At 64.8% G+C, this 56,316-nt stretch carries 51 protein-coding genes and 1 other RNA gene (2 of these 52 cut by a window edge); 27 read left to right on the top strand and 25 right to left on the bottom strand.

Features of this window, described 5'->3' with window-relative positions:
• The 8 genes from LRP30_RS38925 to LRP30_RS38890 all read left to right on the top strand — a co-directional run.
• Positions 1-669 carry the 3' portion of a phosphoadenylyl-sulfate reductase gene (locus tag LRP30_RS38925; protein WP_249758228.1) on the top strand. Its footprint begins 57 nt before the window's first position, so only the last 669 of its 726 coding nucleotides appear in the window; its start codon lies beyond the left edge, outside the window; it ends in the stop codon at positions 667-669.
• Between the two features lie 124 nt (positions 670-793).
• Positions 794-1,783, top strand: coding sequence for a sulfate ABC transporter substrate-binding protein (locus tag LRP30_RS38920; protein WP_249758227.1), 990 nt, complete (start codon positions 794-796; stop codon positions 1,781-1,783).
• 90 nt (positions 1,784-1,873) lie between these two features.
• Positions 1,874-2,659: a sulfate ABC transporter permease subunit CysT gene (gene cysT, locus LRP30_RS38915; protein WP_245473295.1), complete on the top strand. Its 786-nt coding sequence runs from the start codon at positions 1,874-1,876 to the stop codon at positions 2,657-2,659.
• Between the two features lie 10 nt (positions 2,660-2,669).
• Positions 2,670-3,581, top strand: coding sequence for a sulfate ABC transporter permease subunit CysW (gene cysW, locus LRP30_RS38910; protein WP_128940056.1), 912 nt, complete (start codon positions 2,670-2,672; stop codon positions 3,579-3,581).
• Positions 3,571-4,605, top strand: coding sequence for a sulfate ABC transporter ATP-binding protein (locus LRP30_RS38905; RefSeq protein WP_249758226.1), 1,035 nt, complete (start codon positions 3,571-3,573; stop codon positions 4,603-4,605). The genes cysW and LRP30_RS38905 overlap by 11 nt, the downstream gene beginning before the upstream one ends.
• 94 nt (positions 4,606-4,699) lie before the next feature.
• Positions 4,700-5,203, top strand: coding sequence for a CAP domain-containing protein (locus tag LRP30_RS38900; protein ID WP_128940057.1), 504 nt, complete (start codon positions 4,700-4,702; stop codon positions 5,201-5,203).
• A 78-nt stretch (positions 5,204-5,281) separates the two neighbouring features.
• Positions 5,282-6,457: a DUF3734 domain-containing protein gene (locus LRP30_RS38895; RefSeq protein ID WP_128936602.1), complete on the top strand. Its 1,176-nt coding sequence runs from the start codon at positions 5,282-5,284 to the stop codon at positions 6,455-6,457.
• 1 nt (position 6,458) lies between these two features.
• Positions 6,459-7,247 (top strand): 3-hydroxybutyrate dehydrogenase, encoded by a 789-nt coding sequence (locus LRP30_RS38890; protein ID WP_091881341.1) that lies wholly within the window; start codon positions 6,459-6,461, stop codon positions 7,245-7,247.
• 133 nt (positions 7,248-7,380) lie between these two features.
• On the opposite strand, the gene LRP30_RS38885 is transcribed toward LRP30_RS38890, so the two are convergent.
• The 3 genes from LRP30_RS38885 to LRP30_RS38875 all read right to left on the bottom strand — a co-directional run bounded on the left by LRP30_RS38885 (position 7,381) and on the right by LRP30_RS38875 (position 10,883).
• On the bottom strand, positions 7,381-8,205 hold the full coding sequence (locus tag LRP30_RS38885; protein WP_249758225.1) for a sulfite exporter TauE/SafE family protein: 825 nt from the start codon (positions 8,203-8,205) through the stop codon (positions 7,381-7,383).
• Positions 8,206-8,392: 187 nt separating this feature from the next.
• Positions 8,393-9,760: a flippase gene (locus LRP30_RS38880; protein WP_249758224.1), complete on the bottom strand. Its 1,368-nt coding sequence runs from the start codon at positions 9,758-9,760 to the stop codon at positions 8,393-8,395.
• A 283-nt stretch (positions 9,761-10,043) separates the two neighbouring features.
• Positions 10,044-10,883 carry a protein-disulfide reductase DsbD domain-containing protein gene (locus LRP30_RS38875; protein WP_249758223.1) on the bottom strand — a complete coding sequence of 280 codons (840 nt, stop codon included), beginning with the start codon at positions 10,881-10,883 and terminating at the stop codon, positions 10,044-10,046.
• Positions 10,884-11,024: 141 nt separating this feature from the next.
• On the opposite strand from LRP30_RS38875, the gene LRP30_RS38870 reads away from it, so the two are divergent.
• Positions 11,025-11,669, top strand: a complete 645-nt coding sequence (locus tag LRP30_RS38870) for a YqgE/AlgH family protein (RefSeq protein WP_128936598.1) — start codon at positions 11,025-11,027, stop codon at positions 11,667-11,669.
• Between the two features lie 133 nt (positions 11,670-11,802).
• On the opposite strand, the gene LRP30_RS38865 is transcribed toward LRP30_RS38870, so the two are convergent.
• Positions 11,803-12,690, bottom strand: a complete 888-nt coding sequence (locus LRP30_RS38865) for a TauD/TfdA family dioxygenase (protein WP_249758222.1) — start codon at positions 12,688-12,690, stop codon at positions 11,803-11,805.
• 97 nt (positions 12,691-12,787) lie between these two features.
• Positions 12,788-13,567, bottom strand: a complete 780-nt coding sequence (locus tag LRP30_RS38860; RefSeq protein WP_249758221.1) for an SDR family NAD(P)-dependent oxidoreductase — start codon at positions 13,565-13,567, stop codon at positions 12,788-12,790.
• Positions 13,568-13,662: 95 nt separating this feature from the next.
• On the opposite strand from LRP30_RS38860, the gene LRP30_RS38855 reads away from it, so the two are divergent.
• Both LRP30_RS38855 and LRP30_RS38850 read left to right on the top strand, forming a co-directional pair.
• Positions 13,663-14,397, top strand: a complete 735-nt coding sequence (locus tag LRP30_RS38855) for an SDR family oxidoreductase (RefSeq protein ID WP_128940063.1) — start codon at positions 13,663-13,665, stop codon at positions 14,395-14,397.
• 151 nt (positions 14,398-14,548) lie between these two features.
• Positions 14,549-14,923, top strand: a complete 375-nt coding sequence (locus LRP30_RS38850; RefSeq protein ID WP_091881369.1) for a CsbD family protein — start codon at positions 14,549-14,551, stop codon at positions 14,921-14,923.
• A 70-nt stretch (positions 14,924-14,993) separates the two neighbouring features.
• Here LRP30_RS38850 and LRP30_RS38845 read toward each other — a convergent pair whose 3' ends face one another.
• Positions 14,994-16,691 carry an SGNH family hydrolase gene (locus LRP30_RS38845; protein WP_249758220.1) on the bottom strand — a complete coding sequence of 566 codons (1,698 nt, stop codon included), beginning with the start codon at positions 16,689-16,691 and terminating at the stop codon, positions 14,994-14,996.
• Between the two features lie 169 nt (positions 16,692-16,860).
• Entirely contained in the window at positions 16,861-18,243 is a 1,383-nt protein-coding gene (locus LRP30_RS38840; protein ID WP_249761932.1) for a lytic murein transglycosylase, read from the bottom strand.
• A 203-nt stretch (positions 18,244-18,446) separates the two neighbouring features.
• Here LRP30_RS38840 and LRP30_RS38835 point away from each other — a divergent pair, with 203 nt between their 5' ends.
• Positions 18,447-19,322, top strand: coding sequence for a UTP--glucose-1-phosphate uridylyltransferase (locus LRP30_RS38835; RefSeq protein WP_128936592.1), 876 nt, complete (start codon positions 18,447-18,449; stop codon positions 19,320-19,322).
• Positions 19,323-19,504: 182 nt separating this feature from the next.
• Here the strand turns inward: LRP30_RS38835 and LRP30_RS38830 are convergent, their stop codons facing one another.
• Positions 19,505-21,001 carry a diguanylate cyclase gene (locus LRP30_RS38830; protein WP_249758219.1) on the bottom strand — a complete coding sequence of 499 codons (1,497 nt, stop codon included), beginning with the start codon at positions 20,999-21,001 and terminating at the stop codon, positions 19,505-19,507.
• Between the two features lie 142 nt (positions 21,002-21,143).
• Between LRP30_RS38830 and LRP30_RS38825 the strand changes: the two genes are divergently transcribed.
• Entirely contained in the window at positions 21,144-21,407 is a 264-nt protein-coding gene (locus tag LRP30_RS38825; protein ID WP_164934724.1) for a hypothetical protein, read from the top strand.
• 200 nt (positions 21,408-21,607) lie between these two features.
• On the opposite strand, the gene LRP30_RS38820 is transcribed toward LRP30_RS38825, so the two are convergent.
• Together LRP30_RS38820 and LRP30_RS38815 are read right to left on the bottom strand one after the other, a co-directional pair.
• A complete protein-coding gene (locus tag LRP30_RS38820) occupies positions 21,608-24,484 on the bottom strand; it encodes an EAL domain-containing protein (protein ID WP_164934725.1) in 2,877 nt (958 codons plus the stop codon).
• 140 nt (positions 24,485-24,624) lie between these two features.
• The gene (locus LRP30_RS38815) at positions 24,625-25,623 is read right to left on the bottom strand and encodes an NAD(P)H-quinone oxidoreductase (RefSeq protein ID WP_249758218.1); all 999 of its coding nucleotides are present in this window, start codon (positions 25,621-25,623) and stop codon (positions 24,625-24,627) included.
• 110 nt (positions 25,624-25,733) lie between these two features.
• On the opposite strand from LRP30_RS38815, the gene LRP30_RS38810 reads away from it, so the two are divergent.
• A complete protein-coding gene (locus tag LRP30_RS38810; RefSeq protein ID WP_128936589.1) occupies positions 25,734-25,925 on the top strand; it encodes a DUF1192 domain-containing protein in 192 nt (63 codons plus the stop codon).
• Between the two features lie 513 nt (positions 25,926-26,438).
• The gene (locus LRP30_RS38805; RefSeq protein ID WP_128936588.1) at positions 26,439-26,948 is read left to right on the top strand and encodes a DUF1465 family protein; all 510 of its coding nucleotides are present in this window, start codon (positions 26,439-26,441) and stop codon (positions 26,946-26,948) included.
• A 249-nt stretch (positions 26,949-27,197) separates the two neighbouring features.
• Here the strand turns inward: LRP30_RS38805 and rpmE are convergent, their stop codons facing one another.
• Complete coding sequence (gene rpmE, locus LRP30_RS38800) at positions 27,198-27,425, bottom strand: 50S ribosomal protein L31 (RefSeq protein WP_027573780.1); 228 nt, start codon at positions 27,423-27,425, stop codon at positions 27,198-27,200.
• A gap of 242 nt (positions 27,426-27,667) precedes the next feature.
• Between rpmE and LRP30_RS38795 the strand changes: the two genes are divergently transcribed.
• On the top strand, positions 27,668-29,482 hold the full coding sequence (locus LRP30_RS38795; RefSeq protein WP_249758217.1) for an ABC transporter ATP-binding protein/permease: 1,815 nt from the start codon (positions 27,668-27,670) through the stop codon (positions 29,480-29,482).
• 194 nt (positions 29,483-29,676) lie between these two features.
• On the opposite strand, the gene LRP30_RS38790 is transcribed toward LRP30_RS38795, so the two are convergent.
• From LRP30_RS38790 to LRP30_RS38775, 4 genes are all read right to left on the bottom strand, one after another.
• The gene (locus tag LRP30_RS38790; protein WP_128940069.1) at positions 29,677-29,883 is read right to left on the bottom strand and encodes a hypothetical protein; all 207 of its coding nucleotides are present in this window, start codon (positions 29,881-29,883) and stop codon (positions 29,677-29,679) included.
• A 79-nt stretch (positions 29,884-29,962) separates the two neighbouring features.
• Entirely contained in the window at positions 29,963-30,409 is a 447-nt protein-coding gene (locus LRP30_RS38785) for a GNAT family N-acetyltransferase (protein WP_128936585.1), read from the bottom strand.
• Positions 30,409-31,437, bottom strand: a complete 1,029-nt coding sequence (locus LRP30_RS38780; RefSeq protein ID WP_128936584.1) for a peptidoglycan -binding protein — start codon at positions 31,435-31,437, stop codon at positions 30,409-30,411. The genes LRP30_RS38785 and LRP30_RS38780 overlap by 1 nt, the downstream gene beginning before the upstream one ends.
• 157 nt (positions 31,438-31,594) lie before the next feature.
• The gene (locus LRP30_RS38775) at positions 31,595-32,611 is read right to left on the bottom strand and encodes a flagellar motor protein MotA (RefSeq protein ID WP_249758216.1); all 1,017 of its coding nucleotides are present in this window, start codon (positions 32,609-32,611) and stop codon (positions 31,595-31,597) included.
• Positions 32,612-32,776: 165 nt separating this feature from the next.
• Between LRP30_RS38775 and LRP30_RS38770 the strand changes: the two genes are divergently transcribed.
• Positions 32,777-33,805 carry a cyclopropane-fatty-acyl-phospholipid synthase family protein gene (locus LRP30_RS38770; RefSeq protein WP_249758215.1) on the top strand — a complete coding sequence of 343 codons (1,029 nt, stop codon included), beginning with the start codon at positions 32,777-32,779 and terminating at the stop codon, positions 33,803-33,805.
• 27 nt (positions 33,806-33,832) lie between these two features.
• On the opposite strand, the gene LRP30_RS38765 is transcribed toward LRP30_RS38770, so the two are convergent.
• Complete coding sequence (locus LRP30_RS38765) at positions 33,833-34,336, bottom strand: SRPBCC family protein (RefSeq protein ID WP_249758214.1); 504 nt, start codon at positions 34,334-34,336, stop codon at positions 33,833-33,835.
• A 240-nt stretch (positions 34,337-34,576) separates the two neighbouring features.
• Between LRP30_RS38765 and LRP30_RS38760 the strand changes: the two genes are divergently transcribed.
• The 3 genes from LRP30_RS38760 (at position 34,577) to LRP30_RS38750 (ending at position 40,084) form a co-directional block, all read left to right on the top strand.
• Complete coding sequence (locus tag LRP30_RS38760) at positions 34,577-35,488, top strand: LysR family transcriptional regulator (RefSeq protein WP_249758213.1); 912 nt, start codon at positions 34,577-34,579, stop codon at positions 35,486-35,488.
• A gap of 243 nt (positions 35,489-35,731) precedes the next feature.
• Positions 35,732-36,925, top strand: coding sequence for an efflux RND transporter periplasmic adaptor subunit (locus LRP30_RS38755; protein ID WP_128955508.1), 1,194 nt, complete (start codon positions 35,732-35,734; stop codon positions 36,923-36,925).
• A gap of 6 nt (positions 36,926-36,931) precedes the next feature.
• Complete coding sequence (locus LRP30_RS38750; RefSeq protein ID WP_249758212.1) at positions 36,932-40,084, top strand: multidrug efflux RND transporter permease subunit; 3,153 nt, start codon at positions 36,932-36,934, stop codon at positions 40,082-40,084.
• 154 nt (positions 40,085-40,238) lie between these two features.
• Here the strand turns inward: LRP30_RS38750 and LRP30_RS38745 are convergent, their stop codons facing one another.
• From LRP30_RS38745 to tkt, 8 genes are all read right to left on the bottom strand, one after another.
• A complete protein-coding gene (locus LRP30_RS38745; protein WP_128936577.1) occupies positions 40,239-41,030 on the bottom strand; it encodes an inositol monophosphatase family protein in 792 nt (263 codons plus the stop codon).
• Positions 41,031-41,115: 85 nt separating this feature from the next.
• Positions 41,116-42,198: a tetratricopeptide repeat protein gene (locus LRP30_RS38740; RefSeq protein ID WP_249758211.1), complete on the bottom strand. Its 1,083-nt coding sequence runs from the start codon at positions 42,196-42,198 to the stop codon at positions 41,116-41,118.
• Between the two features lie 8 nt (positions 42,199-42,206).
• Positions 42,207-42,881, bottom strand: coding sequence for a thiamine phosphate synthase (locus LRP30_RS38735; RefSeq protein ID WP_249758210.1), 675 nt, complete (start codon positions 42,879-42,881; stop codon positions 42,207-42,209).
• A 3-nt stretch (positions 42,882-42,884) separates the two neighbouring features.
• The gene (locus LRP30_RS38730) at positions 42,885-43,910 is read right to left on the bottom strand and encodes a class I fructose-bisphosphate aldolase (protein ID WP_128936574.1); all 1,026 of its coding nucleotides are present in this window, start codon (positions 43,908-43,910) and stop codon (positions 42,885-42,887) included.
• Between the two features lie 309 nt (positions 43,911-44,219).
• Positions 44,220-45,287: a class II fructose-bisphosphate aldolase gene (gene fba / locus LRP30_RS38725; protein WP_128936573.1), complete on the bottom strand. Its 1,068-nt coding sequence runs from the start codon at positions 45,285-45,287 to the stop codon at positions 44,220-44,222.
• A gap of 56 nt (positions 45,288-45,343) precedes the next feature.
• Positions 45,344-46,537: a phosphoglycerate kinase gene (locus LRP30_RS38720; protein WP_128936572.1), complete on the bottom strand. Its 1,194-nt coding sequence runs from the start codon at positions 46,535-46,537 to the stop codon at positions 45,344-45,346.
• 167 nt (positions 46,538-46,704) lie between these two features.
• Complete coding sequence (gene gap / locus LRP30_RS38715) at positions 46,705-47,712, bottom strand: type I glyceraldehyde-3-phosphate dehydrogenase (protein ID WP_249758209.1); 1,008 nt, start codon at positions 47,710-47,712, stop codon at positions 46,705-46,707.
• A gap of 148 nt (positions 47,713-47,860) precedes the next feature.
• Positions 47,861-49,876: a transketolase gene (gene tkt / locus LRP30_RS38710; RefSeq protein WP_249758208.1), complete on the bottom strand. Its 2,016-nt coding sequence runs from the start codon at positions 49,874-49,876 to the stop codon at positions 47,861-47,863.
• Between the two features lie 329 nt (positions 49,877-50,205).
• Here tkt and LRP30_RS38705 point away from each other — a divergent pair, with 329 nt between their 5' ends.
• From LRP30_RS38705 to LRP30_RS38675, 7 genes are all read left to right on the top strand, one after another.
• Positions 50,206-50,496: a DUF4164 domain-containing protein gene (locus LRP30_RS38705; protein ID WP_008546526.1), complete on the top strand. Its 291-nt coding sequence runs from the start codon at positions 50,206-50,208 to the stop codon at positions 50,494-50,496.
• Positions 50,493-50,876 carry a cell division protein ZapA gene (locus LRP30_RS38700; RefSeq protein WP_091881461.1) on the top strand — a complete coding sequence of 128 codons (384 nt, stop codon included), beginning with the start codon at positions 50,493-50,495 and terminating at the stop codon, positions 50,874-50,876. Before LRP30_RS38705 ends, LRP30_RS38700 begins: the two co-directional genes overlap by 4 nt.
• Positions 50,877-51,142: 266 nt before the next feature.
• A non-coding RNA gene (gene ssrS / locus LRP30_RS38695) (6S RNA) lies at positions 51,143-51,303 on the top strand.
• A gap of 171 nt (positions 51,304-51,474) precedes the next feature.
• Positions 51,475-52,071 (top strand): 5-formyltetrahydrofolate cyclo-ligase, encoded by a 597-nt coding sequence (locus LRP30_RS38690; protein ID WP_249758207.1) that lies wholly within the window; start codon positions 51,475-51,477, stop codon positions 52,069-52,071.
• Positions 52,049-52,873 carry a TIGR00282 family metallophosphoesterase gene (locus tag LRP30_RS38685; protein WP_164939407.1) on the top strand — a complete coding sequence of 275 codons (825 nt, stop codon included), beginning with the start codon at positions 52,049-52,051 and terminating at the stop codon, positions 52,871-52,873. Before LRP30_RS38690 ends, LRP30_RS38685 begins: the two co-directional genes overlap by 23 nt.
• A gap of 357 nt (positions 52,874-53,230) precedes the next feature.
• On the top strand, positions 53,231-54,832 hold the full coding sequence (locus LRP30_RS38680) for a hypothetical protein (RefSeq protein ID WP_249758206.1): 1,602 nt from the start codon (positions 53,231-53,233) through the stop codon (positions 54,830-54,832).
• A gap of 10 nt (positions 54,833-54,842) precedes the next feature.
• The gene (locus tag LRP30_RS38675; RefSeq protein ID WP_249758205.1) at positions 54,843-55,418 is read left to right on the top strand and encodes a hypothetical protein; all 576 of its coding nucleotides are present in this window, start codon (positions 54,843-54,845) and stop codon (positions 55,416-55,418) included.
• A 345-nt stretch (positions 55,419-55,763) separates the two neighbouring features.
• Here the strand turns inward: LRP30_RS38675 and LRP30_RS38670 are convergent, their stop codons facing one another.
• Positions 55,764-56,316 carry the final stretch of a methyl-accepting chemotaxis protein gene (locus LRP30_RS38670; protein WP_249758204.1) on the bottom strand. 872 nt of this gene lie beyond the right edge of the window, so the window shows 553 of its 1,425 coding nt (coding positions 873-1,425); its start codon lies off the right edge, out of view; the stop codon is at positions 55,764-55,766.

The raw sequence follows: 56,316 nt of genomic DNA, 5'->3' as shown, positions 1-56,316 counted from the left end.
CTCGATCGGAGCTTACGCGATGCCTCGCCCGCGGAGGTCATCGCCGCAGCGCTGAAGACGGTCGGGCGCGACAAGCTCGCGCTGGTGTCGTCCTTCGGTACGGAATCGGCGACGCTGCTCAAGGTGATGGCGGACGTCGACCCGGCGATCCCGGTGATCTTTCTCGACACTGGCTGGCTGTTCGAAGAGACGCTCGCCTATCGCGACACTTTGATCGCGACGCTGGGCCTGAAGGACGTCCGTTCGATCAAGCCGGCCGAGGAAACGCTATCGCGCGACGATCCCGACCGCGACCTCTGGTTCTCCAATCCCGACGCCTGCTGCCGCATCCGCAAGGTGGAGCCGCTGGCGCGTGCGCTCAAGCCGTTCTCGGCCTGGCTCAACGGCCGCAAGCGTTTCCAGGGCAACGCACGCGCCGACATTCCGGTCGTCGAGGACGACGGCGCGCGGTTGAAGTTCAACCCGTTCGCCAATGTCTCGCGCGAGGAACTCGAGGCCATCTTCGTCCGCGCCAAATTGCCGCGTCACCCTCTCGTCGCCTCCGGTTTCCTGTCAGTTGGGTGTATGCCTTGCACGAGCAGAACGGCCGAAGGCGAGGATTCTCGCGCCGGTCGCTGGCGCGGCCGGGCCAAGACAGAATGCGGCATTCACACGATGAAGACTTCGTAGCACAGTCAGGCTGCGACATCGCGAACAAGAAAATCCGGTTCCGTTGACTTAAGCGCGTTTCGACCCGAGTTATGCCTGCACGCCTTCGCTGACACCGACGTCAACGAAGTGAATGGAGATGGACATGATGCGCCGTATCGTTCCGCTCGCTGCAGGACTTCTCTGGGCAAGCTCGGCTCTCGCCGCTGACATCAATCTGCTGAACGTGTCGTACGATCCGACGCGCGAGCTCTATGCCGAGTTCAACAAGGCGTTCGCGAACGCCTATCAGAAGGAAACCGGCAAGAGCGTCGAGATCAAGCAGTCGCATGGCGGCAGCGGTTCGCAGGCGCGCGCGGTGATCGACGGATTGCAGGCCGATGTGGTGACGCTCGCGCTCGCCTATGACATCGACGCCATCGCCGCCAAGGGCCTCACCACAGCCGATTGGCAGAAGCGGCTGCCGCAGAATTCATCACCCTACACCTCGACCATCGTCTTCCTGGTGCGCAAGGGCAATCCCAAGGCCATCAAGGACTGGGACGACCTGCTCAAGCCGGGCGTCGCGGTGATCACGCCGAACCCGAAGACATCAGGCGGCGCGCGCTGGAATTACCTCGCAGCGTGGGGCTTCGCGCAGAAGAAGTTCGGCTCGGCCGACAAGGCCAAGGACTTCATCGGTAAGCTCTATCAGCAGGTGCCGGTGCTCGATACCGGCGCGCGCGGCGCCACCGTGACCTTCGTCGAGCGTGGCGTCGGCGACGTGCTGCTCGCCTGGGAGAACGAGGCGTTCCTGGCGCTGAAGGAGTTCGGCGCGAACAAGTTCGAGATCGTGGCGCCGCCGCAGTCGATCCTCGCCGAGCCGCCGGTCGCCATCGTCGACAAGGTTGCCGACAAAAAAGGCAACCGCAACGCCGCCGATGCCTATCTCCAATATTGGTACACCAAAGAGGGGCAGGAGATCGCCGCGCGCAATTTCTACCGCCCGCGCGATCCCGAGGTCGCCAAGAAGCACGAAAGCGCCTTCGCCAAGGTCGAGCTGTTCACGATCGACGACGTCTTCGGCGGCTGGACCAAGGCACAGCGGGAACATTTCGCCGACGGCGGCGTCTTTGATCAGATCTACAAGAACTGATCGAGCGCTGTCTTTGGGCGGTTTTTAGCAGGGGGCCTGGTGAGCGCACTCGCAGCACGACGCCGGACATTGCCGGGCTTCGGTCTCACCATGGGACTGACGCTTTCCTGGCTGTCCGTCATCATCCTGATTCCGCTCGCCGGCCTGTTCCTGAGATCGCTCGAGTTGAGCCCAGAACAGTTCTGGAACATCCTTTCCAGCCGCCGCACGCTGAACGCGCTTCGCGTCTCCTTCGGCCTCGCCTTCGCCGCCGCCTGCGTCAATCTGGTGATGGGCAGCATCATCGTCTGGGCGCTGGTGCGCTATCGCTTTCCCGGCCGGCGGCTGTTCGATGCCATCGTCGACGTGCCCTTCGCGCTGCCGACCGCGGTCGCCGGCGTCGCGTTGACCGCGCTGTTCGCCGAGAAGGGCTGGCTGGGCGCGCCACTCGCGGCGCTCGGCATCAAGGTGGCGTTCACGCCGGTTGGCATCTTTGTTGCCATGATCTTCATCGGCATTCCCTTCGTGGTGCGCACGGTGCAGCCGGTGCTCCAGGATCTCGACCCCGAGATCGAGGAGGCCGCGGGCAGCCTGGGCGCCAGCCGCTGGCAGACCATCATCCGCGTGATCCTGCCGTCGCTCGCACCGGCGCTGCTCACCGGCCTTGCGCTCGCCTTCGCCCGTGCGGTCGGCGAATACGGCTCGGTGATCTTCATCGCCGGCAATCTGCCTAATGTCTCCGAGATCGCGCCGCTGCTGATCGTGATCCGGCTGTCCGAATTCCGCTACGCCGATGCGACCGCGATCGCGGTGGTCATGCTCGTCGTCTCCTTCGTCATCATCTTCGCCGTCAACCGGCTCCAGCGCTGGGCGCAGAGCCGGATCCCGGAGCGCTGAGGGGGATGCGATGACGTTGCAGATCGCAGAATCCGCTTCGCTGGTCTCGCCCGATGCGCGCGCACGTGCGCATGCGGCCGCCGCGCGCGACAGCCTGCGGACCGAACCCAGGGCGGTGCGCATCACCATCATCGCGCTGGCGATGATCTTCCTCACCGTCTTCGTCGTGCTGCCGCTCGTCGTGGTGTTCGCCCAGGCGTTCTCGAAAGGAATCCTCGCCTATCTCGCCGCGCTGGCCGAGCCGGAGGCGCTGGCTGCGATCAAGCTGACGCTGCTGGTCGCTGCGATCTCTGTCGGCCTCAATCTTGTCTTTGGTCTCATCGCGGCCTGGGCCATCGCCAAGTTCGACTTCAGGGGCAAGACCTTCCTGATCACGCTGATCGACCTGCCGTTCTCGGTCAGCCCGGTGATCTCGGGCCTCGTCTTCGTGCTGCTGTTCGGCGCGCAGGGCTATTTCGGTACCTGGCTGCGCGAGCACGACATCCAGATCCTGTTCGCGGTGCCCGGCATCGCGCTCGCCACCACCTTCGTGACCTTTCCCTTCGTGGCGCGCGCGCTGATCCCGCTGATGCAAGAGCAGGGCACGCAAGAGGAGGAAGCGGCGATCTCGCTCGGCGCCTCGGGCCTGCAAACCTTCTTCCGTGTCACACTGCCAAACATCAAATGGGGCGTGCTCTATGGCGTGCTGCTCTGTAACGCGCGCGCGATGGGCGAGTTCGGCGCGGTCTCGGTCGTCTCCGGCCACATCCGCGGCGAGACCAACACCATGCCGCTCCTGGTCGAGATCCTCTACAACGAGTACCAGTTCGTCGCCGCCTTCGCGATCGCCTCGCTGCTGGCGATGCTGGCGCTGATCACGCTGATCGCAAAAACCGTTCTCGAACGTCATCTGAACGAAGGACAAGACGCCCGTGACCATTGAAGTCAGGAATCTCGTCAAGAAGTTCGGCAGCTTCAAAGCGCTCGACGGCGTCGATCTCAAGGTCGACAATGGCGAGCTGGTCGCGCTGCTCGGGCCATCAGGCTCCGGCAAGACCACGCTGCTGCGGATCATCGCCGGCCTCGACTGGCCCGACGCTGGCGACGTGTCCTTCAACGGCGAGGACGCGCTGGCGCAGGGCGCGCGCGAACGGCATGTCGGCTTCGTGTTCCAGCACTACGCGCTGTTCCGCCACATGACCGTGTTCGAGAACGTCGCCTTCGGCCTGCGCGTGCAGCCACGCGCGGTCCGGAAAGACGAAGCCACGATCCGTGCGCGGGTGAAGGAGCTACTCGATCTCGTGCAGCTCGACTGGCTCGCCGATCGCTATCCGAGCCAGCTTTCCGGCGGTCAGCGCCAGCGCATCGCGCTCGCCCGCGCCCTCGCGATCGAGCCGCGCATCCTCTTGCTCGATGAGCCCTTCGGTGCGCTCGATGCCAAGGTGCGCAAAGAGCTGCGCCGATGGCTGCGCTCGCTGCATCACGAGATCAACGTCACCTCGATCTTCGTCACCCACGATCAGGAGGAGGCGCTGGAAGTCGCCAACCGCGTCGTGGTGATGGACAAGGGCCGGATCGAGCAGATCGGCTCGCCCGACGATGTCTATGAAAGCCCGGCGACCGCTTTCGTCCACGGCTTCATCGGCGAATCCATCGAGCTGCCGATTGAAGTGAACGGCGGCGTGATCCGGCTCGGCGACCGACCGCTGCGGCTTGCTGCGGATGGGGTTGTGCCTGGCGCGTCAAAACTGTTCGTGCGGCGACATGACATGCTGGTCGGCCCGCCCGGCTCCGGCGCCTTCGAGGGCGCGGTTCAGCATGTTCGCAATTTCGGCCCCGTGCAGCGCGCCGAGGTCGCGCTATCAGGCGGCGAGACCATCGAGATCGACGCGCCCCGCGATAGGGAACTGCGCGCCGGCGATACGATCGGGCTCGAACCGCGCCGCTACCGGATATTTGCGGGCTAGATCCCCGGAATGACACCGAGCAGATTTTCCTCAAAATTCACCTTTCAGCCACGGTTGGTATGCAACAACGGCCCCTCATTTGGGGGCCTGATTCATGCGCGCTGCGGCCGCAATATCAATCACTTTGCTTTTGGCCGGCTGCGCCGGCAACGAAGCGCCGGTCCAGCAGCCGTCCATGTATACCGACATGGCGGTCCCGGGCGCCAAGCTCGATGCACAGGCAGCCGCCGTGATGATCTCGCAATACCGCCAGAACAACGGGCTCGGTACCGTCGTGATCGATCCCGATTTGATGCTGCTCGCCGAATCCCAGTCCCAGGCCATGGCGGCCGCCAACAAGATGGACCATGACGTTCGCGCGCCGCTCGCCAAGCGGCTCGCCGGCGGCGGCTATCCCGCGACCGTGGCGGTCGAGAACGTCTCGGCCGGCTATCATACGCTGGCGGAAGCGTTTTCCGGCTGGCGCGACTCGCCGCCTCACCGTGCCAACATGCTCAAGGGCGGTGTCACAAAATTGGGCATCGCGGCGGGCTATGCTCCCGGCACCAAATACAAGGTGTTCTGGACCATGATCCTGGCTTCGACGGACCCGCGATAAGCCAGACTTGATCCCGGGATGCATTGACGCCGCGGCGGACTGTCGCCACGGTGGCTCGCCTTTTGCTATTGTTCCCTCATGACAGATCATAGTCCGGACTCCGCCAGCATCCCCGCGAATGCGCAACGCGTCCTGGTCCTCCAGGGCGGTGGTGCGCTCGGCTCGTACCAGGCCGGCGCCTTCCAGGCGCTGTGTGGCTACGGCTTCGAGCCGGAATGGGTCGCCGGCATCTCCATCGGCGCCATCAACGCCGCCATCATCGCCGGCAACGAGGGTCGCACCCGCGTCGAGCGGCTGAAGGAATTCTGGGAGATGGTGTCGGCGCCGGTGCCGTGGAAGCCGGTCGGCAAGAGCGATCACAGCCGCGAGCTCTTCAACTCGACGAGCGCAGCGCTGATCGCGACCTTCGGCGTGCCCGGTTTCTTCGTCCCGCGCGTTCCGCCGGCACCGCTGTGGCCGCCGGGTCACCCTGAGGCGGAGAGCTATTACGACACCGCGCCGCTGAAGAAGACGCTGGAGCGTCTGGTCGATTTCGACCGCATCAACGATGTGAAGACGCGCCTGTCGATCGGTGCGGTCGGCGTCACCTCCGGCAACTTCAAATATTTCGACAATTACGAGTTCAAGAAGCTCGGCAAGAGAATCGGCCCCGAGCACATCATGGCCTCCGGCGCGCTGCCGCCGGGGTTTCCGTCCGTCGTCATCGATGGCGAGCACTATTGGGACGGCGGTATCGCCTCCAACACGCCGCTCGACTACGTGCTCGACGCCGAGCTTGCCCGCGACATGCTGATCTTCCAGGTCGACCTGTTTTCCGCGCGCGGCGACCTGCCGACCTCGCTGCTCGAGGCCGCCGAGCGCGAGAAGGACATCCGCTATTCCAGCCGCACGCGGATGAACACCGACAAGAACAAGCAGCTGCACAACGCCCGCCGGGCGGTGCGCGATCTCATCAGCAAGTTGCCGGATTATCTCAAGAACGATCCCTCCGTCGAATTCCTCGCGAAGGCGGCGCGCGAAAGCACGGTCACGGTGGTGCACCTGATCTATCGCAGCAAGAACTACGAATCCTCGTCCAAGGACTACGACTTCTCGCATGTCGCCATGGTCGAGCATTGGGAAGCCGGGGTGCGCGACGTGCATCTGTCGATGCGCCACAAGGACTGGCTCGAGAGGCCGCAGTCCGGCGAGACCATGGTCACCTACGATCTCACGGGGGACGTCACCGCACCCTCGGCAAAAAGGAGCGAATGAAATGGGTAGTCTGTCAGGCAAGAACGCCGTCGTGACCGGATCGACCAGCGGCATCGGGCTCGCTTACGCACGCGCCTTCGCCGCCGCCGGCGCCAACGTGGTCATCAACGGCTTCGGCTCGCCCGAGGACATCGAGAAGGAGCGCGCCAAGATCGAGTCCGATTTCAAGGTCAAGGCGATCTACTCGCCCGCCGATATGACCAAGCCCGCCGAGATCGCCGGGATGATCGCGCTCGGCGAGAAGACGTTCGGTTCGGTCGACATCCTCGTCAACAATGCCGGCATCCAGTTCGTCTCGCCGATCGAGGAGTTTCCGCTCGAGAAGTGGGACCAGATCATCGCCATCAACCTGTCGTCGGCCTTCCATGCCATCCGTGCCGCCGTGCCCGGCATGAAGAAGAAGGGGTGGGGCCGCATCATCAACACGGCGTCGGCGCACTCACTCGTCGCCTCGCCCTTCAAATCGGCCTATGTGTCGGCCAAGCACGGCATCGCCGGTCTCACCAAGACCGTGGCGCTGGAAGTTGCGACCCACAAGATCACCTGCAACTGCATCAGCCCCGGCTATGTCTGGACGCCGTTGGTCGAGAAGCAGATCCCCGACACGATGAAGGCGCGCAATCTGACGCGCGAGCAGGTCATCAATGACGTGCTGCTCGATGCGCAGCCGACCAAGGAGTTCGTCACCTCCGAGCAGGTCGCCGCGCTCGCCCTGTTCCTGTGCAGCGACGATGCCGCCCAGATCACCGGCACCAATCTCTCGATCGATGGCGGCTGGACCGCGGAGTAAGCGCTCGATGCCGCAGGGTGGGCAAAGGCGCGTCAGCGCCGTGCCCACCATTTTTCCGCGCTTGAAAGAAGTGGTGGGCACGCTTTCGCTTTGCCCACCCTACGAAAGTGAGAACGAGGCGGCAGCCTCTCGCTCAATGCGTCCAGGCCAGCGCCGTCACGAACGCCGTCGACAAATTCAGCTCCGCAAACAGGATCTTGCCGGCGACTACGAACAGCACGCTGGCAAGCGTCAGGCGCAGCACCGTCTCAGGGACGCGCGTCGCGCTGAAACTGCCGACGATGATGCCGGGCAGCGAGCCCAGCAGCAGCACGCCCATCAGCGCCCAGTCGACGTCACCGAGCGCCCAGTGTCCGATGCCGGCAACCAGCGTTAGCGGCACGGCATGGGCAATGTCGGAGCCGACGATGGTCGCCATCGGCAAGCGCGGGTAGAGCAGCAGCAACACGGTGACGCCGACCGCACCGGCGCCGACCGACGAGATCGAGACCAGCGCGCCGAGTACGATTCCGGTGATCACTGTCGCAATTGCGGTGGTGCGCGCGTCGACCTGCTCGAGGCGCTTCCGGTAGCGATCCATGAGCGACTTGCGGAAGATCAGCGACGTCGCAGTCAGAATCAGCGCGAAGCACAGCACGAGATTGACCAGGCTGCGCTCGGTATCGCTCTTGAGGTCGAGCTTCCACAGCACCAGCAGCGTCACCGCGCTCGCCGGAATGCTGCCGGAAGCGAGCCGCAGCACCGCCGGCCAGTGCACGCTGCGCGACCAGCCATGGACCACGCTGCCGCCGGTCTTGGTGGCGGCGGCATAGAGCAGGTCGGTCCCGACCGCCGTGGAGGGATGAACGCCGAACAGCAGGATCAGGAGCGGCGTCATCAACGAGCCGCCGCCAACGCCGGTCATCCCGACAAGCAGGCCGACGCCGAAGCCAGAGGCGACGTAGAGTGGATCAAACATGTCCGGGGAATCTTAGGTTGGTCTCGTCGGTTGGGCAATACGACGTAGAATGAACTTTCTCCGGCATGCAACTGTTTGGATCAAATAAGAAAAATCATGCTGCAGGTGGGAGATGCATAGCCATTTTGCCCTGCTCAGCTGCGTCTTGCGAAACCGCCGTTCCCCAACGGGCTGGCAGCCGCATGGCCTATTTTCCAAACGCCAGCACGTGCAGGCCGAGGCGCTGCCGCACGATCCAGAACAAGAGCACCGTCTCGAAAGTGAGCGAGATCGAGGTCGCGGCGGCGGCGCCGTGGCCACCGTAGCGCGGTACCAGCGCGATGCAGAGCACGACGTTCATCACGAAGGCCAGCGCATAAGCGAGCGCGCAGACTCTTTGCTGGCCGAGCATGTTGAGCAGCCGCTCGACCGGCCCTATCGCGGAGCGCACCACCAGCCCGATCGCGGCCACGAACATGATGTCGTAGCCGACCACAAATTGCGGCCCGAACAGCCAGAGCAGCGGCTTGCCGAGCGCAAGCAGCACGATGGTCGCCGCCAGCGACGGCCAGAACGTCCAGCTGATGGCGTGCGCCACATAGGCCGACAGCCGCGCCTTGTCGCCGCTTGCGTTGTATTCGGCGAAGCGATGCGCGGTCGTTGCCGACATCGCGTAGTGGATGAAGGAAACCAGCGCCAGCGTCTTGACCACGGCAAAATAGACGCCGACCTCGTCGGAGGGGCGGAACTGCTGCAGCACCAGTACGTCGGTGTAGGACAGCAGCAGGTAGAAGCTCTCGACCAGCAGGATCGGCAGCGAGATGGAGAGCCAGCCGCCGATGTCGTAGGCCTTGGGGCCCGGCTCGATGTGATCGGCGAGCTTGCGGTTCAGCACCACCATCTGCCCGGCCATCGCGATCCACACCGCACCTAGGCTCGCGACCATCGCGGCGATCGCGCCGAGATGATAGCCGAGCAGGAAGGCAGAGGCCGTGATGCCGATAATCAGCGCCTGGCGGATGATGAATTGCGGCATCAACGCGAGCTGCATCCAGTCATGCGAGCGCGCGATGCCGTCCTGGGTGTTGGCGACGACGAAGGCCGGCAGCGTCATGCAGCCGATATAGAGCGGCAGCACCTCGGCCGGATCAATCCAGGGCGAGAGCAGCCTGACGATGCCGGCGAGGCCGAGCGACACCAGCGCGGAGACGGCAAAGGTCAGCCAGCGGCTGCCGGAGAGAAAGCCGCGCAGCAGCGCATGCTCGCCGCGGGCGCGGTACTCCGGAATGATCTTTTGCGTGGAAGCGGAGATGCCGAAATCCATCGTGCTGCCGAGCAGCAGCACCCAGGTCCAGACATAGACGTAGACGCCGTAGTCGGACGTGCCCATCCAGCGCGCGAGCAGCACCTGCGAGACATATGCGAGGCCTGCGCTGATGACGCGGATGACGAAGATGGTGCCGGCCAGCCGCCGCGTCAGCGAGGCCTCGCGCGAGCCGCCCGTCAGCTTGCCGCGCAGCCGCGCGATCAACCCGGCCGGTCCGGTCGTTGCGGGTTGTGCATCCATCACGGCCAATTCGAGATCCCCAGGGGGTTCCGCATGCTGCGGCATGCCCGGGAATTAGCAACCATTCGTTAAGATTCGGTTGGGTGGGAGTGCTGTCGCAACCCCAACGTCGTCCTGGCGAAAGCCAGGACCAATTACCCCAGGGAGAAGTTGGACGTAGGCTCGGGGCTACGAGTTCGCGCCACCACTACTCCCGGTAATGGGTCCTGGATCTTCGCTCCGCCCTGGACAACGCTACGCGTTGCCAAGAGCTGCGCTTGTCCAGGACGACCGCTGGGGTTGCGACGACGGCTCACTCCAAATTCGTATTGAACTCGTACGACTTGTCCGGCCCGACCAGCGTGAACTTCAGCGCCGCACCGTCGGGCTTGGCGCCCGGCGGCAGCCCCTCGAGCTCGAAGGAGAATCGCTTCACATCTGCCGGGCTGGGCTGGACCGGGGCCGGAATCGGCAGCGCCCAATCGGGCGTCGGCCCTTCCACGAACAGATTGACGTGGCGTGCCTCCGCCGGCGCGACCACGTCGACGACCACCTTGTTGCCGTCGCGCTTGACGTCGCGGATGGTGAGCGGGTTGGGGTCGCCGATATTGGCGGGCTTGGGCACGGTGTCGAGCGCGGCGCGCAGATTGGCGTCCTCGGTCGAGGCGACGCTGTTGAAGCCAAGCTCGGCGCGGGCCTCGACGGGAATGCAGAGCTTTTCGCACACGGCATAGTTGATCTCGGCGCGCAAGGTCACCGGCTTGTCGGCGGCCTTGGCGACGATGCGCAGGGGCAGTACGATCTGGTCGCGATAGCCGATCGAATGACCGCCCGCGCCGTCGTCGAACTTCAGCGGGGCCGGCCACATGATCGTTACTGCATCGACATTGTCCGACTTGGAGAAGTCGAACCGCGGCGGAACGCCGGAGTCGCCGGGCGTACGCCAGTAGGTCTTCCAGCCCGGCTGGAGCTGGAAGGCGATACCGCCAAGCAGCACGGCGCCGCTGCGTGACCCCGCGACCAGCCGCACTGCGGAATGTCCGTCGCGCTGCCACGGCGAAGCGTCGTCGGCACGGACTGCGAAGGCCAGCGACGACGCGAGCAGGGTTGTCGCGACGCCAATCGCCGCACGCAAGGGAACTATGCTGGACATGGCACGTCTTTACAGGGTGGCCCCGGGGCAAACCATTGAATTGCTTGTGATGGATGCATCTGAATCAAGTCTCTGCAAGCCTTGATTTGACAGCCGCCAGGGCCGACATCAGGATAGGAATTGAAACCGGAGTGCTTCACCATGGCTCCTACAGGTAAAAGGACGGGCGAGAGCACCCGCAGCGCAGGCCCCGCGCTCCCCAATTCGGCCGGTTATCTCGACGGCCGGCTCCTGATTGCGATGCCCGTGATGGGCGATCCCCGTTTCGAGCGCTCCGTGATCTATCTCTGCGCCCATTCTGCCGAAGGCGCGATGGGCATCATCGTCAATCAACCCGCCGGCTCCATCGACTTCCCCGAGCTCCTGATGCAGCTCGGCATCATCAAGAAGGGCGAGCACATCAAGCTGCCGGAAAATGCCGAAAGCATGAAAGTGCTGCGCGGCGGCCCGGTCGACACCGGGCGTGGCTTCGTGCTGCATTCCAGCGACTTCTATATCGAGAACGCGACGCTGCGGATCGACGAGGGCGTGTGCCTCACCGCGACCGTCGACATCCTGCGCGCGATCGCCAACGGCTCCGGCCCCAAGCACGCTATCCTCGCGCTCGGCTATGCCGGCTGGGCGCCGGGTCAGCTCGAGACCGAGATCCAGAGCAATGGCTGGCTGCATTGCGACGCCGACACTGACTTGATCTTCGGCGACGACGTCGACGACAAGTACAACCGCGCCTTGCAGAAGATCGGCATCGATCCCGGCATGCTCTCCAACGAGGCCGGGCACGCGTAGTTCTCGTCGTCCTGGCGAAAGCCAGGACCCATTACCACGGGGTGTGGTTGCTGAAGAAGGCTGGCAACCACCAGCCTTCGTCAAACTGCGCTCGGTGGCAATGGGTCACGGCCTTCGCCGGGACGACGAAAAACTACTCCGCCGCCTGCTGCTGCACCGTGGGCTCCGTGCCGGCCACCGTCGCGCGGCGCATGTCGCGCGGTTGCGACTGGTCGTAGCGGCGGACGCGGTGCATGGTCTGGCGGTTGTCCCACATCACGAGATCATGCAGCTTCCATCTGTGGACGTAGACGAACTCTGCTTGCGTCGCGTGCTCGTTCAGATCGCGCAGCAGCAGCCGGCCCTCCGGCACGCTCATGCCGACGACCTTGCCGGCATGCGATGAGAGATACAGCGATTTGCGCCGATGCACGGGGTGCGTGCGCACCAGACGTTGCAGCACCGGCTTGAACATCTCCTTCTCGTCGTCGCTATATTCGGTGAAGCCGAGCGATCCCCGCGAATACATCAGCGAGTGCTCGCAGACGAGATTCTCGATCTCCGCCTTGGTCTCGTCGTCGAGCGCGTTATAGGCGGCGCGCATGTCGGCGAATTCGGTATTGCCGCCCTTCGGGTTCACCACGCGCGCGGACAGCAGCGAGAACTTTGCCGGAATGGGGCGGAACGAGCTGTCGGAATGCCACAGGCAATTGCCGAGGTTGAACAGATGCGTGCGACTGTCCTTCGCCAGCGGCTTGCCGTCCTTGCCGAGGTTCGAGACATCGTTCAGGCCGGATTGCAGCCGATAGTCCTTCTCTTTGGTAACGGTGCCGCCGCGCGCATCCTCGCGCTGGCCGAAATTCAGCGCGAACGCCATCTGCTGCTCGTCGGTGATGTCCTGATCGTGGAAGATCAGCACCGCGTATTTGTCCATGGCGGATTCGACCTCGCGCGCCTCCTCCGGCGTGAGCGGCTTTCGCAGGTCGAGGCCCGACACCTCACCGACGAAATGCTTCTGAAGCTGCCGGATGGCGATCGTCATGGCGTTTTCTCCCGCATCTGCGAGCGGTTTCCCCGCTCTGTTTGCGGAAAAAATGACTCCCGCATTCGGCGATGTCAACGCGCCGCGCGCATGGCTCTCACGCGTTGCGCGCCATCAGCCCGCCGTCGACCGGGATCACCGCGCCGGTGAGGAAAGAGGCGGCCGGCAGGCACAGGCTGAGCGTCATATGCGCAACCTCTTCAGGATCGCCGTAACGGCCGAGCGCAGTGCGGCGCTTGGCGTAGATCGTCTTGTGCTCCTCGGAGATACGATCGGTGATTGCCGTGCGGATCGGACCGGGACAGATGCAGTTGACGGTGATGCCCTCGCGGCCGAGCTCCACCGCCAGCGAACGGGTGAGGCTCGCAACGCCGCCCTTCGCCGCCGAATAGGGGCTGTGCAATGCGGTGGCGCCGAGCGCCTCGGTCGAGGCGATGTTGATGATGCGCGGGCTCTTCGACTTGCGCAAATGCGGCAGCGCGGCGCGGATGACGCGCGGATGCGCCGTCAGCATCACGGCGAGGCCCTTGGCCCAGGTGTCCTCATAGGTCTCGTCGTCGATCGCGACACGCACGGAGATGCCGGCATTGTTGACGACGATGTCGAGCCCGCCGAAATGCGCCGCAACATCATTGACTACGCGCTTGATCTCGCCGGCATCCGCAACATCGAGCTTCCACGCCTTCGCCGCCCCGCCGCTTGCCGCGATCTCCTTGGCAATCGCATCGGCGCCGTGCTCGTCATAATCGGTGACGGCGACGTTCGCACCTTCAGTGGCGAACACGCGCGCGGTCGCGCGTCCCATGCCGCTGGCCGCGCCGGTGACGAGGACGGTCAGGCCCTTTACGGACCGGCTGAGCTGTTTGAATTCGGACATGCTGTTTCCTCGCGCGCTGCTTGTTCTTGTTATGATTGACAAGGCTGGCATCGATCCGCAGACAGGTCAAACAAGCAAAACAAGGGGAGGCCGCGATGAACGAGCTCGATTTCTCAGGCAAGCAGGTGCTGGTGGTCGGCGGTTCCAGCGGCATCGGCAACGGCATCGCGCAGGCCTTTCGCGCCAGGGGTGCGCATGTCGCGGTTTGCGGCACGCGTGCGCGGCCTGCGGACTATTCCATCGAGGAAGGCTCCGATCTCACGGGTCTCGCCTACGCGCAGCTCGACGTCAGCGATGCCGGTGCGATCGAAGCGTTCAAGCCGCCCTTCGAACGGCTCGACATCCTGGTGCTCGCGCAGGGCGCAGTGATCTATCGCCGCGGCGAATTCGAGATGGCGGGTTTCCGCAAGGTCGTCGAGGTCAACCTGATGAGCCTGATGGCGTGCGCAACGCGGTTTCATTCCATGCTGCGGGATGCGAAGGGCTCTCTGATCATGGTGTCCTCGACTGCTGCCTATCATTCCACCATGGGCAATCCAGCCTACAACGCCTCGAAGACCGGCGCGGTCGGATTGACGCGCACGCTGGGCGAGGCCTGGGCCGAGGACGGCATTCGCGTCAACGGCATCGCGCCCGGGCTCGTCGACACCAAGATGACGAAGGTGACCACCGACAATCCCAAGCGGCTCGAAGGCGCGCTGGCGCGCATTCCGCTGCGGCGATTGGGCACGCCGGCCGACATGGCGGGCGCGGCGCTGTTCCTGGCTTCGCCATTGTCGTCCTACATCGTCGGCCAGACGTTGGTCGTCGATGGCGGCCTAATCTTGTAGCCTGGATGAGCGAAGCGACATCCGGGACTTTGCTTGCGCGTTCCCGGGTATCGCTGCGCTCACCCGGGCTACGCGTTCTACACTTTCTTAAGCGCAAGGAACTGCGCTGCTTCTGATCGGTTACTTCGGCTGATCACCGAGGAGGATTATCATGGACGCGGATCGGATCATTGGATCAGCCAAGGAAATGGCGGGCGGCGTGGAAGGCACCGTGGGCGAGATGGCGGGAGACGCAAAAACGCAGGCCTCAGGCAAGGCACGGGAAGCCGCGGGGACAGTGCAGAATCTATACGGCCAGGCGAAGGACGCAGCGCGCGAAGCCGCGGACACGGCCACCAGCTACGCCAAGGATGCCTATGAGGCGAGCGGCGATACGTTCCGCGACGGCTCGCAGGCGATTGCGCGGAAGGTGCATGACAACCCGCTCGGCGCGCTGCTGATTGCCGGCGGCATCGGCTTCGCGCTCGCGCTTCTGATGTCGCGCCCCGCGCGCCGCCCGCCGCCGCGCTGGCGCTATTACGGCTAACAGCCAAGCCAATCATTCCGGGGCGCGCGCTACGCGTCCCGGAATGACATCTCAAATCAAAAGAGAAAAATTACCGGAACATTTCGGCCGATCGCCCGACATTAGCCGGCGGCCGCGGAATCGCGGGGTTCAGATTCGGATTGCGGGGGCCAGGGGGCGGCGCCAGTTGACGCGGTGGCTGCGGCGAGCCGAAGCCGAAGAAATCCCGGAATGACGGCGCTGCCTGTGCCGGCTGCTGCGGCGGGAGCTGCAGCTTCTTCGGCGCGAGTTTTGGCGGGGCGACCGCGGCGGCTGCTCCCGGTGAGCCGTGAGCAACGCTGCTGTCCGGCGTCGTCGCCGCCATCGGCGTATCGCCCTTGGCCTGCTCGCGGCCGACTTCGCGGCGCGGCCAGGCATAATCATCGGCACGGCCGGCCGGAGCCGTCAGCGGCTCGCCTTTCACCATCGTCTTCGCAGCGAGTGCGTCGACGGCGGCGGGACGCGAGCCCGGCCCGCCCAGCAATTGATCGGTCGAGATCGAGGCCGCAACCAGCGGAACGATCGGGCCGGCCAGCGGCCGCGGCGCGGGCTTGCCTGGCTCGGCGCTGGTGTCGGGCGTCGCCGGCTCGCTCGGCAGCGCGATCGGGCCGGAGCGGCCCGCCAGCAGGCGCGTGATCTCGCGCTCGACATAGTGCGCGAGCTTGCGCGCGCCGGGTTTTGTGAAATAGACGCCGTCAGAGCTGCGGAGCTGGCGGATCTGGCCTTCGAAGTCAGGACCCTTCTGAAGGAAGCGACCGGCTTCGTCGACAAAACCGTCCCAGACATCGACATAGGTGATGCCGGCCTTGGCTGCGCCTTCACGGTAGAGGGAATCCAGGAACAGCATGTCCGCCGTGCCCTTCTGCCCGCGGATGGCAGGTAGGCCGACCCAGAGCACCGGAACGCCCTTGGCCTTGAGGACGTTGGCCAGCTCCTCGATCTTCTTGCCGTAGAGCTCGATCCAGCGCTCGTCGCGGAATTCGTAGAGACCATTCGGATTGCGCGCCGTCTTCTCCGGCGCGGCGGCCGCCGGCGTATCGGCGTTGTCGGCATCATCCTGCGGCAGGTCAGGATCCGCTGCGGGTTTGTCCTCAGGCTTGGCGGCAGCGTCGGGCTTGGCTTCGCCGGGCTTGCCCGGTGGCTTGCCGCGCGCGCCCTTGTCGTTCTTCTTGTCCTTGTCAGAGGCCTTGTCCGACTTGTCGGCCGCAGGCTCGCGGATCGCGATGCGGTCGTTGAGGCCGAGCATGACGACGATGATTTCGGGCTTTTCGGTTTCGAGGATGCCTTTCGCCGCAGCCGCCCAGTCCGACGGCTCGCCCTTCGGCTGGTACTTGATCAAGCCCGAGGTGGTCTTGTGCTTGCGGATCACGCCCATGTCGGGCTGCTCGGTGTAGGCGTCCTCGAGGCCATAGGCGAGCCAGTCGGCCATGGCGTCGCCGATCACCAGCACGTTCTTGTCGGGGACGGTGTCGCGCTTGGCGGGCGCCGGCGCGCGCGAAAAATCCTGGCGCGGCGCCTGCGGCTGTTGCTGCTGGAATGGTGCGAAGAAGTCGCCGCCGAACCAGCCACCTCCACCGCCGCCCCGCGGTGGCGGCGGGGCCGCGCGCTGCGGCGGGCCGCCGAAGCCGGGGAAGTTGAAGAACTGCGCCGAGGCCGGGCCCGCGACCGACACCAAGATCGCAAGCGCCGTCCCCAGCGCGATCAGCGGGCCGGTCTCGGTCAGCGCCTTGAACAGGGACTTCTTCGACATGCGATCTCGGACACGCGCAACAGGATTGGAAGTGGCTTGGATATAATAACGGAATCAGGCGCCAAACGGGCAGATTCTCTCGCAGATTCTTCCGCCATACACCGGGGAACAGTCACCCAGGTCAAGGCTGCCTGCCAAAATCCCCGTTCAGGGTTACTTTCGGCGCGATTTACCGCCCGCGCAGCCGGTCCAGCACGTCGGACGACGCAAATCCGTCGGCGGGCACCCCGATCGAGGCCTGGAAGTTGCGCAGGGCTTCCCGGGTCTGGCCGCCGAACTGGCCGTCCGGGGTGCCCTTGTAGAAGCCGCGCTGGGCCAGCAGCTGCTGCAGTTCCAGCCGCTCGGTGCGCGACAGCTCCCGCTCCTGGCGCGGCCAGGGCTGCACGAAGGGCTGCCCCCCACGCAGGCGGTCGGCGAAATGGCCGATCGCGAGTGCATAGGCCTCGGCCGGGTTGTACTTCATGATGACGCGGTAATTCTGCAGCATCAGGAAGCCGGGTCCCTGCGCGCCGGCCGGCGCGAGCAGATAGGCCTTCTCCGCCGGGTGCGGAAAGGGCTGGTTGTTCGGGCGCTTGAGTCCGAGCTTCTCCCACTGCGCGATCGTCATCGCCTTGGCGCGATCGGCCAGCATGTAGTTGAATCCCTCCGGCACAACGACTTCAAAGCCCCAGGTCTGGCCGGCCTGCCAGCCGTCCTTCTTCAGATTGTTGGCGGTCGAGGCGATCAGGTCGGTGGGATTGTCGACGACGTCGCGCCGTCCGTCGCCATCGCCATCGACGGCAAATCGTTTGAATGCGGTCGGCATGAACTGGGTCGGGCCGAAGGCGCCGGCCCAGGAGCCGCGCATCTGCTCAGGCCTGAGATCGCCGCGGTTGAGGATCTCCAGCGCGGAGAGGAATTCGTCCTTGAAATAGGCCTGGCGACGTCCGATGCAGGCGAGCGTCGCGGTCGATTGCAGCACGCTGCGGTCGCCCATCTGCGTCGAGTAGTTGGACTCGATGCCCCAGATCGAGGCGATGATGTAGCGGTCGACGCCGGTGGCCTTTTCGGTGGCGTCGAACTGCGCCTTGTATGTGGCGAGGATCTCGCGGCCCCTGGCGAGGCGGTTGTCGTTCACGAGGATGTCGAGATAGTCCCAGATCGACTTGGTGAACTCCGGCTGCGAATCCATGAGGTCCATGATGCGCAAATCGGGGCTGAGGCCTGCGGTGAGGCGCTGGAAATTCTCCTGCGTGATGCCGCGCCGTGCGGCATCGGGCCACATCGCGGCGACGCAATTGTTGAAATTGCCGGCGGCCTCGCGGATCGCGGCCGCCGTCATCAGCGGATGGCCGGAGGCGCCGTCTTCGCCGCTCCAAGGTTGCGCACCGCCATTGCCGGGCGGGGCTTGCGAGGGGGCGGGATTGGGGCCGGAGAAGATGCCGCCGAACAGATTGGAAAGGCCATTCTGGGCTTGCGCGTGCGCGCAAGCCGGCAGCAGCAAGGCCGCCGCAATCATCGTCGCGGCGGTCACGGAGCCAACCCGTCCTGCCAGTCGTGCCACTGATTGCATCATCTCCCACCCGTCGGCCTGAAATTCCGCCATCAGGAGGCCTGGTAGGCGTTGCCAATAGCTTAACAAAGGTGAAATTTTGGTGACGGCGTTTTTCTTAACTCTGACGGGGCGAGGCCCCACATCCGCCTTTGTTGGCGGCTGCAAACAGGCTAGCAAGATGCCATTGCTCCGTTCACGTCCTCAGGTATTCGATCGATCCCATGAAAATTCGCAAAGCCGTATTCCCCGTCGCCGGCCTCGGCACCCGCGTCCTGCCCGCCACCAAGGCGATGCCGAAGGAAATGCTGACCATCGTCGACAAGCCGCTGATCCAGTACGTCTATGACGAGGCGAGGGAGGCCGGCATCGAGCACTTCATCTTCGTCACCGGCCGCAACAAGAATGTCATCGAGGATCATTTCGACCGGATGTTCGAGCTCGACGCGACGCTGGCTGCGCGCGGCAAGAAGGGCGAGCAGGAGATCCTGGCGCAGAACCAGCCCGATGCCGGCGCCGTCAGCTTCACCCGCCAGCAAGCGCCGCTCGGCCTCGGCCATGCGGTCTGGTGCGCGCGCGACATCGTCGGCAACGAGCCGTTCGCGGTCGTGCTGCCCGACGAGCTCGTGCTCAACACGCCCGGCTGCCTGAAGCAGATGATCGAAATGGCGGCTTCGCTCGGCGAGAAATCCAATTTGGTCGCGGTCGAGGCGGTGCCCGACCATCTCACCCATCAATACGGCATCTGCGGTGTCGGTAAACGCACCGGCAAGATGTTCGAGGTCGACGGCATGGTCGAGAAGCCGGCCAAGGGCACCGCGCCCTCCAATCTCTCGATCACCGGCCGCTACATCCTCCAGCCGGAGATCTTCAAGATCCTCGAAACCCAGGAGCGCGGCGCCGGCGGCGAGATCCAGCTCACCGACGCCATGATCGGCCTCGCCAGGTCGCAAAAATTCTACGGCGTCGAGTTCGAGGGCGAACGCCACGATTGCGGCTCCAAGCCGGGCTTCCTCCGCGCCAACATCGCCTATGGCATGAAGCGCCCGGAGCTGCGCGACGGGCTGATCGCCGAGATGAAGAAGTATCTGGGGCAGTAGCTGCTCCGCGTCGTCCTGGACAAGCGCAGCGCCGATCCAGGACCCATTAGCCCAAGACGGCGTTTGGCGAAGACGCGTGGTGATCAGCTCGCGCCACGACTCCTTCTTGGGGTAATGGGTCCTGGCCTTCGCCAGGACGACACGAGAATTAGGCACGCTACTCGCCGCCGCCGACAGTCGCCTCACGCCACCAGCGACAGCTGCGGCAGGCTCGCGACCACCGACTGGTTGCGTCCGCCGGCTTTCGCGGCATAAAGCGCCTTGTCGGCGGCGGCGACCAGGATCGACGGGTCCATGCCGGCGGTGGGGACCAGGCTGGCGATGCCGCAGGAGACCGTCGTGCTCGCCTGATCGTCGGACCAGCCCTGCACCTTGAGGCGGATCGTCTCGGCGACCTTGAAGGCGTCGGTGACCGAAATGTTCGGCAGCAGCACGGCGAATTCCTCGCCGCCATAGCGCGCGGCGCAGTCGCCGGCGCGGCTCACCGAGTCGGAGATGCAGATAGCGATGCCGACCAGCACCTGGTCGCCGGCCTGATGGCCGAACGTGTCGTTGTAGGCCTTGAAGTGATCGGCATCGATCATCAACAGCGCGACCGGCGTCTTCTGGCGCATGGCGCGGCGCCATTCGACCTCGATGACGGAATCGAACTTGCGGCGGTTCTTCAGGCCGGTGAGCGCGTCCGTCGTCGCCATCTCCTCGAGCTTGCCCTCGGCCTCGGCGCGCCGGCCGATCTCGCGCGCGAGCACCAGCGTCGAGGCCAGCATGAACAGGATCAGCGCCAGCACCACGGCGCCGATGCGATAGGCTTCCCTCTGCCAGAGCTCGAACACGGCGGTCAGCGGCTTGCCTGCCACCACGAACATCGGACCTGTGCTGGTGCTGCGCACGTAGAGACGCGGGGTCGGGTCCACCGGACCCTGGCCGGCGTAGGATCCGCCGGCCTTGAGATTGTCGGCCCTCCAGTTCTGGCGCTCGTTCAAATTCCTGCCGATGATTTCGAGATCGAACGGCCGCCGCATCATGATGGTGCGGTCGCGCTTCAGCACGGTGATGGTGTCGTCGCGGTCGAGGTTCAGCCGCTCGAACAATTCGTGGAAATAGCTGAACCGGATCGAGCCGGCGACGACGCCCATGAAGCCGCCGTCGGTATCGCTGATGCGCCGGCTCAGCACGATGGAATAGGCGCCGCGAAACAGCATCGGACGGCTGATGAAGAGCCCGATGTCGGGATTGTCGCGATGAACCCTGAAATAGTCCTCCTCGCTCCTGACCTCCGGCAGCGGATCGAGCGTGGAGGCGTCGATGGTCAGCCGGCCGTCGGTATCGAACACCTGGATGGCGCCGAAATGCTTGGCGGTTATCGCATGGTCGAACAGGATCAGTTGACGGATCGGCTTCGACACCGTTGCGAGCTCCGGCAGCAACATGCTGCTGGCGACCGCCTTCAGTGACAGGTCGTAGATCTCGATGTTGCGGTTGACGTCGGACTCGATGGTCGTCGCCAAATTCTCCAGCGTCTGGCGGGCGAGCGCCTCCTCGCCGCGGCGCATGTCCAGCATCACGTTGACGCAAATGGCGGAGAAGCCGATCACCGTCACCACGGACGAGATGATCAGCAGCTTCGCCGAAATCCGCCACGGCCGGCGGGCCGTGACTTCGCGCCATCCAGACAGCATCGCTCGCTCCCGATCCTAGTGGATGCGCCCGAAAGCTTGAGTAGTGTTTAAGGCGGGACGGCGCTGCCGCAATGAGTTAAGAATCGGTTTATGCGGCGCACGGTTTTTGGCAGCCTCATGTGACCGGGACGAGAGGACGATTGTGAACGACTACCACGCGTTGCGCGACTATCTGATGCGGCAGAAGCAGGACGAGTTGGTGTTGAGCTTCGAGCAGATCGAGGAGATCATCGGCGCGGCCCTGCCGCGCGCGGCGCATCGTGCCTCCTGGTGGGACAGCCTGCGCAGCCCCGACATCCAGATGCCGCAACGCGAAGCCTGCCTCGCCGCCGGCTTCGTGGCGACGCGCATGCCGGATGGCCAGAGCGTGCGATTCAGGAAGCAGAAGAGCGACCGGCGGCGATAGTATCGCTGAGGAGCACTCTTCCCCTCTCCCCTTGTGGGAGAGGGTGGCTCGCCGCGTAGCGGCGAAACAGGTGAGGGGTCTCTCTCCGCGCGCCAATCTCTTGCAGTTGAACCCGCGGAGACAACCCCTCATCCGGCGCTTCGCGCCACCTTCTCCCACCGCCACCTTCTCCCACAAGGGGAGAAGGAAGAAGAGAGCGATCAGCTCGCCGCTTCCAGCCGCACTTCCGTCAGCAGCCGCATCGCGGCGTCGGCGTCCATCGGCTCGCCGAAGGCGAAGCCTTGGGCGTATTCGCAACCCATCTGGTAGAGCTCGACCGCATCGGAATCGGTCTCGGCGCCCTCGGCCACCACGTCCATGCCGAGATCGTGCGCGAGCGCGATGATCGACTTCAGAATCACCGGGCGGGTGCCGCGGCTGGTGGTGCGCACGAAGGACTGGTCGATCTTGATGGTGTCGAACGGGAAGCGCTGCAGATAGGCCAGCGAGGAATGGCCGGTGCCGAAATCGTCGAGGGAGAGCCCGGTGCCGAGCTCGCGGATCCGCGTCAGCATCTGCGCTGCGTGCTCCGGATTCTCCATCACCAGCGATTCCGTCAGTTCCAGCTTGAGCGTGCCGCGCGCCACCGAGGAGCGTGACAGCACGGTGCGGATGTCGTGGATCAGATCGTGGCGCAGCAATTGCCGCGACGACACGTTGACGGAGGCGAAGATCGGCTCGCGCGAGCGCATCGCGCGCTGCCACACCGCGAGCTGTTTTGCGGTCTGGTCGAGCACGAACATGCCGAGATCGACAATCAGCCCGGTCTCTTCCGCGATCGTGATAAATTCCGACGGCGCCATGCGCCCGAGCTTCGGATGGTCCCAGCGCGCCAAGGCCTCGAAGCCCGCGATCGAACGATCCTCCAGCCGCACGATCGGCTGGTACAGGATCGTGATCTCCTTCCGCTCGATGGCGCGGCGCAATTCGCTCTCCAGCGTCAGCCGGTCGGTCTTCCGCGCACGCATCGCCGGCTTGTAGACGTCGATGCGGTCGCCGCCGATGCGCTTGGAGTGATACATCGCAAGCTCGGCGTCCTTGATGATCTCATCCGTCAATTGGGTCTGCGGATCAGACAAAGCGAGGCCGATGGAAGCCGTGAGGAATATCTCGCGGTCGTTGAACGCGATCGGCGCGCGGATGGTCTTGCGGATGGTCTCGGCGAAGGCGGTGATCCGGGCGGGATCCTGCTCCGAGAGCAGGATCAGGCCGAACTGGTCGCCGGCCATCCGCGCCAACGTGTCCTGCGGCTTCAGGATGCGGGTAAGGCGGCGCGCCAGCGTTAGCAGGATGGAATCGCCGACCGCGATGCCGACGGAATCGTTGACCTGCTTGAAGCGGTCGAGGTCGATCACCATCAGCGTCGGCCGCAGCGTCGGCATGCTCTTGGCGAAGTGTGCCACCGCACCCAGCCGGTCCATGAACAGTTTTCGGTTGGGCAGGCCGGTGAGGTTGTCATGCACGGAATCGTGCAGCAGACGTTCTTCCGCGTTGCGCAGCTCGGTGACGTCGGTGAGGGTGCCGACCACGCGCGAGACCTCGCCGTCCGACCCGACCACCGGGCGCGCCTTCAGCGCGAACCACATGAAGTGGCCGTCCGGGGTGCGCAGGCGGAAATCCTGCACCAGGCGGCCGCGGCGCTGATCGAGCACGCTGTCGAGCGCGGCGCGGAAACGGTCCTGGTCGAGCGGATGCAGCACTTCGAGCCAGGACGCGGCCGGCCCCTCCAGCGTGCCGCGCTTGAGGCCGAGCAGGGCTTCGGTCTCGGGGCTGGTGAAGACCTTGTCGGCGGACACGTCCCAGTCCCAGATCAGATCGCCGGAGCCGGCCAGCGCCAGTGCGCGGCGCTCGATGTCGGAGACGACGCCGGTCGAGGCGCCGCCGCCGGCGAAGGCGTGCTGCATCACCGTGAAGCCGATCAGCATCACGATCAGCACGAGGCCGCCGAGCAGGGCCGGGCCGACGATGTCGTTGGTGACGGAGCCGGCGACCGTCATGCCGGCCGCCACCACCCAGACCACCAGCAGGAACCAGGTCGGGATGAGCAGCACCGCGCGGTCGAAGCCGTGGGTGGAGAGATAGACGATCAGCGCAAAGCCGGCGAAGGCGATCAGCACCAGCGAGACGCGCGCGATGCCGGAGGCCACCGCGGGATCGAACAGCGCCAGCGCGACGAGCGAGCCAAGGAAGGCCAGCCAGCCGACCGTGATGTGCGAATAGCGCACATGCCAGCGGCTCAAATTGAGATAGGCGAACAGGAACACCAATAGCGTCGCCGCCAGGATCGCTTCGCCCGCCGCACGCCAGATGCGCTCGGCGTTGTTCGACATGTCGAGCACCTTGCCCCAGAAGCCGAAATCGACGCCGATATAGACCAGCACCGCCCAGGCCAGCGCCGCGGCGGCCGGGAACATGATGCTGCCCTTCACCACGAACAGGATGGTCAGCACCAGTGCAAGCAAGCCGGAGATGCCGATCACGATACCCTGATAGAGCGTGAAGGAGTTGACCTTGTCCTTGTAGGCTTCCGGCTCCCACAGATAGAGCTGCGGCAGCTTGTCGGTGCGCAGCTCGGCGACGAAGGTGACAACAGCTCCCGGATCGAGCGTGATGCGGAACACGTCCGCGGTTGCGCTTTCCTGACGTTCGGGCCGGTCGCCGATCGAAGGCGTGATGGTGGCGATACGCGACAGGCCGAGGTCGGGCCAGAGCAGCCCTGAGGAGACGATGCGGTAGTGCGGAGCGACGATCAGGCGGTCGAGCTGGTCGTCGGTGTTGTTGGCGAGCGCGAACACCACCCAGTTCTGTCCGCCCTCGCGGGCGCGCACCTCGATGCGGCGGACGATGCCGTCGGTGCCAGGCGCGGTCGAGACCTGGATGCGGTCGGCATCGCTGCGCTGATGCTCCAGTACACCGGTGAGGTCGATCGCGGGCGCGTCACTGCGAACGCTGACAGCATCGAGCGCGCGTGCAGGGGACGCGGCAACGAGCATCATGAGGCCCAGCGCGATGGGCGCGAGGCACCTGAGCAGACGCAAGGTCAGTTCTCCGCGTTCGACGCAAACTTCGAGTGCAAGGCGATTTCAGACCGGACAGAATTGGTTCGGTGCGTCGCGATAGATGCCACGAAAGCGAGGAAAATCAAAGGGTTTCCGCCTTGCCCTGTGGGCCCGGCGGCCTACACCTCCAACACAATTTTGCCAATATGTGCGCTCGTCTCCATGCGCCGGTGCGCGTCGGCCGCCTTTTCCAGCGGGAAAGCGCTGTCCATCAGCGGCTTGATGCGGCCTTCGTGCAAAAGCGGCATCACTTTCGCCTCAATCGCGGCCACCATCGCCGCCTTGTCCGCATTACTACGGGGGCGCAGCGTCGAGCCGGTATGGGTCAGGCGCTTCACCATCACCTTGGCAATGTTGACGTTGACCTTGGGGCCGTTCAGCGTCGCGATCTGGACGATGCGGCCATCGACTGCGGCGGCATCATAGTTGCGATCGACATAGTCGCCGGCGACCATATCGAGGATCAGATTGACGCCGACCATGTTGGTCTCTTCCTTGACCACCGCGACGAAGTCTTCCGTCTTGTAATTGATGGCCCGGTCTGCACCCAGCTTGAGGCAGGCATCGATCTTGTCCTGCGATCCCACCGTGACGAACACCTTGGCGCCGAACGCTTTGGCAAGCTGGATCGCCATGGTGCCGATGCCGGAGGAGCCACCATGGATCAGCAGCGTCTGGCCGGCCTTGAGGCCGCCGCGCTCGAACACGTTGTGCCAGACCGTCATCAGCGTTTCCGGCAGCGCGCCGGCTTCCCTGATCGACAGCGACGGCGGCACGCTCATGGCCTGGGCGTCCTGGGCGATGCAGTACTGCGCATAGCCGCCGCCGGCGACGAGCGACATCACCTTGTCGCCGATCTTGTGCCGCTTGGCATTGCTGCCGACCGCCACGACTTCGCCGGCAATCTCCAGGCCCGGCAGGTCGCTGGCGCCGGGCGGCGGCGGATAGGCGCCGGAGCGCTGTGCGACGTCGGGCCGGTTGACGCCGGCGGCCTCGACCTTGACCAGGATCTCGTCGGGCCCGGGCTGCGGCACGACCCGTTGTTCCGGCACCAGCACCTCCGGTCCGCCGTGCCGGGAGATGGCGACCACGGTCATTTGCGCGGGCAGCTTGTCCATGATGTGTCCTTGAGCAAAGGTGTGGAATGGAATGAGGTCATTGCTTAGCCAGCGCGCTCCACGCTGGCAACCTCGGCCTGGTAGATCGCGCGAACGCAGGAGGAACGACGATGCCGACGGAAGACGACGACCGCCCGCGCAAGAAGATCAGCCATGAAATCGGACAGGATCTCTCACTGTTGTCGGTGGAGGAGCTGACCGAGCGCATAGCGCTTCTGAAAACCGAGATCGCAAGACTGGAAGAAGCCGCCACCAAGAAGCGCGCCTCGCGCGATGCGGCGAATAGTTTTTTCAAGTCGTAGCCGCTACAGCCGTCGTCCCGGCGAAGGCCGGGACCGATACCGCGTGATCTATCTGTAGGGATCGACCGAAGCACCGAACGACCGGTCTTCGTCAAACCACTCCCTGTGGTTATGGGTCCCGGCCTTCGCCGGGATGACGTGGAGAATTTGTTCCGTACCCCACTCGGCCACTGGCCGAGATGGCTAACGAACTCTCAAAAATTTAGCTCGTTTACGGTCGATTAAGCTTTCGGGTTTATGACTGGAACCGTCCTCGTTTGGACACCGAGTGGCTCCTGTCCACTCTGTTTGACGCCTCCCTGTTATCAACTTTCAAAGCCGCCGGTCTCCGGCGGCTCTTTTTTGCCTCCACCCCGCTTTTTGCGTCTCCTTGCGGTTGAATTCCTGCGAATGACCCGCGGAAACCATATCCGCGCTTGTCGCTGGACTCCGCGCTCCCAGCGCGCAATGATTTGTTCATCATAAGCCGGCGCCAAGCCGGAGAGTCAGACAGTTGCGTAAGGGGCGTTAACCATGGAACGTTTGCAGGCCGACGGCGCTCTCGTTCAACTCAGCGAGCGGTTCACCAATTCTGCGGCGTTCAGCGTCCTGTTCCGCGAGGGCATGGATCTCGTCGAAGAGACCGCCGCCTATCTCGACGGCGCCGGCCGCACGGAGGCCAAGGCGCTCGACCGTGCCGTCAGCCTGACTTATGCGACCGAGAGCATGCGTCTCACCACCCGCCTGATGCAGCTCGCCTCGTGGCTGCTGCTGCACCGCGCGGTGAAGGAAGGCGAGATGACGCTGAGCCAAGCCAATCGCGAGAAGACCAAGGTCAAGCTCACCGCCGCCGATCCCGGCCCCGCCGACACCATCGAGAAGCTGCCCTCGCAGCTCCAGGATCTGATCCACCGCTCGATGAGCCTCCAGACCCGCGTGCGCCGTCTCGACACCACCATCCACACCCCGCCGGCCGAGCACGTCCCGATCGGCAACCCGCTGGTGCCGCACCTCAACGCGCTCAAGGCCGCGTTCGAGCGGTAGGATCTAATCTAATCCGCGCACTCTATGTTTGAACCGTCACCCTGAGGTGCTCGTCTCTTCGGCGAGCCTCGAATGGCGACGGCCCGGCTGCGGCACCTCGGCCGTTCATCCTGCGAGGCTCCCGGTGTGATGCTTCGCATCGCGCCACTCGCGCCTCAGGATGACGGGTCTGGTAGCAACGTGCGGGCCCCAAAACAAAAACGCCCCTGGGCTCCCAGGGGCGTTTTTCGTCGCAGCCTTGCGGCCGGATCAATCCTTTTTGAGAAAGCCCGAAAACTTCTTCTGGAAGCGCGAAACGCGGCCGCCGCGGTCCATGATCTGGGCGCTGCCGCCGGTCCAGGCCGGGTGCGACTTCGGGTCGATGTCAAGGTTCAGCGTGTCGCCTTCCTTGCCCCAGGTCGAGCGGGTCAGGTACTCGGTTCCGTCGGTCATGACGACCTTAATCGTATGATAGTTCGGGTGAATTTCGGCTTTCATGGCAATTCCTCGGCGCCCGGGCGCCTCTTGGGTGGCTAGCGAATGACGGATTTGGCCGGCTCTATACCTCACGACCCCCCGCAAAACAAGCCATATGCCGGCTGGTGAACCGGGCTTGCCCCTAAGGGACATCCCGGATTTGCCACTCCCCTTGCACCAGCCTATTGGGAGCAAACGAATGCAATGGGTCGGATCTCATGAGCGCAGTGGAACGGCTTGATGAACAGTATGTTCAGCCCGAAATGAATTCCCAAGTGAATTCCGCCGACACTCCGTCGATCGAGGCCGATCTGATCGAGCAGCCCGCCAGGGGCCGCGCCAAGCTCCGGCCGCTGCTCGCGCTCGCGCCTTATGTGAGCCGCTATCGCGGCCGCGCCGCATTGGCCTTCGTCGCGCTGACGGTCGCGGCACTGACCACGCTGCTGGTGCCGGTCGCGGTGCGCCGGATGATCGATTTCGGCCTGACGCCCGAGGGCATCGAGCTGATCAACAGCTATTTCTCGGTAATGCTCGCGGTTGTCGCCGTGCTCGCGATGGCGAGCGCCGCGCGCTACTACCTCGTGATGACGATCGGCGAGCGCATCGTCGCCGACCTCAGGCGCGACGTCTTCGGCCACCTGTTGTCGCTCTCGCCGACCTTCTTCGACTCCGCGCGCAGCGGCGAGCTGATCTCGCGGCTCACCGCCGACACCACCCAGATCAAATCCGCCGTCGGCGCCTCGGTGTCGATCGCGCTGCGCAATCTCATGATGTTCCTCGGCGCCGCCGCGATGATGGTGATCACCAGCCCCAAATTGTCGGGCTTCGTGCTGCTGGCGATACCCTTGATCGTGCTGCCGCTGGTGGCGTTCGGACGCTGGGTGCGGCGGCTGTCGCGCAATGCGCAGGACACGCTCGCCGACGCCTCCGCCTATGCGGGCGAGCTGGTCGGCGCGATCCGCACCGTGCAGGCCTATACCAGCGAGCAGTTCGCCGAAAAGCGCTTCGGCGGCAATGTCGAGCAGGCCTATGAGGCGGCGCGGACCTCGACCCAGGCCCGCGCCGTGCTCACTGCCATCATCATCTTCATCGTATTCGCAAGCGTGGTCGCGATCCTCTGGATCGGCTCGCATGACGTGCTCACCGGTGCGATCACGCCGGGCCGGCTCGGTCAGTTCGTGCTTTATGCGGTGTTCGCCGCGGCGGGCCTCGGCCAGCTCAGCGAGGTCTGGGGCGAGGTGTCGGCGGCTTCGGGCGCGGCCGAGCGCCTGTTCGAGATCTTGCATGTAAGTCCCGAGATCACCGCGCCTGCGTCGCCGCGCGCGCTGCCGGTGCCGGCACGCGGCGAGGTCGGCTTCGATCGGGTCAGCTTCGCCTATCCGGCGCGGCCCGATGTCAAGGTGCTCGACACCGTGTCGTTCACCGTGCGCCCCGGCGAGAAGGTTGCGATCGTCGGCCCCTCCGGCGCCGGCAAGAGCACCATCTTTCATCTGCTGCTGCGCTTCTACGATCCGCGCAGCGGCGCGATCGCGCTCGACGGCGTGCCGGTCAGGTCCGCCGATCCGCACGATGTCCGCACTCGCATCGCGCTGGTGCCGCAGGAATCCGTAGTGTTCGCGGCAAGCGCCCGCGAGAACATTCGCTTCGGTCGGCCCGATGCCACCGATGCCGAGGTCGAGCGCGCCGCCGAGCTCGCGCATGCCGCCGAGTTCATCCGCCGTCTGCCCGAAGGCTTCGAGACGGCGCTCGGCGAGCGCGGCGTGACGCTCTCCGGCGGCCAGCGCCAGCGCATCGCCATCGCCCGCGCCATCCTGCGCGATGCGCCGCTGCTGCTGCTCGATGAAGCCACCTCCGCGCTCGATGCCGAAAGCGAGACGCTGGTACAGACCGCGCTGGAAGAGCTGATGCGCCACCGCACCACGCTGGTGATCGCACATCGCCTCGCCACCGTGCTGTCCTGCGACCGCATCCTGGTGATGGATCAGGGCGGGATCGTCGAGCAGGGCACGCATGCCGAGCTGGTCGCCGCGAACGGCCTCTATGCGCGGCTGGCGAGGTTGCAGTTCGAGGGGGCGTGAGGCGTTCGGAACGTTGCCAAAATCGCGACAGTGAGAGTGTTGCGATAACGTTCTACAATCTCGTCATTGCGAGCGAAGCGAAGCAATCCAGAATGTCTCCGCGAAGAGACTTTGGATTGCTTCGTCGCAAGAGCTCCTCGCAATGACGTGGGGAGGGAGCTGCGCACCACAACTGGGAGAGCGTCCAGCGGACATTACCGGCACTTCGGCGAGAGCGTCGGCACATTCGGCCACGGCCAGTTCTTCCAGCTGCCGTCCTCGCCGACGCAGGCCGATGCTGCAGGGCCGCTCGTATCGAGTTGCGTCGCAAAGCGCTGGTCGACATAGGTCGTCGACAGATATCCGGCGACGAAGACGCCCAGAAAGACCGAGGAACCCTTGGCCAGGTCGCGCAGCTTCATCGATCGTCTCCATCCGCTTGTCATCGCTGCTCTAGCTACAACGACTAACAGACGTCGCAGGATCCAGGCGTGACAGGCCTCACGCCCGCCATGCCATCTTCAGCACCGGACGGCCCGAGGTCGGGTTCACATCGTCGCCGGCATGGGCAAAGCCGTTGCGCTCATAGAAGCGGATGGCGCGCGCGTTGTCCTTGTTGACGAGCAGCGTGACGCCAGTCGGGGACAGGCGCTTGGCCTCATCCACCAGCAGCCTTGCTGCATCCGAGCCCCAATGGGCGGGATCGACCACGAGCTGGTCGAGATAGCCGTCGCCATCGATGGTGACGAAGCCGGTGAGGGCGCCATCCTGTTCGGCGACGACGATCGAGGCCTTCGGCACCAGGTCCTTGCGCCAGCGCTCGCGCCACCAATCGAGGCGGGCGGCGAAGTCGATCTGCGGATAGGCCTGCTGCCAGGTGCGATGCCAGAGGTCGATCGCGGCCGCTTCGTCCTCGGGCCGGTAGGGGCGGAGATGGAGGGCGCTCACTACCGCTCCGTCAGCTTCAGCTCGATACGGCGGTTGCGCTTGTAGGCCTCTTCCGTGTTGCCGGTATCGAGCGGCTGGAATTCACCAAAGCCGGCGGCGACGAGGCGCTGGGCGGGCACGCCGAGCGAGATCAGGTATTGCACCACCGAGATGGAGCGGGCGGCGGACAGGTCCCAGTTCGACTTGAAGTTCGGGCCGTTGACCGGGCGTACGTCGGTATGTCCGTCGACGCGCAGCACCCATGGAATCTCGCTCGGGATCTTCTTGTCGAGGTCGATCAGCGCGGTCGCCAAGGTGTCGAGCTCGGCGCGGCCCTCGGGCAGCAAGGTCGCCTGTCCGGTGTCGAAGAACACTTCGGACTGGAACACGAAACGGTCGCCGACGATGCGGATGTCGGGGCGGTTGCCGAGGATGGCGCGCAGGCGGCCGAAGAACTCCGAGCGGTAGCGCGACAATTCCTGCACGCGCTGCGCCAACGCGACGTTCAGGCGGGCCCCGAGATCGGCGATCCGGTTCTGCGATTCCTTGTCGCGCTTCTCGGAGGCATCCAGCGCCTCTTCCAGCGCCGCCAATTGCCGGCGCAGCGCGCTGATCTGCTGGTTCAGCACCTCGATCTGCGCCAGCGCCCGCGCCGAGACCGCTTTCTCGGAGTCCAGTGCCTTGCCGAGCTCGGCGGTCTTGCCTTGCGCGTCGCTGCCGGCATTGGCGAGACCTTCATAGAGGCCCTTCATGCGGTCGCGCTCGGATTCGGCCGAGGCAAGGCCGGCCCGCAGTTGCGAGACCTGGTCGTCGAGCGAGAGCTTGCCGAGCTTCTCCAGCGACAAGAGCTCGTTGAGCTGCGCGATCTTGGCGTTGAGCTGCTCCAGTGCCTTGTCCTTGCCGGTCACCTCCTGCGACAGGAAGAACTGCACGACCAAAAACACCGACAGCAGAAACACGATCGACAGCACCAGCGTCGACAGCGCGTCGACGAAGCCGGGCCAGTAGTTGAAGGCGCCTTCACTGCGGCGGCCGCGGGCAAGAGCCATGATCGTCTCCGTTTCATTCGTGTGCCGGACGCGCTGCAGCGTGTAACACTGCTGCGCAGAGCCGGGACCCAGAATCACTCGTCGAATGGGCGCCGGATCAGCGACGCATCACTTCGTGCTGCATCGCGTCCGGGGCACGAGATCTTTCGTCCTGTTCTCAACTCTTCTCGGGCTGGCGCGCAATGCGCTCCAAGAGGCGCCGGATCTCGCGGTTCTGTTCGCCCTGGCCGTCGGCCCATTCGCGGATCATCTGCTGCTCGGTGCGCATGTGCGAGACCAGCGCCTGGATGGCTTCGGCGAGGCTCGCCATCGCCGCGGTGGTGCCGCGGTTGGCGCTGCCTTCCTCGAGCACGGAGCGCAGCCGTTCGACCGCGGCCTGGAGCTCGCCGCTGGCCACGCCACCGCCGCTGGAAGCGACCGCCACTTCGCCGCTGCCGTATTCGCGCACGGTGGTGGCGAGCCAGTCTTCGAGGTCGGTGTAGAAGCGGTTCTGCGCCTGGCTCGATTGCAAATCGAGGAAGCCGAGGATCAGCGAGCCGGCGAGGCCGAACAGCGAGCTCGAGAACGAGATGCCCATGCCGCCGAGCGGGGCGGCCAGCCCCTCTTTCAGCGTGTCGAACAGGGCGCCGGAATCACTGCCGACCTTGAGCCCGTCGATCACCTTGCCGACCGAGCCGACCGTCTCGATCAGGCCCCAGAAGGTGCCGAGCAGGCCGAGGAAGACGAGCAGGCCGGTCATGTAGCGGGAGATGTCGCGGGCCTCGTCCAGGCGCGTCGCAATCGAATCGAGCAGATGCCGCATCGTGGTCTGGGTGATCGACATCCGTCCCGAGCGCTCGCCGCCGAGGATCGCCGCCATCGGCGCCAGCAGCTTCGGGTGCCGGGCCGGCGCCAGGCCGGGATCGGCGATGCGGAAATTGTTGACCCAGGACACCTCAGGGTAGAGCCGGATGACCTGGCGGAAGGCCAGCACGATGCCGATGAAAAGCACCGCTCCGATCAGGGCGTTGAGGCCGGGATTGGCGAAGAAGGCCTGGATGATCTGCTTGTAGAGCACCACGCCCACCAGCGCACACAGCACCAGGAAGACCAGCATCCGCACCAGGAAGACGCTGGGCGAGGACAGTTTGGTGTACTCAATATCCATGGTGGAGCGGGAAGTGCCAGACCGCATGCCGGTATCATCCATTACGAAGCTTGCTTGCGGGCGCACTATGGCACAGCGCCGGCCCAAAAAAAGCGCCGGATGCGCCGATTTCGGGGACAGCTTGGGGAACTCGGACCGAAAGCCGCGCTTTGATAGGCCGGTGTCTGCAAGAGCTCGCCATTCGGGGGCCGCATGAGCGTCGTTTCCGCGATCATCGGGACTGCCGAACGTGTGCCGTTGCCGGACGTGGTGATGCGTGCCGCGATCCAGCGCCTGTGCTCGCGCACGGCGACACGCCTGTCCAAGCTGGGGGCGGCCGACGATGCCGCCTTCGCCGGGCGGATGATGCTGCGGCCGATCGCCGAGGACGCGGATGCTGCCCGCGGCCGGCATGACGAGGTGCCCGCTTCCTTCCTCGCGCAGGTGCTCGGCCCCAACCGGAAATATTCGTGCTGTTTCTACAAGACCGATGCGACCTCCTTGCAGGAGGCGGAGGAGGAGGCGCTGCGCCAGACCGTCGAGCATGCCGGTCTGGCCGACGGCCAGGCCATCCTGGAGCTCGGCTGCGGCTGGGGCTCGCTGTCCCTGTGGATGGCGCGGCAGTTTCCGCACGCCCGGGTGACGGCGATCGCGACCTCGCAGGCGCAGCGCGCCTATGTCGAGGAGGAGGCGCGGCTGCGCGGATTGCTCAATCTGCGCGTGGTCACGGCCGACATGAACGTGTTCGCGCCCGAGGGCCAGTTCGACCGCATCGTCTCGGTCGAGATGTTCGAGCAGATGAGCAACTGGCGCAAGCTGATGACGCGTGCGCGGTCATGGCTCACGCCGGAGGGGCGGTTCTTCATGCACGTCGTCACCCACCGTTCCGGTTCGCATCTGCTTGACCCCGCCGATCCCGACGACTGGATCGCGCAGCACGTCTACACGAGCGGTCTGATGCCGAGCCATCACCTCGTCAGGCAATTCGACGATATCTTTGCGATCGAGAAGGAATGGTGCTGGAGCGGGACGCATTACCAGCGCACCGCCAACGACTGGCTCGCCAATTTCGATGCGCATCGCGACGCCATCGAGGCCTCCTTGCGCGGGGTCTATGGCGAGGAGGCCGCTCTCTGGATGCGTCGCTGGCGCTGGTTCCTGCTCGCGACCGCAGGCCTGTTCGGTTATGCCGACGGAACCGAATGGGGCGTCAGCCACTACCGCATGAAGGCCGCCGATTAGCGTGCATGCCGCGCCCCATTTCCCCTGTCAATTGCCCTCGGACACCCACTTCAATGTCGCCAGCCACAGATCGTGGCCCCGGTGCAGCAGGCTCTCATCGGCCTCTCGCAGGTGCGCGGCATCCTTGCCGACACCGACTTCATCGGTGACGACCAGGCAGCTCGCGCCGCGAGGGACCAAATACCAGGTATGATAGAAGCTCGGTTGCGTCCCCGGCGCGTAACCGTACCAGCCGAGGCGTGTATGCGGCACGTATTCGTTCACCTTGCTCTCGATCGACAGGCCGAACGTGGTCCATCGCCACGTCGTGTCGTTGCCCAGAACCTTGGTGCCCTCGGGAAGTTCGACGTCCCTGGCGTTCGGATACCATTGCGGCCACTTGCTGGCGTCCACGATGTGGCTCCAGACCTTCTCGCATGACGCGTTGATGAGAAGCTCGTTGTGCGCAAACAGATCCGCAGTCGCAGGATTGAAGCGCTCTGGCCAGTGAATCTCGTTCGAGCGCATCGCGAGGTCTTGCTTCATCGTCATGATCGCTTCCTTTTTTGTGCCTGGGGAAGGTGCGTTAGTTTGCGCGCCGGCAGAGGCGGCGATCGAAAGCAGCGACGCGCCTAGCAGCGTCCAGCGCGTGCAATACCTGATGCTCTGAAAATAAGACCGTTTCGTCATGTTCGCCTCCGCGTCTTCGGTGGCGACACAGATGTCAGATGGTGATTGCGGATCCAATTTCCGTTATGTCAAAATAGACATTCATATAAATCAGGAATTGCGATGCCCTTCGATGGACGGTTGCTATCGGGTGTGACTGTCCTCTCGGCCGTCATCGAGGCCGGCACCATCGCACGCGCAGCCGATGCGCTGGGCCTGACGGCCTCGGCCGTCAGCCGCGCCATATCGCGTCTGGAAGCGCGCGTCGGGGTCAGATTGCTTGAACGCACGACGCGCTCGCTCTCCTTGACCGATGAGGGGCGACGCTTCTACGAGCGCGTCGGACCGCACCTTGCCGGCATCGAAGAAGCTGCAACCGAGGCTTCGGGCTCCGCCGGCATCGTACGCGGACGGCTCAGGGTGAACGTCGACCCGTTCTTCTCGCGCATCGTCCTGTCATCTCACATCAGGACGTTCCTGGTGCAGCATCCGCAAGTCTCGCTGGAGCTTCTCATGCGTGACGCGATCGGAGATCTCGGCGCCGGCGGCTTCGATCTCGCGTTGCGGTTCGGTGAGCCGCCGCAGGGTTCGTTGGTGGCGCGCAAGCTCGTCGAGACCCGCGTTCTCACTGTTGCCTCGCCCGCCTATATCGCCGAGCACGGCCAGCCACGACATCCGTCCGAAGTCCCGGACCACGATTGCATCGGCTTCTATGACGCGGCGAACCAGCGGCCTTTCGATTGGGAGTTTCGTAAGGGGAAAGAGGTGCTCCCCGTGAAGGTGTCCGCCCGCGTTCTGGTTTCGGATGTCGGCGCCATGCTCTCGGCTTGCGTAGCCGGCGCAGGCATTGCGCAGATTCTCCAACTGGGCAGCAGTCACCTCGTGCAAAGCGGAGCATTGGTCAATCTGTTTCCGGAATGGTCAGGTGAGATGTTCCCGCTCTATGCCCTGTTTCCGTCGCGCCAGCACCAGCCCGCGAAAGTGCGGAGCTTCATCGACTTCTGCCTCAGTGTGATCGCAAAGGAGAATGCCTGAAGGTTTGCCGGATTGCGATCTTCTGTCGCAGCACGCGCTGATGGAACCCGACTCACAATTCGGTGAGTCCCGAAAAGCTTCAAAAAGTCAGCACGATAGATCGTGTGACAATGAGCCGCCCGCGCCATGCGTTGCATCGCAGCAGGCGCATTCTATTTTGGCGGCATCGGCCGCGTGCAAAGAGCCCAGAACGGGCCCGCGCGGAGCGTGATCAGTTACAGCAAAATCGGGGCGACTCACTTCATGTCAGGACTTCGTGCGCGATCGGCATGCGTTGCAATGATGCTCGCGGCCCTAGCGCCGCTGCTGGTGGGCTGTGACGAGTCCAGCTCGGCCGTATCCGCCGCTCCGCCGTCCGACCCTGACGTCAGCATCGTCGTCATCAAGCCGCAGCCGCGCGCCGTGGTGCGGGAGCTGCCGGGCCGCATCGCGCCGACGCGTGTCTCCGACGTGCGGCCGCGCGTCTCCGGCATCGTGGTCGAGCGCCTGTTCCGCCAGGGCAGCGAAGTGAAGGCGGGCGATCCGCTCTACCGCATCGATCCACGTCCGTTCGAGGTCGAGGTGTTGGCCAACGAGGCCGCGGTCGCCAAGGCCGAAGCTGCTGCGATGCAGGCGCACCAGCAGGCACGCCGCATCGCCACGCTCACCAGGGATCGCGCCGCGCCAGAGGCCGAGAACGAAAAGGCAATCGCCGCCGAGCGGCAGGCCCAGGCCGAGGTCGAGGGACGCAAGGCGGACCTCGCGCGCGCAAAACTCAATCTCGATTACGCTACCGTGCGCGCGCCGATCGACGGTGTCGTCGGTGCGGCGCTGGTCAGCGAAGGCGCGCTCGTTGTGCAGAACGAGACCAATCTCGCCAGCATCCAGCAGCTCGATCCGATCTATGCAGACTTCACCCAATCGGTGACCGAGCTCAACCAGCTCCGCCGCGCCTTCGAAACCGGCGATCTCGAGCGCATCGCGCCCGATGCCGCCAAGGTGCGCCTCGTGCTCGATGACAACACCACCTATTCGCTCGACGGCAAACTGCTGTTCTCCGACGCCAAGGTCGATGCCCACACCGGCCAGGTGACACTGCGCGGCGAATTCCGCAATCCCAAGCGCGAGCTCCTGCCGGGCATGTATGTCCGCGTCCGCATCGACCAGGGTCTGGACGCCGACGCGATCGCGGTGCCGCAGCAGGCGATTCAGCGCAATGGCGGCGGCGGCAGCGAGGTCTTCGTCGTCAAGGACGACAACCACATCGCGGTGCAGGCGGTGCGCACCGGTTCGGTGCAGGACGGATTCTGGTTTATCACCGAAGGCCTGAAGGCCGGTGACAAGGTCGTGGTCGAAGGCTTCCAGAAATTTGCGGCCGGCGACAAGGTCAAACCGCAATCATGGTCGGAGGCGGACGCGACCGCGGACAACCGGCATGCCCAGAAGCTCACGCGGTAACGCGCCATGCCGAGTTTCTTCATCGACAGGCCGATCTTTGCCTGGGTGGTCGCGCTATTCATCTGCTTGATCGGTGCGATTGCGGTTCCGCTGCTGCCGATCGCGCAATATCCGATCATCGCGCCACCCTCGATCTCGGTCTCGACCAGCTATCCCGGCGCCTCGCCGGAGAACCTCTACAACAGCGTCACGCGGCTGATCGAGGAGGAGCTCAACGGCGCCTCCGGCATCCTCAATTTCGAATCGACCAGCGATTCGCTCGGCCAGGTCGAGATCATCGCCAACTTCCAGCCGGGCACCGATACCAGCGCCGCCTCGGTCGAGGTGCAGAACCGCATCAAGCGCGTCGAGGCGCGCTTGCCGCGCGCGGTGATGCAGCAGGGCATCCTGATCGAGGAAGCCTCCAGCGCGGTGCTTCAGATCATCACGCTGAACTCGACCGACGGTAGCCTCGATGAGGTCGGCCTCGGCGACTTCATGATCCGGAACGTGCTCGGCGAGATCCGCCGCATTCCCGGCGTCGGCCGCGCCACGCTCTACTCGACCGAGCGCAGCTTGCGCGTCTGGGTCGATCCGGCCAAGCTGGTCGGCTATGGGCTGACCGCCGACGACGTCAACAAGGCCATCGCCGCGCAGAACGCGCAGGTCGCCTCGGGCAGCATCGGCGCTGAGCCGTCGACGTCGAGCCAACGCACCTCCTCGCTGGTGCTGGTCAAAGGCCAGCTCTCGTCCCCGGACGAGTTCGGCGCCATCATCCTGCGCGCCAACGCCGACGGTTCGACCGTTCGCCTGCGCGACGTCGCGCGCATCGAGGTCGGCGGCCTCAGCTACCAATTCAACACGCGCCTCGACGGCAAGCCGACCGCCGGTCTTTCCGTGCTGATGTCGCCGACCGGCAATGCGCTGGCGACCGCGAGTGCCGTCGAAGAGAAGATGAAGGAGCTGTCGCGCTTCTTCCCGGCCAATATCACTTACGAGATCCCCTACAACATCACGCCCGTGGTCGAGGCTTCGATCAAGAAGGTGCTGTCGACGCTGGTCGAGGCCGTGGTGCTGGTGTTCGTGGTGATGTTCTTGTTCCTCCAGAACATCCGCTACACCATCATTCCGACCATCGTGGTGCCGGTGGCGCTGTTAGGGGCCTGTTCCACGCTGCTGCTCGCCGGCTACTCCATCAACATGCTCTCGATGTTCGGCATGGTGCTCGCGGTCGGCATCCTCGTCGACGACGCCATCGTCGTGGTCGAGAACGTCGAGCGCATCATGGCCGAGGAAGGCCTGCCGCCGAAGGAAGCGACGCGCAAGGCGATGTCGCAGATCACCGGCGCCATCATCGGCATCACCTTGGTGCTGATGGCGGTGTTCGTGCCGATGGCATTCTTCCCGGGCTCGGTCGGCATCATCTATCGCCAGTTCTCCGTGACCATGGTCGCAGCGATCGGCTTCTCCGCCTTCCTCGCGCTGTCGCTGACGCCGGCGCTGTGCGCGACCCTGCTCAAGCCCGTCGCCGCCGGTCACGGCCATGCCAGGAAGGGCGTGTTCGGCTGGTTCAACCGCGTGCTCGAAGGCGGCAAGGAGGGCTATTCCCGCACCGTCGGCTTCTCGCTGAAGCGCACCGGCCGCCTGATGCTGGTCTATGTCGCGCTGCTGGCCGGTCTGTCCTGGGCCTTCGTCAACCTGCCTGGCGGCTTCCTGCCCGTCGACGACCAGGGCTTCGTCACCACCGACGTGCAGACGCCGTCGGATTCGTCCTATGCCCGCACCGAGGCGGTGATCGAGAAGGTGGAAAAATATCTGGCACAGCGGCCCGGTGTCGACAACGTCACCTTCCTCACCGGCTTCAGCTTCTCCGGCCAGGGCATGAACACCGCGCAGGCCTTCATCACCTTGAAGGACTGGTCCGAGCGCGGGCCGAAGGATTCCGCCGCAGCGATCGTCAACGACATCAACCGCGATCTGTCCTCGATCCGCGATGCCAAGATCTCAGCCCTCCAGCCGCCGCCGATCGACAATCTCGGCAATTCCTCGGGCTTCTCATTCCGCCTCCAGGACCGTGGCCAGAAGGGCTATACGGCGCTCATGCGCGCCGCTGATCAGCTGATCGCGGAGGCCAATGCGAGCCCGGTGCTGCAGAAGGTCTATGTCGAAGGCCTGCCCGAGGCCGGCGTGGTCAATCTCGTGATCGACCGCGAGAAGGCCGGCGCGTTCGGCGTCACCTTCGAGGACATCAACAACACGATCTCGACCAATCTCGGCTCGAACTACATCAACGACTTCCCGAACCGCGGCCGCATGCAGCGCGTCGTGGTGCAGGCAGATAGCCGCGACCGCATGCGGACCGAGGACATCCTCAACTACAACGTCAAGAACAGCCGCGGCCAGCTGGTGCCGTTCTCGTCCTTTGCCACTGTGGAATGGGCGCGCGGGCCGACCCAGATCGCCGGCTTCAACTACTATCCGGCGGTGCGCATCTCCGGGGAGGCGAAACCCGGCTTCACCTCGGGCGACGCGATCGCCGAGATGGAGCGGCTCGCCGGCCGGTTGCCGCGCGGCTTTGGCTATGAATGGACGGGACAGTCGCTCCAGGAGAAGCTCTCGGGCTCGCAGGCGCCGTTCCTGCTGGCGCTGTCGGTGTTCGTGGTGTTCCTGTGCCTTGCCGCACTCTATGAAAGCTGGACCATTCCGCTCGCGGTGCTGCTGACCGTGCCGCTCGGCATCGTCGGAGCAGTGAGCGCGGCGATGCTGCGGGGCCTGCCTAACGACGTCTATTTCACCGTCGGCCTGATCACCATCATCGGCCTCGCGGCAAAGGACGCGATCCTGATCATCGAGTTCGCGAAAGATCTGCGCAAGGAGGGCAAGCCGCTGGTGGAAGCCACCATCGAGGCCTGCCGCCTGCGCTTCCGCCCGATCCTGATGACCGGCCTTGCCTTCATCTGCGGCGTGCTGCCGATGGCGATCGCCCACGGCGCCGGCGGCGCCAGCCAGCAAGCGCTCGGCTCCGTCGTGATGGGCGGCATGATCGCGGTGGTGATCCTGGCGCTCTTGATGGTGCCGGTGTTCTTCGTCTCGGTGCAGCGTGTGCTGGGCGGGGATCGGGAGCCGAAGATGGCGAAGGAAGACGAGGCCTACGGGCCGCCGGCGCCGGTGAAGCCGTAGGCACACTGTCATGTCCCGCGCAGGCGGGGCATCCAGTACGCCGCGGCATCTCCGTATCCAACTGATGTCTCTGGAATACTGGATCACCCGCTCCAGTGCGCAATTGCGCACAAGGCGGGTGATGACAGCGGAATGCGGAGCGCGAGCTTCCGCCTTACGCCGCCTTCCGCAAAATCTTCACCAGCTCTCCGTGCACGAACTCGTTGCCGCACACCACGTGCCCCTTCGTCAGCGCATCGCCGGGCGTGTCGATGTCGCTCACGGTGCCGCCGGCTTCCTTCACCATGATCTGGCCGGCCGCGATGTCCCAGGGCGAGAGATTCCGTTCCCAATAGCCGTCGAGACGGCCGGCGGCGACGAAGGCGAGGTCGAGCGAGGCGGCGCCGAAGCGGCGCAGGCCCGCGACGCGGTCCTGGATCGCGGTCATCTCGCGGCGGAATTCCTCGTGGTCGCCGCGGCCGATATGGGGCAGGCCGCAGCCCACCACGCATTCGTTGAGCTGGCGACGGCCGGCCACGCGCAGCCGCTGGTCGTTGAGGAAGGCGCCCTTGCCGCGCTCGGCGATGTAGAGCTCGTCATTGGCGGGATTGTAGATCACGCCCGCGATCACGGTGCCCTCGCGTGCGAGGCCGATCGAGATCGCGAATTGCGGGATGCCGTGCAGGAAGTTGGTGGTGCCGTCCAGGGGATCGACGATCCAGGTGTGGCTCTTGTCGCTGCCTTCGCGGGTGCCGCCCTCCTCACCGATGAAGCCGTAGCCCGGGCGAGCCTTGGCGAGATCCTGATAGAGGATCTCCTCGGCACGCTTGTCGGCGAGCGAGACGAAATTCGCCGGGCCCTTCAGCGAGACCTGGAGATGCTCGATCTCGCCGAGATCGCGCTTGAGGCTGCGACCGGCGCGGCGCGCGGCCTTGACCATGACATTGATAGTTGCGGAGTACAGCATGAGCTCTGGTCTTGATCGGGGGAAATTGGCGCGAAATCGCGCCCGTTTGAGGGATGGGGTGCCCTGCGAGGGCGCCAAGGTCAAGTCATTTGGTCCCGAGCCATTTCTTTGCGGCGGCTTCCGCCTTGGCCCGGTCCTCGGCCGGCAGATCGGACAATTGCTTGTCGAGCTCCGGGTCGCCCTTGCCGGCGGTCTTGGCCACCAGGTGCCATTTGAAGCCCTCGACCTTGTCCACGGCCGTGCCCATGCCGTTGATCAGCACCCAGGCCAGCCGGTTCTGCGCGATCGCGCTGCCCTGGCGCGATGCCTTGCGGAGCAACGCCACAGCGGCCGGCTGGTTCTTCGGCGTGCCGGTGCCGTTGAACAGCGCGATGGCGTATTCGACCTCGGCATCGACATTGTCGGCCAGCGTCGCGGCCTGGAGCAGCCGCACCGCGCGTTCCGGGTCCTTCGGCACACCGGTGCCCTCCTTGTAAAAGGTCGCGAGCGCGTATTGCGCCTCGGGCAGGCCGCCATCGGCGGCCTGGCGCAACAGCTCGGCGGACCGCTTGACGTCCTGCGGCAGGGTCTGGCCGTCCAGGTAAAGCAGAGCGAGGTTATAGGCCGCCTTGGGCTCGCCCAGCTTGGCGGCGGAGGCCATCAGCTTCACCGCTTCGCCCTTGTCGACCGGGCCGCCGCGGCCGGACATGCGCAGCATGGCGAGCGCGAACATCGCCTCGCGGTCGCCGGCATCCGCAGCGCGCTTGTACCATTCCTGTGCCTTGGCGTAGTCGCGGCGGATGCCCATGGCATTGGAATAGAGCTCGCCGAGCATGGTCATCGCCTTGGGATCGCCTCCTTGCGCGCGGGCGGTGGCGAGCTCGAACGCCGTCTTGTACTGGCCGCGCTGATAGGCGCCGAACACCAGATCGACGTTGGAATTGTCGGTCGGCGGCGCGGGGATCACGGTCGCGGCCGGGGCCGGCTTGGAGGAGGGGGCCGGCTTGGGCGAAGCCGAAGGCTTCGGCGCCGGTGCGGCCTCCTTCTTGTTGGTGAGCGCGTGCGGCTTGGGCTTCTGTTTTTCGGCGGGGGGGCTCGGCGTTGTGGCCGGCGGGGTGATCTGGAGCTGCGCGGCCGCGGGCGCTGTGAGCAGCAGCGTGGCCAAAATGGTGATGCGCGGGAGCTTCATGTCGGGCGCTAGCCGTGCTCCTGGCCAGCCGGCGCCGTCGCATGGGCCTTCTTGATTGCAGCATCGGCCTCGACCAGCGCGGCCTTGGGCCCGCGCGGATCGGCCCAGATGAACTCGCCGGCCAGCACGAAATCGGCACCGCTGGCGGCGAAATCGTAGGCCTCCTCGAGCGAGGTGGCAAAGCCGACGCAGGGCGGCTCGAACAGCTCGGCCCACCAGTCCAGCCGCTCGGCGATCGCCTGCGACGACGGCCGCTGGCCGCTGGCGTCGGGCTCGCCGAACAGCACGTAGTCGGCGCCCATCTCGCCCGCGCTCATGGAATCGTGGCGCGTGGCGAGCCCGCCGACACCGGCAATGCGATCCGGCTTGAGCGAGGGCGCCGCCTCTTCCAGCGCGGCAAGGCCCGTGAGATGCGCACCATCGGCGCCGCCGCGCGCCACCAGTTCGGCATGGCCGTCGATGAGCAGCGCGGCGCCCGCCTTCTGCACCGGCGGCGCGAAGGCCTTGATGCGCGAGATCATCGTGCGCTGGTCGGTCTCCTTCAGCCGTAGCAGCACGGCCGCGACATCGGCAGAGGCGAGCAGCGCAGGCAGCTCGGCCACAAGCGAAGCGGGGTCATCGACAACAGGCGTCGCGAGATAGAGACGCGGCGCCGGGCGCGGCGGAGGCGGTTTGTTCGACAAGGTCTAGGCTGCTTTCTTTTCCAGGCTGGCTTGCCATTCGCCCTTGGACGCGAGGCCGTTCATCCGCGCGCGGTGGCTGAAGGCACGCTGTCCGGCCGCGACGTTCTCGGCCTTGCCGGACCAGGCCTTTTGCGGCGCGGCTTGCAGCGCGCGGCCATAGGAGAAGGTCAGGCCCCAGGGCAGCGGGCCGAGCTTGTGCATGGCGTTGAGATGCGCGGTCGCCTCCTCGTCGGACTGGCCGCCGGAAAGGAAGGCGATGCCCGGCACCGCCGCCGGCACGCAGGCCTTAAGCAGCCGGATTGTCTTCTCCGCGACTTCCTCGACGGAAGCCTGCTTCGCGCACTTCTTGCCTGAGATTGCCATGTTCGGCTTCAGCACCATGCCTTCGAGCGCGACGCGCTGCTCGCGCAATTCCTGGAACGTCTTGTTGAGGACGCGTTGCGTCACCTCATAGCAGCGCTCGATGTCGTGATCACCATCCATCAGCACCTCGGGCTCGACGATCGGCACGATCTGCGCGGCTTGGCACAGCGCGGCGTAGCGCGCCAGCGCGTGCGCGTTGACGTTGATCGCCGTCATCGAGGGAATGCCGCTGCCGATGTCGATCACCGCACGCCATTTGGCGAAGCGGGCGCCGCGCTCGTAATATTTCTTCAGCCGCTCGGCGAGCTTGTCGAGGCCGATGGTCACAAGCTCGCCCGGGCACATCGGCAGGGCTTGCGTGCCTTCGTCGACCTTGATGCCGGGGAGGGCGCCGCTCTCCTCGATCAGCCTGATCAGCGGCGTGCCGTCCTTGGCATCCTGCCAGATCGTCTCGTCATAGAGGATCACCCCGGAGATATACTGGCTCATGGCCTCCTTGGAGCGGAACAGCATCTCGCGATAGTCGCGGCGGTTCGCTTCGGTCGATTCGACGCCGATCGCGTCAAAACGCTTCTTGATGGTGCCGGAGGATTCGTCGGCGGCAAGGATGCCCTTGCCGGGCGCGACCATGGCGGTCGCGATCCTGTTGAGCTCAGTCAGATTCATCGAGAGGTCCTCCCAAAACGATTCTGCCCTTGCCCGTGAAAATAGACCGTTCTCGGGCAATTGCCGAGTTAACGTTCGTCGCAGGGTAAAGGGGGGCGGGAGGTCGTCGGGTAAAATGGTGGCCGGGGTCGGGCGACCCTTAACCTCGCCCCGCTTGCGGGGAGAGGTCGGATTTTACGCTACGCGTAAAATCCGGATGAGGGGGTACAGGTCTATCGATAGGGTACGACTCGCAGAGAGAGCCCCTCACCCCGACCCTCCCCCCGTAAGAACGGGGAGAGGGAGGAATAGATCACGCCACCGCGATCGCTATGCGACGCGGGGGTCGAGCTCGCCCTTGGCGTAGCGCTTGGCCATTTCGGCGGTGGTCAGGACCTTCTTGATCTTCGAGGCCTGGCCGGCGGTATTGAACTCCTGGAGCCGCTGCTTGCACAGCTTGGTCATCGCTTCCATTGCGGGCTTCAGGTACTTGCGCGGATCGAACTCTTCCGGATTGTCCTTGAGCACTTTCCGGATCTGGCCGGTCATCGCCATGCGGTTGTCGGTGTCGATGTTGATCTTGCGCACGCCGTTCTTGATGCCGCGCTGGATCTCGGCGACCGGGACGCCCCAGGTCGGCTTCATCTTGCCGCCATAGGCGTTGATGATGTCCTGGAGGTCCTGCGGCACCGAGGACGAACCATGCATCACGAGATGCGTGTTCGGCAGCTTGCGGTGGATCTCCTCGATCACGTTCATGGCGAGGATGTCGCCGTCGGGCTTGCGGGTAAATTTGTAAGCACCGTGAGAAGTCCCCATCGCGATCGCGAGCGCGTCGACCTTGGTCTCCTGCACGAACTTCACGGCCTCGTCCGGATTGGTCAGCAGCTGGTCGTGGCTGAGCTTGCCTTCGGCACCGTGGCCGTCTTCCTTGTCGCCCATGCCGGTCTCGAGCGAGCCGAGCACGCCGAGTTCGCCTTCCACCGAGATGCCGCCGAGATGGGCCATGTCGGTCACGGTCTTGGTGACGCCGACATTGTAGCCCCAGTCGCCGGGGGTCTTGCCGTCGGCCTTGAGCGAGCCGTCCATCATCACCGAGGTGAAGCCGGACTGGATCGCGGTCATGCAGGTCGCCGGCTCGTTGCCGTGGTCGAGATGCACGCAGACCGGAATGTGCGGATAGATCTCGGTCACCGCATCCATCATATGCTTGAGCATGACGTCGTTGGCGTAGGAGCGCGCACCGCGCGAGGCCTGGATGATGACGGGCGCGTCGACCTGGTTGGCCGCGTCCATGATCGCCAGCGCCTGCTCCATGTTGTTGATATTGAAGGCCGGTACGCCGTAATCGTTCTCCGCCGCGTGGTCGAGCAATTGACGTAACGTGATCCGAGCCATCTGTCTTTTTCTCCCGTTTGGGCCTGCAAGGCCGCTCAATGTTTGCCGACTTAAGCTTAACTGACGCGCAGCACCTCGACGCCGGGCAAGGGCTTGCCTTCCATCCATTCAAGGAACGCGCCACCGGCGGTCGAGACATAGGTGAAACTGCCGGCGACGCCGGCCTGGTTGAGCGCGGCGACGGTGTCGCCGCCGCCGGCGATCGAGATCAGCTTCTTGTCCTTGGTGCGCTCGGCGGCGTGCCTGGCGGCCGCGACCGTGCCGCGGTCGAACGGCTGCATTTCAAAGGCGCCCAGCGGTCCGTTCCAGACCAGCGTTGCGGCATCGTCGATCGCGGCGTGGACGCGCGCCACCGATTGCGGGCCGACGTCGAGGATCATGCCGTCGGCGGGGATCGCGTCGAGCCCATAGGCGTGCGAGGGCGCGTTGGCGGCGAAATGATAGGCGACGGTGGCGTCCACGGGGAGGATGATCGCGCAGTTGGCGGCGCTTGCCTTCTCCATGATGCGCAGCGCGGTGGCGGCGAGATCCTTCTCGGCCAGCGACTTGCCGACCGCGACGCCCTGGGCGTGCAGGAAGGTGTTGGCCATGCCGCCGCCGATCACGAGCGCGTCGACCTTGTTCACGAGGTTTTCGAGCAGATCGATCTTGGTCGAGACTTTTGCGCCGCCGATGATCGCGATGACCGGTTTGGTCGGCGAGCCCAGCGCCTTCTCCAGCGCGTCGAGCTCGGCCTGCATGGTGCGGCCGGCATAGGCCGGCAGCTTGTGGCCGAGGCCCTCGGTCGAAGCGTGGGCACGATGCGCGGCCGAGAAGGCGTCATTGACCCAGATGTCGCCGAGCTTTGCCAGCTCCGCGACGAAAGCGGGATCGTTCTTTTCCTCTTCCTTGTGGAAGCGGGTGTTTTCCAGGCAGAGGATGTCGCCGTCCTTCAAACCGGCGACGGCTGTGGCCGCAGGCTCGCCGATGCAATCGTCCGCGAACGCGACGGGCTTTTTCACGACCTTGGACAGCGCTTCCGCGACGGGCTTGAGCGAGTCCTTGGCATCGCGGCCCTTCGGCCGGCCGAAATGTGCGAGCAGGATGACCTTGCCGCCCTTGTCGGAGATCTCGCTGATGGTCGGTGCGACGCGCTCGAGCCGCGTTGCGTCGCTGACGCGCCCATTCTCCATGGGTACGTTGAGGTCGACGCGCAGCAATACGCGTTTGCCCTTCACATCGACGTCGTCGAGGGTGCGGAATTTGGCCATGTCCTGAATCACTCGTTAGCTGGCGACGCTACGGCGCATCGCGCTCGGGTGGATCGCCTTCCTGCCTGGTCGTTATCTTGCTTCCCTGACGCACACCGTACGCGATCAACGCGATCAGCAATATGGCGCCAGGGATGCCAATCCAGGCAGGAAGCATTGCGCTCCCCTTAGATCACCTTCGCGATCGCGACGGCGGTGTCCGCCATGCGGTTCGAGAAGCCCCACTCGTTGTCGTACCAGGACATCACGCGCACCAGCGTGCCGTTCTGCACCTTGGTCTGGTCCTCGTGGAAGGTCGAGGAGTGCGGATCGTGGTTGAAGTCGATCGAGACGTTGGGCGCGCTGGTGTAGCCGAGGATGCCTTTGAGCTGCTGCTCGGAGGCGCGCTTCATCGCCGCGTTGACCTCCTTGGCGTCGGTGGCGCGCTTGGCGACGATCTTGAGGTCGACGACCGAGACATTCGGCGTCGGCACGCGGATCGCGACGCCGTCGAGCTTGCCCTTCAGCTCGGGCAGCACGAGGCCGATCGCCTTGGCGGCGCCGGTCGAGGTCGGGATCATCGACATCGCAGCCGCACGGCCGCGGTAGAGATCCTTGTGCAGCGTGTCCAGCGTCGGCTGGTCGCCGGTATAGGCATGGATCGTGGTCATGAAGCCGGTCTCGATGCCGACGAGATCGTTCAGCACCTTGGCGACCGGCGCGAGGCAGTTGGTGGTGCAGGAGCCGTTGGAGACGACCAGATGATCCTTGGTCAGGGTGTCGTGGTTGACGCCGTAGACGATGGTTGCATCGGCGCCGTCGGCGGGCGCGGAGACCAGCACGCGCTTGGCGCCGGCGGTCAGATGCGCGGAGGCTTTGTCCTTCGAGGTGAAGATGCCGGTGCATTCCAGCGCGACATCGACGCCGAGATCCTTCCACGGCAGCTTCGAGGGATCGCGCTCGGCGGTCACCTTGATCTTGCCGTTGCCGAGGCTGATCGAGTCACCATCGACGGTGACGGTGCCGGGGAAACGGCCATGGACGCTATCGAAACGGAGCAGATGGGCGTTGGTCTCGACCGGGCCGAGATCGTTGATGCCGACGACCTCGATGTCCTTGCGGCCTGACTCGGCGATAGCCCGCAGCACATTGCGGCCGATGCGACCAAAACCGTTAATTGCGACGCGGACTGCCATGTTTCGTCTCCTTCAATGACCGTTGTCATCCCGCACAACGCGCTTTGCGCGCCTGCGAGGGTTTTTTAGGGGCGGGCGCCCGGTTCGGCCGGGCGGTGCGTGATCATATGAGAGATTACGTAGTCCTTTTTTGCGGCAAGCTCAACTCTCAGGAAACGCGCTTCAGCACAGCGTTAACCGTGGCCTCGGTAGTAATGCCGAAATGCTTGTAAAGCTCCTTGGCAGGACCGCTTTCGCCGAAGGAATGCATGCCGATGAATTCGCCATCCTGGCCGATCACGGCATCCCAGCCCCAGCGCACGGCGGCCTCGATCGCAATCTTCACCGGTGCGTTACCGATGATTGCGGCGCGTTTCGCCTCTGGTTGCGCTAACAACAGCTCGAGCGAAGGAACAGAAACCACCCGTGACGCGATGCCGCGCTCGGCGAGCTGCTTTTGGGCGGCGACCGCGATCTCGACCTCGGAGCCGGAGGCGAACAGTGTCACCTTGGCTTCGCCTTGGGCTGCGACCAGCTCATAGGCGCCGGCTGCGCAGGGATTGTCGTTCGGTGCGGTGGTGCGGAGCTGCGGCAGGTTCTGGCGCGTCAGCGCCAGCACGGTCGGGCCGTCGATGCGGTTGAGCGCGAGCTCCCAGCACTCGGCGACCTCGATGGCATCGCAGGGACGGAACACGCGCATGTTGGGAATGGCGCGAAGTGCGGCGAGATGCTCGACCGGCTGATGGGTCGGCCCGTCTTCGCCGAGACCGATGGAATCGTGCGTCATCACATAGACGACGCCGGAGCCCATCAGCGCGGCAAGGCGCATCGCGGGCCGGGCGTAGTCGGTGAACACCAGGAAGGTCGCGCCGTTCGGCGCGAAGCCGCCGTGCAGGAAGATGCCGTTCATCGCAGCGGTCATGCCGTGCTCGCGGATGCCGTAATGGATGAAGCGGCCCTTCGGCGTCTTGGCCGAGAAGGCGGTCGCCGACTTCGCCTTGTTGTTGTTGGAGCCGGTGAGATCGGCGGAGCCGGCCAGGAATTCCATCGGCATCGCGGCTGCAATCGCCTCGATCGCCGCTTCCGACGATTTGCGCGTCGCCGCCGTCAGCGGCTTCTCCAGCAGTTCCTTCTTGTGCGCGCGCAGCGCCTTCGCCAGCGAGGCCGGACGCTCATGGCGCAGGCGGCGCTCGAACTCGGCACGCTTGCGGCTGCCGAGCTCACCAAGCCGTGTTTCCCATTCCTGCCGCGCCACAGCGCCGCGGCTGCCGGCCGCGCGCCACGCCTTCAGCACGTCATCAGGCACGGAGAATGGCTCGAGCGAGATGCCGAGATTTTCCTTGGCGGCCTTGAGCTCGTCGGCCCCTAGCGCCTCGCCGTGCACCTTCGACGTGCCGGCCTTGTGCGGCGCGCCGAAACCGATGGTGGTGCGGCAGGCGATCAGCGTCGGCTTGTTCGATTTCTTCGCGCGCGTGATGGCATCAGCAACTGCAACCTTGTCTTGGCCGTCGATCTTCTCGGCGGCCCAGCCGGCCGACTTGAAGCGTTTCACCTGGTCGACGGAGTCGGAGATCGAGGTCGGGCCGTCGATCGAGATGCCGTTGTCGTCGTAGAGCACGATCAGCTTGTTGAGCTTCCAGTGCCCGGCCATCGCGATCGCTTCCTGCGACACGCCTTCCATCAGGTCGCCGTCGGAGGCGAGCACATAGGTGTGGTGGTCGACGATCTTCTTGCCGAACTCGGCGGCGAGCATCTTCTCGGCCAGTGCCATGCCGACTGCGGTCGAGATGCCCTGGCCGAGCGGCCCGGTGGTGGTCTCGATGCCCTTGGTGCGGAAATTCTCGGGGTGGCCAGGCGTGAGCGAGTCGACCTGGCGGAACTGCTTGATCTGGTCCAGCGTCATCTCGGAATTGCCGGTCAGGTACAGCAGCGAATAGAGCAGCATCGAGCCGTGGCCGGCCGAGAGCACGAAGCGGTCGCGATCCGGCCAGGCGGGCGCGGCAGCGTCGAATTTCAGGAACTGCGTGAACAGCACCGTGGCGATGTCGGCCGCACCCATCGGCAGGCCCGGATGGCCCGATTTGGCCTTCTCGACGGCGTCCATCGAGAGCCCGCGGATCGCGTTGGCCATACGGGTGTGATCGACCTGCGTATTCGCCATACGAGTGGCATCGAACTGCATCATGATGAAAATCCGTCTGAAATGAGGTGCTTGATGGCCGTGCACGCCGCGCGGGGTCGAGCCTAGCGGCCACGGGAGCTGGGGCTGGATAGCATCTCGGTTTCGGGAGTCCAAGGCAATCAAACGCCGGTTTGGCCGCAAAAACTGCTTATCGGTGCATAGTTTCGCGGCGACGTTGCGCTGGGCTAGCTTGCCACGTAAATTTCTGCTTCTAACCGCTTGCCGAACCGAGTCTTTTGCCGGACGGCGAGCCCCAGGAATAAGGCCACTGGGGAAAGGCCATAGGTTCCGCCGCTGACTGCATGAACGATCGCGTGTCCAACAGCTCTGCCATGACGGAGTCATCCGCCGTCGAGATCGAGATCGCGACCCGCAGGCTCACGGCTGCGCTCGACGCGCTCGAAAGCGCGGTGGAGCGGCGGCGCGATGCCGATCGCGACGAGAACGAGCTCGCGGCGCGGATTCAGGCGCTCGGCGCCGACCGCTCGCGCCTTGCCGACGAACTCGACGGTGCGCTGGTGAAGGCGCGCAAGCTCGAGCGCACCAATCGCGAGATCTCCGACCGGCTGGATTCCGCAATCGTCACGATACGTTCGGTGCTCGATACCGGAGAGGACGGATGAGCCACATCAACGTCACCATCAACGGCCGGCAATACCGCATGGCCTGCGAGGAGGGCCAGGAGGTGCGGCTGCTCAAGCTCGCCGAAAGCCTGGAGACGCGCATCCAGTCGCTGCGCGGAAAATTCGGCGAGATCGGCGATGCACGCCTCACCGTGATGGCGGCGCTGACCGTGTGCGACGAGCTGGTCGACATCGGCAACCGCGTCCGTACCCTGGAGCAGGAGTTGACCGAGCTCAGGGATTTCCGCAACGCCGCCGTCGAGCGCGCCCGGATGACGCAGACCGCGGTGGTGAACGCGCTGAACGCCGCCGCCGAACGCATCGAGAAGTCGACCCAGATCCTGAACCGGACCGTCGGCAACGGCATCGCGATCGGGTAGGGGCTGCCAGAGATTCGATCGATGTGCTCGATGGTGCCGCGGACTCAACCTCCCCCGCTTGCGGGAGAGGTCGGCGCGAAAGCGCCGGGTGAGGGCTCTCTCCTCTAGGGGATTGTCCCGTTGCGGAGACACCCTCTCCCGAGCCCTCCCCCGCAGGCGGGGGAGGGAGCGCACCTCCGCCGTGACTCGCAGGGCGCCTCAGTACGCCGAAGCTCGGCGTTCTCGCCGGGCTGGCGATTCGTCAGTATCGTTGTTAGATTGCGCGAGCGAGGCTGCGACGTGCGTCAGGAGCCATATATCCCCGGGGCCTTATCGATCCTTTAGGGAACTGTCCCTGGCCGGGCCCGTGGGCCCGGACATATGGTGCCCACCTACTTTCGTAGGGAACTCCGGGATCGAGTGCTTCAACGGCGTACGCGGCTTCGCACTGTTTGCTTCTGGTTCGTGTCTGTCGAAACTACTGCGGCCAGTTCAGTAGGTGTCATGCCCCGCGAAGGCGGGGCATCCAGTACGCCGCGGCGTTCGAGTGTGAGCATCACCGCCTCTGGAATACTGGATCACCCGCATTCGCGGGTGATGACGTGGGGGACCAAAGCGCATGTCCAACTCCAAAGCCGAACTCCGTGCCAAAGCGCTGGCGGCGCGCGACGCGCTGAGCGAGAAGAAGCGCACCACCGCCGCTGCAAAGCTCGCCAAGCGCGGGCTGCCGTTCAAGCTCCTGCCCGGCAGCATCGTCTCCGGCTATTCGCCGATCCGCAGCGAGATCGATCCGCTACCGCTGATGAGAAAGCTCGCCGAAGAAGGCGCAAAGCTGGCGCTGCCTTGCGTCACCGCGCGCGGCCAGTCGCTGATCTTCCGTCTGTTTCATCCGAACGATCGCCTGATGCTCGGCCCGCTCGGCATTCCCGAGCCGTCGCCGGCAGCAAGCGAAGTCATCCCCGACATCATGCTGACGCCGCTCGCCGCCTTCGACCGTCTCGGCCACCGCATCGGCTATGGTGCTGGGCATTACGATTTCACCTTCGCGCATTTGCGCAAAACCAAGCATATCGTCGGGATCGGGCTTGCCTTCGCAGCGCAGGAGATCGAGGCGGTTCCGGCACTATCGCACGACGTCGCGCTGGATTATGTGCTAACGGAATCGGACGTGTTCGAATTCCGGAGTTCTGAAGTTGCGCATTCTCTTCGTGGGTGACGTCGTCGGCCGCGCCGGACGCACGGCGATTGCGGACCATCTGCCTGGCATGGTCAAGGACTGGTCGCTCGATTTGGTCGTCGTCAACGGCGAGAATGCCGCCGGCGGCTTCGGCATCACGGAAGCGATCTATCAGGAGTTTCTTGACGCCGGCGCCGATGCGGTGACGCTCGGCAATCACTCCTGGGACCAACGTGAAGCCTTGGTTTTCATCGAGCGCGCCGAGCGCCTGGTGCGGCCGGCGAACTATCCGCGCGGCACGCCGGGCCGCGGCGCCGCGCTGATCGAGACCAAGAACGGCAAGCATGCGCTCGTCGTCAACGCTTTGGGGCGCGTCTTCATGACCCCGTTCGACGATCCCTTCGCGGCACTCGAGCGTGAACTCGGCGCCTGTCCGCTCGGTGTTGCGGCCGATGCCATCGTCGTCGACTTCCATTGCGAGGCGTCCAGCGAGAAGCAGGGCATCGGCTTCTTCTGCGACGGCCGCGCCAGCCTCGTCGTCGGCACACACACCCACGTGCCCACCGCCGACCACCAGATCCTGTCAGGCGGCACCGCCTACATGACCGATGCCGGCATGACCGGCGATTACGATTCCATCATCGGCATGCAGAAGGAAGAGCCGCTGCGCCGGTTCACCTCGGGGATTCCCTCAGGGCGCTTCGAGCCGGCCGCGGGGACGGCGACGCTGAGCGCCGTCGCCGTGGAGACGGATGACACGACGGGCCTCGCATTGCGGATCGCGCCGGTGCGCGTCGGCGGCCGGCTCGAGCCGACCACACCGAAGTTCTGGTTGAGTTAGGCGCGTACTCATAAACTTGCGCTACACTTCGTATGAGGTCTGCGTGCCTCCGCAGTGACCAGGCCTCAGCGCGTGGATCGTCGAGGAGCGTCTGCCAATATTCCGGCGGCAGATCGGCGTCGGTGAAATGGCGGCTGCGCTTCGCTATCCGCCTTACGATTTCGCTCACGCGCGGATGGAGCCTGACAGGCGTGCTTCCCTAATGCAATTTGTCCGCTCCTATTGACTCGCATCGCGAATGGGCAAATCCTTCCAACAACGCAATTGCCATCGCCAATTTCAGCATTACGAACTTCGGCGCCCCGGACTTTATCGGCGCCATCCGACTCAATTTTCTGAATAGAAACGGAGGGGCCGATGCGCGCGCTCGCCTTGAGAACCGTCTCTCTTCTTACCCTCGCTATCCTGGGCTCGATCTCTGCCACGCCTGCCGCACGCGCGGAGGACGGGACCGACGAGCAGTTTGGCAAGGTTCACTTCCAGACCTCCTGCAACGAATTGGCGCAGCGCCGCTTTGACCGCGGGATGCGCTATCAGCACTCGTTCTGGTACCGGCCCGCGAAAGAGATTTTCGAGGAGACGTTGCAGGCCGATCCGGAATGCGCGATCGCCTATTGGGGCATTGCCCTGAGCCTGCTGTATAATCCGCATTTTCCCGCGCCGAAGGAAAACCTCACCGAGGGCCTTGCCGCGCTGCAGAAGGCCAAGGCACTCGGCGCCAAGAGCGAACGTGAACGCGACTATATCGATGCGCTGCTGGCCTTCTATTCGGGCGACGAAAAGACGACGTTTGGCCAGCGCGCGCAGGCCTATCTCAAGGCAACCGAAGCCGTCGCCGCGCGCTATCCCGATGATGACGAGGCGCAGATCGCCTACGCCATTACGCTGAATGTCACGGCCTCACCAAACGACAAGACCTATGCTAACCAGCTCAAGGGCGCTGCCATCCTGGAGCCGATCTTCAAGCGGCAGCCGCGCCACCCCGGCGTCGCGCATTACCTGATCCACCTCTACGATTATCCGGCGATCGCCGAGCAAGGTCTCGACGCTGCCAAGCGCTATTCCGAGATCGCGCCGGCGGCGCCGCATGCTTTGCATATGCCGTCGCACATCTTCACGCGCGTCGGCTACTGGAACGAATCCATCGAGGCCAATAGCCGTTCCGCCAAGGCTGCCAAGGAGGGCAAGGACCCCAGCGAGCAGCTGCATGCCGACGACTATATGGTCTACGCCCTGCTCCAGCTTGCGCAGGACAGCCGAGCTCGCGACGTCATCGCGGACATGGTTGCGACCACGGGTTATGCGCCGGCCGTCCGCGCCGGTCCCTACGCGATAGCGGCCAGCCAGGCGCGCTATATGGTCGAGCGCGGCGATTGGCAGGGCGCCGCCGCGCTGAAGGTTGAGCCGAGCCGGTTTGCCTATGTCGATGCGATCACCTATTTCGCCCGCGCCCTTGGCGCTGCGCGCTCCGGCAATGCAGACGCCGCAACGGCGGACATCGCCAAGCTGGCGGAGCTGCGGGACAAGCTGCAGCAGGACAAGGACGCGTATTGGGCCGAGATCGTCGACATTCAGCGGCAGGTCGCCACAGCCTGGCAGCTCAATGCCCAGGGAAAACAGGCGGACGCGTTGGAAGCGATGCGCCTTGCCGCCGATGCCGAAGACAAGACCGAAAAATCCATCGTGACGCCGGGACCGCTTGCTCCGGCACGCGAGCTTTACGGGACCATGCTGCTCGAGCGCGGCATGGCGACGGAGGCATTGGCCGCCTTTGAAAGCACTATGCGCAAGGAGCCGAACCGCTTTGGCGCGACGATCGGCGCCGCTCACGCCGCCGAGAAAGCGGATGATGCCGTGAAGGCACGTCAGTACTACGCGAAAATCGTCGACATGGCGCGCAATGGCGACTCCTCGCGGGAGGACCTCGCGGCCGCACGAAAGTTCATGGCTCAGAATTAGCAAAACTGCCGTGGCAGCTTCCATGCGCCTGACAGGCAAATTCGTTGTGATCGGCGCAGCCACCGCACTGCTCTGCGCAGTCGCTGCGGTCTGGACATTGCGATCCGGCGAACCGGCACGCGCTACAGCGGCACTCGGCGAGGTCCGCCCGGTGTGGTCAGAAACCGACTGGCCTTTCGGCGCAGATCCCTGGGGGAAGGGAAAGGCATTCCGCTGCAAGGCCGAGGATTGCGGCGGCGAGGTCCAGCTCTACGTTCGCGCCAAGCTCGGGTTTTGCAATTGTGCCACCGGCGTCGCCGACGATGACGACCTCGATAAAATGGGCGACCTGGCGCTGATTGGCAAGGCAACGCCGATCGGTGCCGGTCGAGAGATCATCGTCGGTCCGATGCGCGGCCGCAGCCGGCACTATCGGGTCGAGGGAAATCGCAACGCGCTCTCACTCGCCTTCAATCAGCGCTGCGACATGGTGGCCGCCACGGCTTTGGTTGGACCGGGTGCGCCCGCGTCACTGGAACCGGCGGTGCTGGCGTTCCTCAATAGCGACCGCATGTTGAAATGGGCCGAGATCGCGCTTGGCTTGTAACTCAGAGCAATTCGGCTTCCGTGTGACTGCAGGACCTTCTCCGCTTGGCCTGCGCAACGTTAGCATTAAGTGCGAGCGTGTGAGGGCTCTCCGCGCGAGATGAATGGGGTCGCAGCCGGCTACGCGACCTACTCCCACGAGGCAGCAAAAGGCGCAAATGTGCGATTTCGGAATAATCGCATTATGCCCCTGTTTTGCCCGACGCGTCAACCGCGTCGCGGCTTCTTCGGGCCTACTGGCGTAAACCTTTGATTTCGCACGCCCCGGCTACTGTGCATGGGGTTGTTTTTCAGTTTTTGATTTGAGGGCGCCGGAGCGCCGTCGCGCAAGGCGCCTCGCGGGCCGTCAGCTCTGGCGAAAACCCATCCGGAAGGCGCCCCAGTGCTTGCCGCGGACCATGATCGGCGAGGACAGATCCTTCATCAGCACGAACTGCCCGCCGCCCATGTCGCGGCGGTAGGTCTGGAGCAGGAACGGCTTGGTGTTGGCCGCGACCTTCTTGACCGCGCGATCGGTGAACAGGCGGCGATTGCGGCAATTGGCGTTGTTCCAGACCGGGTCCTTGCCCTGCGGCAGACGGTAGTTCGGATTATGGGTCGGCAGATAGCCGCCCTTGGCCCAGGCGACGCAGAACACGATGCGGGGATCGGATTTCTGAATCGGGTCCTGGATCGCGGGCAGCACGCGATCGGTGAACTCGACGTATTTGGTGAGGTATTGTTTCGGATCGGTGCCGGGAATTTCGCGGTACGTCTCATCCATGAGCTGGTCGAGCGTGATATCGCCGCGATCGATCGCCGCTTCGAACTCGGCGGAGATTCGCTTGGCGGTCTCGACGACGACGCGGATCAGCGGCGCGTCCGACGTCTCCACGCCGCTGTCGGCGATCAGCGCGATC

The sequence above is a fragment of the Bradyrhizobium sp. C-145 genome, from assembly GCF_023375135.1.
Lineage (GTDB): Bacteria > Pseudomonadota > Alphaproteobacteria > Rhizobiales > Xanthobacteraceae > Bradyrhizobium > Bradyrhizobium zhanjiangense.
Note: the sequence above shows the minus strand (reverse complement) of the source record. Positions and strands in the feature narration are given on the sequence as shown.

What these genes read in the sequence shown, in the direction of transcription:
- LRP30_RS38920 (WP_249758227.1), top strand. Translation starts at nt 794, where the DNA reads ATGATGCGCCGTATCGTTCCGCTCGCTGCAGGACTTCTCTGGGCAAGC.
- cysT (WP_245473295.1), top strand. Translation starts at nt 1,874, where the DNA reads ATGGGACTGACGCTTTCCTGGCTGTCCGTCATCATCCTGATTCCGCTC.
- cysW (WP_128940056.1), top strand. Translation starts at nt 2,670, where the DNA reads ATGACGTTGCAGATCGCAGAATCCGCTTCGCTGGTCTCGCCCGATGCG.
- LRP30_RS38900 (WP_128940057.1), top strand. Translation starts at nt 4,700, where the DNA reads ATGCGCGCTGCGGCCGCAATATCAATCACTTTGCTTTTGGCCGGCTGC.
- LRP30_RS38895 (WP_128936602.1), top strand. Translation starts at nt 5,282, where the DNA reads ATGACAGATCATAGTCCGGACTCCGCCAGCATCCCCGCGAATGCGCAA.
- LRP30_RS38890 (WP_091881341.1), top strand. Translation starts at nt 6,459, where the DNA reads ATGGGTAGTCTGTCAGGCAAGAACGCCGTCGTGACCGGATCGACCAGC.
- LRP30_RS38885 (WP_249758225.1), bottom strand. Translation starts at nt 8,205, where the DNA reads ATGTTTGATCCACTCTACGTCGCCTCTGGCTTCGGCGTCGGCCTGCTT.
- LRP30_RS38875 (WP_249758223.1), bottom strand. Translation starts at nt 10,883, where the DNA reads ATGTCCAGCATAGTTCCCTTGCGTGCGGCGATTGGCGTCGCGACAACC.
- LRP30_RS38870 (WP_128936598.1), top strand. Translation starts at nt 11,025, where the DNA reads ATGGCTCCTACAGGTAAAAGGACGGGCGAGAGCACCCGCAGCGCAGGC.
- LRP30_RS38865 (WP_249758222.1), bottom strand. Translation starts at nt 12,690, where the DNA reads ATGACGATCGCCATCCGGCAGCTTCAGAAGCATTTCGTCGGTGAGGTG.
- LRP30_RS38860 (WP_249758221.1), bottom strand. Translation starts at nt 13,567, where the DNA reads ATGTCCGAATTCAAACAGCTCAGCCGGTCCGTAAAGGGCCTGACCGTC.
- LRP30_RS38855 (WP_128940063.1), top strand. Translation starts at nt 13,663, where the DNA reads ATGAACGAGCTCGATTTCTCAGGCAAGCAGGTGCTGGTGGTCGGCGGT.
- LRP30_RS38850 (WP_091881369.1), top strand. Translation starts at nt 14,549, where the DNA reads ATGGACGCGGATCGGATCATTGGATCAGCCAAGGAAATGGCGGGCGGC.
- LRP30_RS38845 (WP_249758220.1), bottom strand. Translation starts at nt 16,691, where the DNA reads ATGTCGAAGAAGTCCCTGTTCAAGGCGCTGACCGAGACCGGCCCGCTG.
- LRP30_RS38840 (WP_249761932.1), bottom strand. Translation starts at nt 18,243, where the DNA reads ATGCAATCAGTGGCACGACTGGCAGGACGGGTTGGCTCCGTGACCGCC.
- LRP30_RS38835 (WP_128936592.1), top strand. Translation starts at nt 18,447, where the DNA reads ATGAAAATTCGCAAAGCCGTATTCCCCGTCGCCGGCCTCGGCACCCGC.
- LRP30_RS38830 (WP_249758219.1), bottom strand. Translation starts at nt 21,001, where the DNA reads ATGCTGTCTGGATGGCGCGAAGTCACGGCCCGCCGGCCGTGGCGGATT.
- LRP30_RS38815 (WP_249758218.1), bottom strand. Translation starts at nt 25,623, where the DNA reads ATGGACAAGCTGCCCGCGCAAATGACCGTGGTCGCCATCTCCCGGCAC.
- LRP30_RS38810 (WP_128936589.1), top strand. Translation starts at nt 25,734, where the DNA reads ATGCCGACGGAAGACGACGACCGCCCGCGCAAGAAGATCAGCCATGAA.
- LRP30_RS38805 (WP_128936588.1), top strand. Translation starts at nt 26,439, where the DNA reads ATGGAACGTTTGCAGGCCGACGGCGCTCTCGTTCAACTCAGCGAGCGG.
- rpmE (WP_027573780.1), bottom strand. Translation starts at nt 27,425, where the DNA reads ATGAAAGCCGAAATTCACCCGAACTATCATACGATTAAGGTCGTCATG.
- LRP30_RS38795 (WP_249758217.1), top strand. Translation starts at nt 27,668, where the DNA reads ATGAATTCCCAAGTGAATTCCGCCGACACTCCGTCGATCGAGGCCGAT.
- LRP30_RS38790 (WP_128940069.1), bottom strand. Translation starts at nt 29,883, where the DNA reads ATGAAGCTGCGCGACCTGGCCAAGGGTTCCTCGGTCTTTCTGGGCGTC.
- LRP30_RS38780 (WP_128936584.1), bottom strand. Translation starts at nt 31,437, where the DNA reads ATGGCTCTTGCCCGCGGCCGCCGCAGTGAAGGCGCCTTCAACTACTGG.
- LRP30_RS38775 (WP_249758216.1), bottom strand. Translation starts at nt 32,611, where the DNA reads ATGCGGTCTGGCACTTCCCGCTCCACCATGGATATTGAGTACACCAAA.
- LRP30_RS38770 (WP_249758215.1), top strand. Translation starts at nt 32,777, where the DNA reads ATGAGCGTCGTTTCCGCGATCATCGGGACTGCCGAACGTGTGCCGTTG.
- LRP30_RS38765 (WP_249758214.1), bottom strand. Translation starts at nt 34,336, where the DNA reads ATGACGATGAAGCAAGACCTCGCGATGCGCTCGAACGAGATTCACTGG.
- LRP30_RS38760 (WP_249758213.1), top strand. Translation starts at nt 34,577, where the DNA reads ATGCCCTTCGATGGACGGTTGCTATCGGGTGTGACTGTCCTCTCGGCC.
- LRP30_RS38755 (WP_128955508.1), top strand. Translation starts at nt 35,732, where the DNA reads ATGTCAGGACTTCGTGCGCGATCGGCATGCGTTGCAATGATGCTCGCG.
- LRP30_RS38750 (WP_249758212.1), top strand. Translation starts at nt 36,932, where the DNA reads ATGCCGAGTTTCTTCATCGACAGGCCGATCTTTGCCTGGGTGGTCGCG.
- LRP30_RS38745 (WP_128936577.1), bottom strand. Translation starts at nt 41,030, where the DNA reads ATGCTGTACTCCGCAACTATCAATGTCATGGTCAAGGCCGCGCGCCGC.
- LRP30_RS38740 (WP_249758211.1), bottom strand. Translation starts at nt 42,198, where the DNA reads ATGAAGCTCCCGCGCATCACCATTTTGGCCACGCTGCTGCTCACAGCG.
- LRP30_RS38730 (WP_128936574.1), bottom strand. Translation starts at nt 43,910, where the DNA reads ATGAATCTGACTGAGCTCAACAGGATCGCGACCGCCATGGTCGCGCCC.
- fba (WP_128936573.1), bottom strand. Translation starts at nt 45,287, where the DNA reads ATGGCTCGGATCACGTTACGTCAATTGCTCGACCACGCGGCGGAGAAC.
- LRP30_RS38720 (WP_128936572.1), bottom strand. Translation starts at nt 46,537, where the DNA reads ATGGCCAAATTCCGCACCCTCGACGACGTCGATGTGAAGGGCAAACGC.
- gap (WP_249758209.1), bottom strand. Translation starts at nt 47,712, where the DNA reads ATGGCAGTCCGCGTCGCAATTAACGGTTTTGGTCGCATCGGCCGCAAT.
- tkt (WP_249758208.1), bottom strand. Translation starts at nt 49,876, where the DNA reads ATGATGCAGTTCGATGCCACTCGTATGGCGAATACGCAGGTCGATCAC.
- LRP30_RS38705 (WP_008546526.1), top strand. Translation starts at nt 50,206, where the DNA reads ATGACGGAGTCATCCGCCGTCGAGATCGAGATCGCGACCCGCAGGCTC.
- LRP30_RS38700 (WP_091881461.1), top strand. Translation starts at nt 50,493, where the DNA reads ATGAGCCACATCAACGTCACCATCAACGGCCGGCAATACCGCATGGCC.
- LRP30_RS38690 (WP_249758207.1), top strand. Translation starts at nt 51,475, where the DNA reads ATGTCCAACTCCAAAGCCGAACTCCGTGCCAAAGCGCTGGCGGCGCGC.
- LRP30_RS38680 (WP_249758206.1), top strand. Translation starts at nt 53,231, where the DNA reads ATGCGCGCGCTCGCCTTGAGAACCGTCTCTCTTCTTACCCTCGCTATC.